Raw genomic sequence first — 45,780 nt, forward strand, 5'->3', positions numbered from 1 at the left:
TGGGCGTGTCGGTGGCGGTGTTGTTCTTGGGAGTCGCCGCGCTGGCGCGGGGGGGGGGGGGGGGGGGGGGGGGGGCCGCCCCCCCCCCCCGCCCCCCCCCCACCCCCGGGCGGATCAGCGCCGGCGGGCGCCGGTCCGCTTCACCTTCAGCTCCTCGAAGCGCGGTACGTCGCCCTCGCGGACCCGCGCCCAGGCCCGGCGGTACAGCTCCGCGGCCGGTTCGGCGGGCACCAGCACGCCCAGCGCCGGGTGGCCGCCCACCGCCAGTGCGTACATGGGCAGCTTCCACGTCTCGACCGGCAGGACCGGCGCGCCGGGCTCGGACCAGCCGCCGGGCAGGAACAGGGAGCGCCCCGCGCGGGAGCGGGCGGCCGCCACCACCAGCTCGGTGGCGGCCAGTTCGGCCCGGGCCGCCTTCGCCCGGGCCGGCTTCCAGCCCGTCCAGCGCGCCGTGTTGCGGTCGGTGGGGTCGGGCATCGCCAGCAGCGCCAGGTACAGCGCGGCCGCGTCGGCGCCCAGCCCGTACGCCGCGGACACCTCCGCCACCAGCTCGGGGACGCTGCGCGAGGGGTCCTGCGGCCACCAGGTCCCCTCCTTGTCGAGCCCGCCCGCGACGGGCGCGCCCGGGTCGGCGAGCAGCGCGGCGAACGCCGGGTCCTGGACCAGGCGCAGCGCCGTCTCGGCCCCCGAGGGCTGCTGTTCGGTGCCGCGCAGCAGCGGCAGGTACGGGTCGGAGCCGGTCGAGTCCAGCAGCGCGGGGCGCACCGCGGGCCGGGGCTGCGAGTCGTGGGTGGCCAGCACCACCGCGCCGTACCGCTCGTAGCCCTCGCCGGTCTCGGTGGGGTTGCCGGCCGCCTTGCGGAAGTCGGGCAGCCGGATGTAGTGGCCGACGCTGAGCAGCAGTTCGGGCGAGGCCAGGCGCTGGCGCAGCGCGGTGAGCGCGGGCGGCAGGCTCGCCCGTACCGGGTGTCCGGCGGGCAGCCGGTGCGCGAGCCAGGCCGTCAGGGCGGCGGCCCCGGTCAGCACCCCCGCGTCGAAGGGCCGCTCCACCGGGACGGCGGGCTCCACGTGGTCGCCCTTGACCGTCCACGCGACATCGGCGGTCAGCACCTCGCAGGACGCGGCGTCGAGGAGCGCGGGCAGTGCCCGGTGCGGGGCCCAGCCGCCGCGCACCTCCTTGGAGGCCTCGGCAAGCAGCCACTCGGGCACGGGCGTACGACGGCCCACGCGCTCGTTCCACACCCGCGCGGCGGCGGCCGCGTCCGGGCCGTCCGTCCACAGCCGCGCCGGGTCGGCGGGCAGCAGCGCCGCGACCAGGGCGCGCCGGACCTCCACGGCGAGCTCCTTCAGGTCGTCGCGGGCGTTGGCGGCGTCGCCGGCCTTCAGCCGGAGCGTGTCGCGCAGGACGGCGGGCAGGAAGGAGCGCTCCCACGAGTCCAGGTACGGCAGCCCCGCGAGGACCAGCCGGGCCACGGCGGAGGAGACCCGGTGAGCCGCGCGAACTCCTCGGCGGCCTCCGGGAACCAGGGTGCCGGGCCGCGCTCGGCCGCCTCCTTCAGGAAGGCGGCGGTCCAGTCCGCGGCGCGTCCGCGGTCGCCGACGGGCTCGGCCGCCCCGGACCCGGTGTAGGGGGCGGGCACGGTGAAGGCGCCCGCCGGGTCGTGCAGCAGCGCGTCGAACTCGCGGGTCTTCGGGAACTCCAGGGTCTGCTCGTTGAGGGCGAGCACGGCGCCGCCGCCGAGCGGGACCACGGCGCGGTGCCGGCCGCCCCGGCCGCGTTCGCGGCCGTCGGCCCCCAGCAGGTGGGCGGTGTCGATCCGCACGCGGACGCGCCGCCACCGCTCGGCCGACGCCGTGGCGGAGGCCAGGCCCAGGGCGTCCACCTCGGCGAGCATCCGCAGCAGCGCGGCCCGCTCCTCCTCGGTGGTCTCACCGGTGACGACCGCGCGGTAGGCGACCGCCGCGGGGGCGTCCAGGAACAGGCCGGCCCAGGGGAAGGAGGAGGGGGAGATCTTCGGCGTGTCCACGTGCAGCCGGCCCGGGACCGCCTCGGCGGCGGTGTCGGCGACGGCCGCGGCCAGGGCGCGCAGGAAGCGGTACGTGCCGTCGGAGTCCCCGCCGAAGTGGCGGTGGTACGGGGTGCCGGTGAGGCCGTGCAGCGCGCGGTCGACCAGCTGGTCGAGCGGACCCCGCTGGACCGGTGCCTTCGGGCGCTCCGGGCCCGGCTTCAGCGCTTCCGCCACCTTCGCCAGGGCCTTGCGCTGGGTCAGTGCGGAGCGGAGGGTGTCGACCACGCCGCCGAGCAGCGCGGGCGCGGTGACGCCGGGCAGGGCCGCGGCGACGAGCGCCGGCAGGTCCGTCCGCTTCTCCGCCCGGGCGGCTGCCGCCAGCAGGGCCCCGGCCGCCCGCCCGTCCATCGCGCGCAGCACCGCCGAGCCCTCGGGGTCGCGGGGCCGCAGGCAGTACCAGTAGGCGAGCTTGGGGAGTTCGGTGTGGCCGGTCCAGTAGAGGCCGCCGTTGTGGTCGGAGGTGACCCGGCAGGTGACGGCACCCTCGGGGTCGGTCAGGGCCAGGGTCCGCCAGTCCTGGGAGACGGCGCGCGGCCGCTCGTCGCCGGGGAAGGCGACCGCGGCGCGCGGCAGGGGGCCGCCATCGCGGACGGTGACGGCGCGTCCGGTGTTGTCGGAGCCGTGCCAGCCCTCTCCGCGCCGGTACACCACCCGCCAGCCGAGCAGCCCGTCGACGGGCGCGCCCAGCACGGAGCCCTCGACGGCGGGCGTCGGCCGCAGCCAGTTCTGGCCGGTGTGGTCGTTCAGGACGCTGCCGGCCGGGTGGCCGTCCAGGGCGTCGGCGAGGAAGCCCGGCAGGGAGCGGCGCCCGGCCGCGCCGGTGGCCGGGTCGTACTCGGCCCAGCCCCAGTCGCCGGGGCGGCCGCCCTGGTCCCACACCCAGTACGAGGTGCCGTCGGTGATGACGGACTGCTCGGCGGGCAGGCGGCTGTCGCCGGCGTGCAGCGGGGCGGCGCCGCCGGTGGTGCGGCCGCCGCCGGGCAGCGCCAGGGTGACGTGCTCGGAGCGCACCGACCAGTAGCTGGCGGCGGAGTCCAGGGTGAGGACGTCGTCGGGGGCGCTCAGCCAGTAGCCCTGGACCGGGCCGTCGTAGGAGGCCCAGAAGACGAGCAGGTCGCCGTCGGTGTAGTGGAAGCCGTGGTTGTGGCGGTCGCCCGGCGGGACCCGCAGGTCGTGGGTGAGCACGGTGGAGTCGGCGTCGATGACCCGGACCTGCGTGGAGTTGGCGACGATGACGTACGGCCAGGCGTCCATCACGGTCAGCCGGGTGCGGCCGCGGCCGGGCGACAGCTCGGTGACGGCGGCCTCCCAGGCCGGCCAGACCAGCTCTTCGAACAGGCCGCCCCGCAGGGTGCGGGCGAGGATCTCGCCCAGGTCGGCGGAGGCGGCCCGGGACACCTCCTCGGGGGCGAGGGCCAGGGCCTCGGACGGCAGCCAGGTGAGCCGCCGCAGTGCTTCCGGGAGCTCGGGCAGGGCCGCCGCCGTGGACTCGCCGGCCACCCGGCGGACCCACTCGGCCACCAGCGGGGCGCTGCCGGGCGCCTCGGCGAGGAGCCGCACGGTCCCGCGGTCGCCCGACATGTGGGTGTTGAAGCGGTCCAGGGTGCGGAAGAAGGCCGGACGCATCCGCTCGTCCGCGCAGAGCGCCCGCAGGTCGCGCCGCCCGGCGCAGCGGGCCCAGCCGTCCAGGCCCAGCACCTCGTTCGTCCCCGGCTCGGCCACGGTCAGCCCGTACGAGAGCAGCAGGTCGAGCAGGTCCACGTCCTGGAGGCCCAGGCGCAGGCCCTCCTCCCGCCCCGGCAGGGCGAGTTCGGCGCGCAGCACGCCGGCGCAGCGGTCGACCAGCGGGAGCAGCGCGGGCAGCGGCGGCGGGGTGCCCCAGCCGGTGTGCCGGGCGGTGTGGAAGCGCTCCAGCCAGCCCGCTGTGCCGTCGGCGGGGCGCTCCCCGGCCGGCCGGCCGGGGTCCGCCAGCCCGGCGGTGGCGCCGGACTCCTCCAGCACCTCCAGCCACAGGGCGGCCAGTTCCCCGGCGTCGCCGCCGCCGGAGGGGGTGATGCCGAGCAGGGTGCCGCGTACGGCGGGCACGCGCTTGGCGAGGGCGACGAGCGCCGTGCGGTGGGCCTTCCACCAGCCGGCCGCGGCGCGCAGGGTGGCGGGCAGCGGCAGCAGCTCGGCGAGGTAGTCCTGCTCGGGCACGTTGCCGGTGAGCCCGGCCGCGCGGGCGAGCCGGCGCAGCTCGGCGGCGGCCTGCGCGGACGGGGCGAGCCCGCCCGCGGTGCGGCGTACGCACAGGCGCCGGAAGCGCTCGAAGGCCTCGGCGGGGGAGACGCGCTGGGCCAGCTCCTTGCCGTAGCCGGTGAGCACCTTCACCGGCAGGGCGCCGGCCAGGGCGAACTCCAGGAAGACGGCGTCGAGCCGGTCCTCGTCGACGGCCAGGCCGTAGCGGGCCTCGCTGGTGCGGGCGCGGCCGAACAGCTGGGCCGCGTAGGTGGTGTTCTCGACGGCGAGGAAGACGCGGGCGGCCTGCTCGTAGAAGACGGGCAGGAAGTGCGGGACGGCGGCGGCGAGCCGGTCGGCCAGCTCGGTGCAGGCGTCGAGGGCGGCCTTGGGCTTGGTCTTGGCCTGCCGGGCCAGCCGGTCCAGTTCGGGGACCACGGCCAGCGCGTGGTGTCCGTCCTCGGGGTGGTGCACCAGCACCCATTCCGGGAAGCCGAGCGCCTGGCGCCGGCCGAGGCCGACCACCTGCGGCTCGCCGTCCGGTACGAGGCCCAGGAAGCCGGCGGCGAGGTCCTCGGCGGCCCCGAGCTCGGCCGCGGCGAGGCGGACCACGACGCGCTCGTCCCCGAGGGCCGGGTGGCGGTACGCCCGGGCGGTGAGGGGGACGGCGGAGGCGCCCGCCCCGGTGGTGCCGGCGGGCAGGACGGCGCCTGCGGCCAGCAGTTCGGCGGCGTCGCCGGTGGTGTGCCCGGCCGTGTCCGCGGTGCCGGCCGCGCCCGTGGTGCCCGTGGTGTCGGTGGTGTCGGTGGTGCTCACGCTTCGTCCCCGCCCTCTTCGATCCTGCGCCCGGCGTACAGCGCCGCGGCCATCCGCATCCCCTCGGACCAGGCCACCGGTCCGACCTCGCCGAGGCGTACCGCCCGGCCGTCCTCGTCGTGCCAGTTCAGCGCCCCGGTGGTGGTCTCGTCGTCCCAGTAGGGCTCGCCGATCCACACGGCCGCCTCCACGGCCCGGCCGGAGTCGCGCACCTTGCAGGTGGCGTAGCCGCCGGAGACCCGGTAGCCGAGGCCGGTGGCGCGGGCCGCGAGGCCGAACCGGGTGGGGAACACCCCGCCCGCGTAGTCGCGCACCTCGGTCGCGGCCGGCTCCAGGTCCGCGGGCTTCTCCCAGGTGGGCCGGTGGATCTGCTCGACCCGCTGGGTGATGTCCAGCTCGGCCGCGAACTCCCGTACGTCGTCCAGGTCGGGCAGCAGCACCGGGTGCGGCAGGGTCACCGTGCGCGGGGAGAGGCGTACGGTCTCGCCGTCGAGGTTGACCACCTTCAGTTCGCCGTCGGCGGTGGCGTCGCGCAGGAAGCCCACCTCGTCGGGGTCGTCGTCGGGGACGACCGCGAGGTCGCGCAGTGCGGCCTGCCAGGCCCCGTCGGGCCATACCCGGGCGAGGAGTCCGGTCGGCACCGGCAGGGAGGACACCATCCAGGTGTCCACCTGGGCCGCGCAGGCCGCCTCGTGCCGCTCCAGCCACTCGGCGAGCCGGCGCAGCCGGTCCACCTCGGGGTGGTCGCGCAGTGCCTTCGGCAGTGCCTTCAACTGCCGTCCCCCGGGCCGCCGTACCGCGACCTTCCCCTCCACGAGGGAGATCTCGTACCCCTCGTCCAACGCCAGCCAGCCCATCAGCGCGCCCCTCCGCCTGTCCGAAAACGGTCTTGCGCAGCCCGGAAGAAGGCGCGAGCGCCCTTCGAGCTGCGGTATGCGGGGAGACTAGCGAGCCCCACTGACAACGCGGAGGGGAGGGCTCCGGGTGAGGGTCCCGGATATGCCGCCGCCCCCGGTCCGTGGGGACCGGGGGCGGCGGGAGAAGGGCTTGACGGCGGGTCAGACCGCGTCGGCGGGCTCCGCGGCCTTCTTCGGCGCGGGCTCGGCGGCGGCCGCGCGGACCACGCGCGGGCCGTGGCCGGAACGCAGTCCGAGCCAGCTGATCAGGGCGACGAGGGCGAAGGCGGCGGCGCCGATCCAGAAGGTGAGGGTGAATCCGGACTCGGCGGGCAGCGGCGGGACGCCCTGGGGCAGGTGCTCGACGGTCTTCGACGCCAGGATCGTGGTGACGATGGCGCTGCCGATCGCGCTGCCCGTGGAGCGGGAGATGGAGTTGATGCCGTTGGCGATGCCGCTCTGGTGGTGCGGGACGCTGGACATGATGACCGCGGGCATGGCGGCGTAGCCGAAGCTGACGGCCGCGCCGACGACGAGGCCCGCGCCGATCACCGAGAAGGTGTGGCTGTGGTCGAGCGCCAGCCAGCCGAAGCCGACGGCGCCGAGCGCGGCGGCCACGGAGAGCGCGAGGCGGGGTCCGCGGTGGCGCACCAGCTGGCCGCCGACGGGGGAGGCGAGCAGCGAGACGATCGCTCCGGGCAGCAGGAACTGGACGGAGGCGCGCAGGATGGACGCGTCGAACCCGTAGCCGGTGAGCTTCTCGGGCATCTGGACGAGGTAGGAGACGCCCAGGAAGTTCGCGAACATGCCGAAGCCGACGAGGATGCCGGCCAGGTTGGCCATCAGCACGGGGCGGTGGACGAACATCTTCATGTCGACCAGCGGCTCGGCGACCTTGCGCTCGACCAGGACCCAGACGGCCGTCATCACGGCGGCGCCGGCGAAGCTGCCCAGGGTGCGGGCGGAGGACCAGCCCCACTCGTGGCCCTGGGAGATGGGCAGCAGGAGCAGCAGAAGGGCGATGCCGAGGGTCAGGGCGCCGAGGAAGTCGGTGCGCCCGCCGGTCTTGTGCCGGGTGGCGGGGACCAGGAACACCACGGCGAGCAGGGCCACGACGGCGAAGCCGGTCGCCATCCAGAAGGCGTTGCGGTAGTCGGCGCCCTCGCCGGAGGTCAGCAGGCCGGTGGCGACGAGCGCCAGGCCGCTGCCGAACGCGAGCGTGCCGCTGACCAGCGCCATGGCGCCCGGCAGCTTCTGCGGCCGGACCTCCTCGCGCAGCACGGACAGCGCCAGCGGGAAGATCGCGGTCGCGGAGCCCTGGAGCACGCGGCCCAGGATCAGCAGGGGCAGGGAGGTCGCCAGCGCGGCCACCACGGAACCGGCCACCATCACGCCGAGGACGGCCACCAGGGTGGGCTTCTTGCCGTGCTGGTCGCCGAAGCGGCCGAGCAGCGGGGTGAAGACGGCGGCGGAGAGCAGGGTGGCGGTGGTCACCCAGCTGACGTTGGCGGTGGAGGTGCCGAGGTCGGTGCGGATCAGGCCCAGGATCGGTACGGGCAGGGTCTGCATCATCGACACGACCATGGCGGCGAGGCTCAGGGCGAAGACGATGACCGTCTCGTTGCCCTTCCTCGCTTCGGCGGGGGCGGATGCGGCGGAGCTCATGGCGGGGGGACCTTCTCAGTGTTTCAGGACGCAGATGTTTTATGTCATCAAGTACTTCGACGAAGGTAGCCAGAGATAGTTAAGGTGGTCAAGTAAAAGGTTGATAATGTCAACGATCCTCGGCTAGGCTCGCGGCCCATGAGCACCACCGCACCACACCGCCCCACCAAGCTGGAACTGCTGGAACTCCTCGCGGCCATCGGCACCGCCCAGTGGCGCGACTTCGCCGCCGCGGCCGCCCGCCACGGGCTCACCTCCACGCAGGCCAAGGTCCTCGCCCAGCTGGACGGGCCCGTGCCGATGCGCGGCCTCGCGGCCCTGCTGGCCTGCGACGCCTCGAACGTCACCGGGATCGTGGACCGGCTCCAGGCGCGGGGGCTGGTGCGGCGCGAGCCCGAGCCGCGCGACCGCCGGGTCAAGAACGTCGTGGCGACCGGCGAGGGCCGCGACGTGATGCGCCGGGTGCGCGAGGAGATGCAGGCCACCCACGGGGCGCTGGACGTGCTGGACGAGGCGGAGGGTGCGACCCTCTACGCCCTGCTGGAGCGGCTGCGCCCCGCCATGGAGCGCGACGCCGCCTCCTGATCCCGGCCGGTCAGTCCCGGGGGGCGGCCTCGACCGACTCGACGGCGGCGTCCAGGGCGGCCGTGAGGCGGCCCAGGCGCTGCTGGAGCTCGCGGATCTCGGCCAGCTCGAACCCGGTCGCCCGTGCGATCCGGCGCGGCACCTCCACGGCCCGCCCGCGCAGGGCCGAGCCCTCCTCGGTGAGCACCGCGTGCACCGACCGCTCGTCCTCGGTGCTGCGCTCGCGCCGGATCAGGCCGGCCGTCTCCAGCCGCTTGAGCAGGGGCGAGAGCGTGCCCGAGTCGAGCCGCAGGTGCTGTCCGAGCTGCTTGACCGGCATCGTGCCGTGCTCCCAGAGCACCAGCATCACGAGGTACTGGGGGTAGGTCAGCCCCAGGTCCTTCAGGACGACCCGGTAGAGGCCCCCGAAGGCGCGGTTCGCGGCGCCCAGCGCGAAGCAGATCTGTCCGTCGAGGCGGAGGAAGTCCTCGTCGCGAAGGGGTTCGCGGAGGATGTCGGCGGGCTGCTCGGTCATGCGCCCAGTGTACCGGAGCCGACTTGCGAGCCATTGAGTTGTGCACAACTGAATTGTGTGCTCTATTGGTGGTCGAGGGTCGGCCACCGGCCGCCCCGCCCCTCTGAAAGGACCTCCCGATGGACGCGCTGTACACCGCCGTCGCCACCGCCAACGGCCGCGAGGGCCGCGCCGTCAGCTCCGACGGCCAGATCGACCTGCCGCTCGCCATGCCCCCGGCGCTCGGCGGCAACGGCCAGGGCACCAACCCCGAGCAGCTCTTCGCCGCGGGCTACGCCGCCTGCTTCGCCAGCGCCCTCGGCCTGGTCGGCCGGCAGGCGAAGGTCGACACCGGCGACGTGTCCGTCACCGCGGAGGCCTCCATCGGCCAGGACGCCGGCGGCTTCGGCCTCGCCGTCACCCTGCGCGTCGAGCTCCCCGCCCACCTGGAGGGCGAGACCGGCACCCTGCTGGTCAAGCAGGCCCACGAGGTCTGCCCGTACTCCAAGGCCACCCGGGGCAACATCCCCGTCGAGCTCGTCATCGAGTAGCAGCACCCCGGCCGCCCGTCAGGCGGTGCGCCGCGCGGCCACCACCGCGCAGGCCACCGCCAGCGGCAGCTCCGCGGCGAGCGCCATCAGCACCGCCGCGCCCTGCCCGGCCGTGCCCGCCGAGGTGGTGACGTCGAGCCAGGCGTCCGCCACCAGCAGCGCGGCCGTCGCCCCCGCCACCGCCGGGACCCGCGGGTCGCCCTTGCGCAGCAGCAGCCCCGTCCCGGTCAGGCCGGCGGCCAGCAGCGCGTCGAAGCCGACCCAGGCGGTGGACCAGTTGGACACCTCCGCCGTCTGCGGCAGCGTCCGCGCCAGCACCACCATCCACGGCACCAGCGCCAGCCCGGCCCCCGTCAGCACCCCCGCGAGCCGCGGCGCGCGTCCGCACACTCCCCCGGAGCGGGGGCGGGCCTGGAACTGCGGGGCGATGACGGCCATGGCTGCGGGTCTCCTTCCGGTCCGGCGGTCCGTCCGCCGGGCACACCACAACTCTGTTGGCCCGCAAGGAGAAGATCAGTAGCCCCACCGTCCCAAGCGGGGGTGGTGCCAGGTACACCCCCGGCCGGATGCCAGGGTGGTGGAAGCCCCGTGATCCATCCGACTACCGTTGTGGACATGGCAACTCGCGGCGCGCTGAGGCGTACGTACACCTGGATCGCGTCGCACGCCCCCTGGTCGGCGTGGGCCTGGCGCAACACGGCCTTCGCCACGGCCGCGATCCCGCCCGCCCTGCCCCTCCTGCTAGGCGCCGCCGCCCTCGTCGCCCTCCCCGGCCACAGCTTCCTGCCCCTGGTCCTCGTCCTCGCACTCCGCCCGCTGCTGACGCTCCTCCAGCGCAGCCGCTTCCGGACCCTGCTCGGCCTGGACGTGCCGCCCGTCGTCCACGAACACGGCTGGACGACCCCGCGCGGCCTCGCCGAGCGGCTGCGCTCCGAGTCGACCTGGCGCCAGTACGGCTACCACCTCCTCGTCAGCCCGCTCACCGCCGCCGGAGCGGCCGCACTCGTCCTCACCTGGGCCGGCGGCGCCGCCGCGGCCTGCGTCTACGCCTGGTACTGGGTGCTCCCCTCCGACGGCGCACTGCCCTCCCCGGGCTGGACGGCCCAGTACGACGCCATCACCGTCCTCGGCGTACTCGCCCTGCTCGCCGCGCCCTGGCTGGCCGCGGCCCTCACCCGGATCGACGCCACCGCCGCGGCCGCCCTCCTCGGCCCCAACCGGGCCCGCGAACTCGAACGCCGCGTCGAGGACCTCGCCGAGAGCCGGGCCGGCGTACTCGACGCCGCGGACCTCGAACGCCGCCGCATCGAACGCGACCTGCACGACGGCGCCCAACAGCGCCTGGTCTCCCTCGCCATGAACCTCGGCATCGCCCGCGCCACCCTCACCGACCTGCCCCCCGAGGCCAGGGCCGTCATCGACGAGGCCCACCGCGAGGCGAAGGAGGCCATCGAGGAACTCGGCAACCTGGTACGGGGACTCCACCCGGCCGTACTGGAGGACCGCGGCCTGGACGCCGCGCTCTCCGGCATCGCCGCCCGCGCCCCGCTCCCCGTCGAACTCACCGTGGACCTCGACCGCCGGCCCGGCTCCACCGTCGAGGCCGTCGCCTACTTCGTCGTCTCCGAGGCCCTCGCCAACGTGGCCAAGCACGCCCGCGCCACACGCTGTTCGGTCCACGTCGGCCGCGTCCCGGGCGGACGCCGGGGCGACCTGCTGCGCGTCGTCGTCACCGACGACGGCGTCGGCGGCGCCGACCCCGCGGGCGGCACCGGACTGACCGGCCTGCGCAAGCGCGTAGGGTCGGTGGACGGAACGATTCTGATCAACAGCCCCCTCGGGGGCCCGACCACCGTCACTGTGGAGCTGCCGTGCGGGCTGTGATCGCGGAGGACTCCGTCCTGCTGCGCATAGGTCTTGTCAAAGTCCTGGAAATGGCCGGGTTCGAGGTGGCCGCCGAGACCGGCGACGCCGAGGGCCTGCTGGCCGCCGTCGAGGAACACCACCCCCAACTCGCCCTGGTGGACGTCCGGATGCCGCCCGGATTCACCGACGAGGGCGTCCGGGCCGCCCTGATGATCCGCAGCCAGTACCCGGGGACCGCCGTCCTGCTGCTCTCCCAGTTCGTGGAGGAGCGCTACGCCGCCGACCTGCTGTCCTCCCGGAGCGGCGCCGGCATCGGCTACCTGCTCAAGCAGCGCGTCGCCGACGTCGAGGAGTTCATCGACGCCCTGCGCCGCGTCGCGGCCGGCGGCACCGCCCTCGACCCGCAGGTCGTCGCCCAGCTCCTGCTGCGCCGCGGCGGCCCCGACCCGCTGGAGCGGCTCACCCCGCGCGAGCGCGACGTCCTGGCCCTGATGGCCGAGGGCCGCTCCAACGCGGCCATCGCCGCCGGACTCGTCGTGAGCGAGAGCGCGGTGGCCAAGCACATCAACAACATCTTCGCCAAGCTCGACCTGCCGCCGGCCGCCGAGGCACACCGCCGGGTCCTCGCCGTGCTGCGCTTCCTGGACGGCACGCCGTGACCGGTTCCGCCGCCGGGGGGAGCGGACAGCGCCTCGCCTGGTACACCGCCGCCGCGCTCAGCGCCGTCCTGGTGGTGTCGGCGGCCGCCTGGCAGGCGGGGACCGGCTTCGGCGTACGCCGGGGCACCGCCGTCGGCGGCAGCGGCGGCCGGACGGTGACCGCCGTGGAGGTGGTGGCGGGCCCGTCCGACGTGTCCGTCACCCCGCGCGGGGACGCGCAGGTCGGCTACCGGGCCGACCTCACCTGGTCGTTCGGGGAGCCGGAGGTCGAGGAGAGCTGGCTCGGCGACACCCTCAGGCTCACCCCGCGCTGCCCGGACGGCTCCCTCGGCTTCGCCGCGGGAGCCGGCTGCTCGGTGCGGCTCGCGGTGACCGTGCCCGCAGGGGTGCCGCTGAAGGTCTCCGGAGGATCGGGCCGCATCAGCGTCAGCGGCATGGCCGCGGCGGTCGACGCCGAGACGGCCGCCGGCACGCTGGTCCTGGCCGACCTGCGCGGACCGCTGCGGGCCCGGGTCGGCGACGGCACCCTGCGCGCCACCGGCCTGACCGTCCCGCAGGCCGACATCCGCGCCGGAGCCGGCCGGGCGGACGCCCGGTTCGCGGCACCGCCCGAGCAGGTCACCGCACGGGCCGGCGCCGGCCGCCTGGAACTCGTCCTGCCCACGGACACCCGCTACCGCGTCAGCTGCCGCGCGGGTCTGGGCCGCTGCGAGGCGGCGGACGCCCTGAACGACCCCGCGGCGACCCGCACCCTGGACATCGCCGTCGACGTCGGCCACGCCACCGCGTCCTACCGTCCGGACGGCCCCTGACCCGGTCAGACGATGTGGCGGCCGCCGTCGACCGTGAGGACGTCCCCCGTCGTGTAGGCGGCGTTCACCAGGTACAGGGCCGCCTCGGCGACGTCCTCCGGGGCGCCCACCCGCCGCAGCGGGGTGTTGTTCGCGATCCACTCGCGGGAGCTCTCCCAGACCTCCTGCGCCCCGTCGTACCAGGGCGTGTCGATCAGCCCGGGCGCCACCGCGTTCACCCGCACGCCGGGGCCGAGCTGCGAGGCCAGCAGGCGTGTCATGTGGTTGACCGCCGCCTTGCTGACGGCGTACGGGACCGAACTCCCCAGGGCGCGCGTGGCCGACACCGACGAGACGTTGACGATGGAACCAGCCCCGGACTCCCGCAGGTGGGGGACGGCGGCGGTGATCATCTGCCAGGCGCCGACCACGTTCACTTCGAAGATCTCCCGCCAGGCGGCGGCGTCCGCGCCCTCCAGGTCGTCGAGCGGCACGAAGCGGGTCACACCGGCGTTGTTGACGAGGATGTCGAGCCGGCCGTAGGCGTCGATCGCGGCGCGGACGATCCGCCGCGCGTCCTCGGCGTCGGAGACGTCGCCCTGGACGTACACGGCGTCGGGGAGGGAGGCGGCCAGTTCCCTGCCCGCCTCCGCGCTGCGGGCGGAGTTGACGACCACGCGGATGCCCTCGTCGGCCAGCCGCCGGGCGACGGCGGCGCCGATCCCCGAGGAAGAGCCGGTGACCAGGGCGACGCGGGACTCGCTCATCATTTCCTCCTGCTGCCGAAGGCCGGGATGCCGGACCGATCCGGACCGGCCTTCAACATATCGTAGAACGGAAATGATTTTCCGCTATGCGGATGCGCGCTGGAGGACGCCCCGGACGTAGGCGGCCTGGCCCGCGTGCTGGAGGTCGTCCGTCAGGACGCTGACCAGGCGGACGCCCAGGCTGACCGGCGGGTCCCAGCGCTCGTCGACGATCCGCTCCAGGTCGGCGGCGGCCAGGCCCCGTACGAAGCGCAGGCTCTGCTCGTGGACCGCGTCGTAGTAGCCCAGCAGCAGCTCGGGGGAGTCGACGCGGACCTTGCCGACCTCGGCGGCGGTGTGCCCGTAGCCGATGCCGTCGACGGGCAGCGGCAGGGCGAAGCGGTCGGCCCAGCCGCCCGCCCGCCAGACCTGCTCCAGCCCCGCGACCTCGGCCACGTGGTCGTCCTGCACCCGGGTCAGGTGCCAGACCAGCCAGGCGATCGGGTTCGCCGCCGGGTCGAGCCGGGCGTTCAACTGCTCGGCAGTGAGCCCCTCGACCGCCTCGTGCACCACCTCCCTGATGCGTCCGAAGCCGTCCGCCAGTACCTCCGTGGCCTTCATGAGCCGTCCCTACGCCGTCGAGCCGTTCCGGGGACCACCTTGCTCGCCCGCCGCCGGGCCGGGCGGGCGACACTCCGTCAGCGGCGGGAGCGGCGCAGGAAGATGCCGGCCGCCGCACCGGCGAGGGCGATCCCCGCCACCCCGGCGGTGGTCCACCAGCCACCGGAGCCGCCGGAACCGCCGGACGGCGCGGGCGCGGGGGCTGCGGCTGCGGCGGGGGCCGAGGGGGCAGCGGGGGAGGCGGGGGCCGAGGCGGGGGGTGCCGAGGGGGACGGCGCCGACGGGGCCGGGTCCACGGCCGGGACCGCGACCTCCTGCTGTGCGTGCCCGAGCGAGGGGAAGCCCGCGTCGACGGTCACCTTCCACGTGCCGGGCGGCAGCGCCTCGGCCGTCACCCACCCCGCGGCCCGGCCGGCGTCGCGCACCAGCCGCCACGGGCCCTCGGTACGGCTCCCGTCGGCGCTGACGGCGTTCACGGTGGCGGCCACGGCCTCCTCGACGGCGTCACCGTCGTTCTCCCAGGTGACGTCGGCGGTGACCCGGCCGTCCCGCTGACCGGTGATGACCACCTTCAGGGTGTCGCCGTGGGCGTGGGCGGGACCGGCCGCGCCCATGGCCAGGACCAGGCACAGCAGGGGGAGGGTGAGCGCGGCGAGGGCCAGGGCGGGGAGGTTCGGGAGGTGTCGGCGCATCGGCACGGTGCTCCAGGTGAGGGGAGGTGCGGGAGGGGAGACGAGGGGGGCGGGCGGCCGTAGGGGAGTACGGCCGCCCGCCGGTTCGAGGGGGCCGGGTCAGCCGGCCTTGCGGGCCGTCCAGACCTGCGCCGGACGGCCGTCCGCGCGCTGGAGGTCGAGCAGCCAGGTCCCGTAGTAGGGCCGGTTGCTGACGGTCAGGGCGAAGCCGCCGCTCGCGTCGGTGATGGTCACCGCGCCGTCGCGGGAGGCCACCCGCCACTGCTGGGCGGCGGAGTTCCCGCAGGGCTGCTGCGCGACCCACATGCCCGCGGCGGGAGCGCCGCCGGGCTGGAGGCACTTGCCGGACGCCGCGGACTTGATCCGGACCGTCCCGTTGCCCGCGTCGTCGAAGTACCACTGCTGCTGCGCGTAGCCGTTGGTCCGGTTCGCGACGAGCACGGTGCCGTCGGCGGTGCGCCCGCCCCACAGCTCGGCGGCCATGCCGCTGCTGCCGTTGCCGAGCACGTAGCGGGTGCCCGGGGTGGTGGCGCCGCCGCCCGTGTCGGTGGTGCGGAACGACGCGGCCTTGCCGGGGCCGCTGTCACGGCCGGAGCCGTCGCGGACCGACACGGCGGCCGTGTACGCGGTGCCGGGCTTGAGGTTGTAGACGCGCAGGGAGGTGGACTGGACCCAGGTCAGGTGCTTGTCGTTCAGCAGCACCTGGTACCAGGCGGCGCCCTCGGTCTTGGGCCAGCTCAGCACCACCGAGTCGGACTGGATCTGGCCGGCCGTCACCGCCGGTGCGCCCGAGGGCTTCTTGGTGGGGGACGGGCTGGGCTTCGCGGTCGGCGACGGGTTCGGGCCCGGGTCCGGGTTGGTGCCGCCGCCGCCCGCGTTCCGCATCAGGAACTGGTTGTCGGCGATGTTCCAGTGGGTGGCCAGGTAGCTGCCCGGCTTCGGACTGGTGTGGAAGTAGTCGTCGTGGTTGCAGTCGAGGATGTTCTCGGACGCCTTGTTGGTGCAGATGTTGCGCATCTGCGGGTAGTACGGGGTGTCCGAGTAGCACATCACGTCCCACTCGTCGGTGCAGTGCGCGCCCCGGCTGGTGTTGGGCGCGCTGTTGTTGACCGCGCCCAGGTTGTGGCCGAGTTCGTGCGCGGCGGTGTGGCCGCCCCAGCAGCCCGAGTCGGTGCGCCCGTAGGACGGGCCGAAGTTGCTCAGGTTGTTCTGGCCGGGCCGCTCGTCGCCGTTGAAGGTGCCGATGCCGCAGTACACCTGGGTGTCCGCGAAGATCATGTACTTGCGGTCGCGGCGGTCCAGGCCCTTGGCGGCCAGCGCGTTGTTGGTGGCGCTGAACTCCGAGAGCGCGGAGTCGGGGAGCTCGATGTTGAGCACCGAGGGCGTGCAGTCGGCGGCGGTCACGTAGCGGATGTGCCGGACGCCGCCGGTCTCCTTGGCGCTCGCCGCGTAGATGAGGTCGGCGTCGGCCGCCCACTTGCGGAACGAGGCCACGTACTCGGCGTACCGGTCGCGGCCGGGGCCGTGCGCGTACACGACCTGGACGCGGTTGCCGGTGCTGCCGTCGCCGTCGCACTGGACGGTCTGTCCGGCCGGCCCCGCGGCGACCGCCTGGCTGCCGGAGGCCGGCGGGGCCGGGGCCTTGGCGCTCGCGGCGGTGCGGGCGTCGGCGGCGGGCGCGTCCTGAGGACGCCCGCCGCCCTCGCCGGCCGCCGGGTCGGCGCTGGCCGGGGAGGCGGGGTCGGCAGCGGGGGCCTTGGTGCGGACGACGGGGTCGACGTCCTTCTTGATGTCGACGCCCCCGGGGGGTGCGTCGGGCCCGTGGGTGCACAGGCCGTCCTTCGTGCGGTAGACGCCGACGCAGCGGTCGCCCTTCTGGGCGGTCTCCAGCCCGTCGTAGACCATGCCGCGCGCGCCTTCGTTGGCGGGCGCCTTCGCCAGGGGGGCCGGCTCCGCGTCCCGGGCCGGTGCGGCGGCCGGTTCGGCGGCCGCGGCGGGCGCCTCGGCCAGCGCGGTCGTGGTCGCCTCCGCGTCGCCGCCTATGCGGGAGTAGGCGATGCCTCCCGCGAGCACCGCCGCCGATGCCATGGCGGCGGTGAGGAGTATGAGCTTCCGGGGTTTGCGCCGGTGGCCGGGCTTGCGGCGCCGGCCGGTGGATCGTGCTGTCATGCGCACCTCAAGTCCGTGTCAGGAGAGTGGGTGCGCCGCAGCTTGCCAGATGAGCGGCTCGGAGAATTCGGACAAACGGGAGACCGGTCCGAGAAATCTATCCGTTACCTTGTTGTCGGATTTGATGAACTGTCAACTTGCTTTGAGAGTAAGAGAGTTACGCGCGTTGCGGATCAAAGGTCCAGGCCTTTTCCGGGATCTCGTTATCAAATCGAGATACTAGGCGGAACCTTGTTGACGGGAATTCAGTCAGGTATTCATGCAAAAACTACCTGCCGAATTCCCCTCGTCACGAGCCGTGAAGCGGACGCGGCCGGCGCGCACGGCCGTGGGTGCCCAGGCCGCCCGGCAGGTGCGGCGCCGGCTTGGGCACCCGTACGGACTACCGGGCGGCGTCCCGCTCCCAGACGTAGAACCGCTGGGCCATCGCGTCCTTCGGGCTCCGCCACGTCTGCGGGTCGTGGGGGCTGACGAACGCCGAGAGCCGCTCGCTCAGGTCGACGAACTCCGGGTGCCGGACCACCTGGGCGATGGCCGGGCCCGGGTCCCGGTCGGCCTCGATCAGGTGCATGTACACGTCCCCGAACTGGAAGAGACTGCGGCGGCTGACCCCCACCAGGTGGGGCAGCTCACCCGCGTCCGAGGCGGCGAACAGGCCGGCGATGTCGGGCGCCGAACCGGGCGCCATACGGGCCACGATGAGGGCTTGGTGCATCGGGAGGTGTGCCTTTCGGGTGGGGGAGCGGACGGACGGTCAGGAGCCATCAGCGGCGGTCGGCCGGGGCCTTGCGGCCGCCCCGCCCCTCGATCTTGTCCCGGATGAGCTCCATCTGGATCCGGGAGTTGAGGTTGATCCGGTCGGTCATCCCCGCGTCGTCGATCGGGGCCTCCGGCTTCATCGCGAAGTCCTGGACCCACCGCATCCGGGTCCCGCCCGGCACCTCGCCGTACTCCCAGTGGATGTCCATGTGCGCGAACGGACCCGTCTCCACGCGGCGGGCCTTCACCGTCAGGCCCGCCCGGTCCACCGTCCGCTCCGAGACCCAGCTCCACACCACGCCGTTCTCGTCCGGGTGCATGGCCAGCCGGAACCGGGTGGTGTTCCCGGTCTTCTCCAGGATCTCGATCGAGGCGTACTCGCTGAACAGCTTCGGCCAGTTGGGCAGGTCGTTCGTCACGTCCCACACGACGTCGACGGGCGCTTTGACCACGATCTCGTTGTCGGTGTGTCCAGGCATGTCAGGCTCCGGTCATGAGGCTGTTGTTGACGAGGTCGACGAACTCGCGCGGGCTCTTGCAGCGGTCCGCGTCCGTGGGCAGCGCGCGGCCCCGCCGGTTCTCCAGCTCACCGACGATGCCGAGCAGGCCCAGCGAGTCCAGGCCGTAGTCGTCGAACCGGGAGTCCGGGCGGCTCGCCAGCTCCGTGGGGTCGACGGTGATGCCGGCGGTCTTCATGAGCGTCGCCAGCTCTTCCAGGGTCAGTCGGTCGGACATGGTGCCTTCTCTCTTTCCTGCTTCCGGGGGCCGGGCCCTTGACCGCGCCCGGCCCTGACGAACGGGGGTCCCGGTCACTGCACCGCGGATCCGGGCCCCTTGCGGAGGACGAGGGCCGCGTTCGAACCCATCCGGCCCCGGCTCAGCACGAGCGCGGTCCGCAGGGGGGCGACGCGGGCGCTGCCGGTGACCACGTCGAGGTCGTGGCAGACGTCGAAGACGTTCGGGGTGGGAGGGACGACGCCGTGCTCCAGCGCCAGCACGGCGGCGGCCGCGTCGAGGGTGCCGGCCGCGCAGTACGCCCGCCCGGTACCGGTCTTGGGAGCCGTCACGGGCACCTTCGCACCGTGCGCGCCCAGCGCCTCACGGATGGCCCTCGCCTCCGCCGCGTCCGCCTCGGGGGTGCCCAGGGCGTCGGCGAAGACCACGTCCACCTCCTCGGGAGCCAGCCCCGCCTCCCGCAGCGCGCCGCGGATCGCGTGGGCCAGCCCCTCTCCCGACTCCTCCGGCCGGCCCGGCCCGGTGAAGGTGGCGGCGTGCCCGGCGAGCAGGGCCCGCACCGGCGCGCCCCGCCGCCCGGCCGCCGCGGCGTCCTCGACGGTGAACATGGCGCCGCCCTCCGCCGGGACGAACCCGCAGGCCTTCGCGGTGAACGGCCGGTAGGCGCGCTCCGGGTCCTCGGCGGTGCTGAGCCCCTCGTATCCGAGCTGGCACACCACCGAGTACGGCGCGAGCGGCGCCTCCGTGGCGCCGACCAGCATCGCCCGGCTGCCCTGGCGGATCCCGCGGGCGGCGTGCGCGAAGGCGTCCAGCCCGCCCGCCTCGTCACTCGCCACCACCCCGCAGGGACCCTTGAACCCGCGCCGGATGGAGACCTGGCCGGTGCTGGCCGCGTAGAACCAGGCGATCGACTGGTACGGGCCGACGTAGCGGGGGCCCTGCCCCCACAGCCGCTGCAGCTCGCGCTGCCCGAACTCGCCGCCGCCCGAACCGGCCGCGGTCACGACGCCCACCGCGTACGGATCGTCCTCGTAGTCCGCCCGGCCCAGCCGGGCGTGCTCCAGCGCCAGGTCCGCCGCCGCCAGCGCGTAGTGGCTGAACCGGTCGGTCTGCACGAGGAACCGGTCCTCGACCAGCTCCCCGGGCTCGAAGCCCCGCACCTCGCCGGCGACGCGCACCGGAAGGTGCTCGCACCCCTGCCGGGTCACCCGGTCCAGGACGCTCTCGCCCGCCTGGGTCGCCTTCCAGAACGCGGCCGCGCCGATCCCGTTGGGCGCGACGACCCCGATGCCCGTGACGGCCACCTGCGCGCCGGCCGTGGGTCTGTTCACGCGCGTACCTCCTTGGGCTGGGTCATGACCACGGCCGACTGGAAGCCGCCGAAGCCACTGCCGACGGACAGCACGCTGCGCAGTCTGTGGCTGCGGGCGGTGCGCGGCACGTAGTCCAGGTCGCATTCGGGGTCGGGGGTCTCGTAGTTCGCGGTCGGCGGCACCACCTGGTGCTTCATGGCCAGCACGCAGGCCGCGAGTTCGATCGCCCCGATGGCGCCGAGCGAGTGCCCCACCATGGACTTGATGGAGGTCATCGGCGTCTCGTAGGCGTGGTCGCCGAGCACCCGCTTGACGGCCGCCGTCTCGTGGCGGTCGTTCTGCTTGGTGCCCGAGCCGTGCGCGTTGACGTAGTCGACGTCCCGCGCGTCGATCCTGGCCTGGGCCAGGGCGGTGGATATCGCGCGGGCCATCTCCAGGCCCTCGGTGGTCAGCCCGGTCATGTGGTGGGCGTTGCCGAAGGTGGCGTAGCCGCCGATCTCGCAGTAGATCCGGGCCCCGCGGGCGCGGGCGTGCTCCAGCTCCTCCAGGACCAGCACCGCGCCGCCCTCGCCGAGGACGAAGCCGTCCCGGTCGGCGTCGAAGGGGCGGGAGGCGTGCGCCGGGTCCTCGTTGTTCGGCGAGGTCGCCTTGATGGCGTCGAAGCAGGCCACGGTGATGGGGGAGACGGGGGAGTCCGAGGCGCCGGCGACGCACACGTCCATCCGGCCCTCCTGGATGGAGTGCACCGCGTACCCGACGGCGTCGAGCCCCGACGTGCAGCCGGTGGAGACGGTCTGCACCGGGCCGCGCGCCCCGGTCTGCTCCGCCACCGCCGAGGCGAGGGTGGCGGGGGTGAACGCGCGGTGCAGGAAGGGGGAGGAGAGGCGGTGGTCCACGTCCCACCACGCGCCCTGCTGGCTGACCGCGACGTAGTCGTGCTCCAGCCGGGTGGTACCGCCGACCGCGGTGCCGAGGGAGACGCCGGTGCGCCAGGCGCGCTCGCCGTCGAGCTCCAGCCCGGCGTCGGCCACCGCCTCGCGGGCGGCGACCAGGGCGAACTGGATGTAGCGGTCGGCCCGGGCCGCCTCGTCCTCGGTGAGGCCGTGCTCACAGGGGTCGAAGTCGACCTCGGCGGCTATCCGGGAGCGGAACCCGGACGGGTCGAAGAGGGTGATGCCACGGGTCGCCGTACGCCCGTTGGACAGCAGGTCCCAGAACGCGGCGGTGCCGATGCCGCCCGGGGCCACGACGCCCACCCCGGTCACGGCCACCCGCCGGCGCGTCACGAGACCACCCCGGAGCGCTCCGGCGGACGCTCCGCCCACGCGGTGGCGTCCGGATTCGGCGCCTCCTCGGTGTCCACGTGCCCGAGCTTCGGGTCCGGGGCGAGCGGGCCGAGGTGGAACACCATCCGGGCCTCGGTACGGCCGACGTTGCGGAACCGGTGGCGCACGTTCAGGGGGACGAGCAGGCCCTGGTCGACGCGCAGCGGGTGGGGCTCGCCGTCGAGGTCCACCTCCAGGGAGCCGGCGACCACGTACACGAACTCCTCGGAGTACGGATGGTAGTGCTCGGCGATCGACTCGCCGGGGGCCATCACCGCCAGACCCATGAAGCCGCTGGTCGAGCCCACCGAGGTCGGGGTGAGCACGGCGCGCAGGTCCCCTCCGCGCCTGCGGTTGGGCTGGGTTTCGCTGAGGTCGACGATGCGCGGCTGATGTCTGGTCATGCTGACTTCCTCCTGGCGGATCGGAGCCTTGGCGTGCGCGTGGGCTGCCGGGTGGTGACGGGGGTGGTGCGGGGGCCGGTCCGGGCGGGGCCCGGGCGGTCCGTCCGGATCAGGACTCCACCGGAGCCCGGCGGTCGGTGATCGGGTCCATGGGGTGGGGGGCGGCGGCCGGCCCGGTGCCGGGCGCTCCGGCCAGCAGGCGGTTCAGCACCGCGGCCTTGCGGGGGCCCTCGATGCCGAAGCCCGCCGCGAAGCGGCCGTCGGCCGGGCCCTTGACGTCGAGGAGGCGCACCACCACGTCGTCGCGCTGGAAGACGGTGCTGCTCAGCACCGGGGAGGTGGGGACCTTCGCGGCGGTCTCGTCCTGGCGGGCCAGGAAGCGGGCGACGAGCGGTCCGCAGCCCGGCTTGGCCGGGTAGAACAGCGCGTGCCGCGTCACCTCGTCGGGCTGCGGGCCGTGCGGGGCAACGTGGTGGACGGCCGGCAGGCCCGCGCGCATGAAGAACATCCGCGCCGACTCCGGGTCGGACAGGTCCCGGTCCTGCTCCAGGTACGGGTTGATGGCGTGCTCGACGGCCCGCACCTCGGGCTGCTCCGACACGTGCCGCAGCGCCGCCGTCAGGTCGCCCTGCACCTCCACGCACCGCACCACCCGGTTGCCGTGCATGAAGAGGGAGGTGCGCAGGAGCCGGGTGTGGTCGTCGACCCGGGCGGCCGGGGAGGTGTACGAGGACAGGATCCCGGCGACCTCCTCCTCGCTGCCCGGCTTCACCGTGAAGGTCAGCGCGTGCCGGACGATGCCCTCGCCCAGCCGGGGCGCGCCCTGCAGCCGGCCCGACGCCCGCTGCGGGGTCTCGTACCGCTTGCCGGTCTCGCGCAGGACGGTGAAGGTCAGCGGCCGCATCGAGCGGGCGCAGGCGCCGAGCGGCTTCACCTGGGCCACGTGCTCCTCGCTGTTCACCCACGCGAGGTACTGCGGGGCGCTCTCCCACTCGCTCGTGATCAGCCACTGGGAGGGGTTCGCGAAGGACTGGCAGAGCTGGTCGCCCAGGTGGCCCGGCACGGACGCGATGTCGTGGCGCAGCTGCTCGTAGGCGTCGAAGAACCGCTGCTGGGCACCCTCGTGGAGGTCCATCAGCAGGACGACCCGCAGCATGGAGCCGTCGAACGCGGACTGAGACACCCGTTCGGACAGGGTGGTTGTCATCTGCTCACTCCTTCGTGGGGGCCCGGGACCGGCGCGCGGGCGGTTCGGTGCCGGTCGGCGGCGACGGCCGGTGGCGCGGGCCCGGCGGGCCCCGCGGGCCTGCGCGGTAGGGAACGGCGGACGGTGTGGCCCAAGTGGGTCCGCCGCTGTCGCTCATCGTCATCCGGCCGGGTACGGATCGCGACATCTCCGGATCAAGCGGGTGACAAGACGCGACTCGCCAGGGCAAGAACCCTGATCGGGGGCATAAGGCGTCCACTGCCCCCCACACGAAACAGGAGTCCGCAGCCGATGGAAGAGCATGCCGATGTCCGCGTACCGGTCCTCGTCGTGGGCGGTTCCCTCGTAGGCCTCTCCACCTCGCTGTTCCTGAGCCGCCACGGCATCAGGCACATGCTGGTCGAGAAGCACGCCGGGACCTCCGTCCACCCGCGCGGACGGGGTATCAACGCCCGGACGATGGAACTGTTCCGGACGGCGGGCGTCGAACCCGCCATCCGAGAGGAAGCCTCCGCACTGGAGGCCAACCAGGGCATCCTGCAGACGCACGCCCTCGTCGGCGGCGAGCACAAGTGGCTCATCAAGGCCGTCGACCCGTCCGGTGCGCTGGCCCGCTTCAGCCCCACCGGCTGGTGCCTGTGCAGCCAGAACAACATCGAACCGGTCCTGGCCGCGCACAGCCGCGCCCAGGGCGCCGACGTGCGGTTCGCCACCGAACTGATGAGCTTCGACCAGGACGCCACCGGGGTGACCGCCCTGGTCAAGGACCGGGAGACCGGCGAGCACATCACCGTCCGCGCCGACTTCCTGATCGCCGCGGACGGCCCTCGCAGCCCCGTCCGCGAGGCGCTCGGCATCCGCCAGACGGGCAACGGCGAACTCTTCCACAACGTGAGCATCGTCTTCCGCTCGGAGCACCTCGCCGAAGCCCTCGGCGACCTGCGCTTCATCGTCTGCTACCTGATGCGGCCGGGCGCCGACGGAGCACTGCTGCCCGTCGACAACGAGACCCAGTGGGTCTTCCACGCCCCCTGGCACCCCGAGACGGGCGAGACCCTGGAGGACTTCACCGAGGAGCGCTGCGTCAAGCAGATCCGCGAGGCCATCGGCCTGCCCGACCTCGACGTGGAGATCGGCGGCAAGGCCCCCTGGCACGCCGCCGAACGGGTCGCCGAGCAGTACTCCGTCGGCCGGGTCTTCGTGGTCGGCGACGCCGCCCACGAGATGTGCCCGACCGGGGCCTTCGGCTCCAACACCGGCATCCAGGACGCGCACAACCTCGCCTGGAAGATCGCCGCGGTACTGAACGGCTCCGCCGGCCCCCGCCTGCTCGACAGCTACGAGGAGGAACGCCTGCCCGTGGCCCGCGCCACCAGCGAGCGCGCCTCCGCCCGCTCGGCCGAGCACAGCCACCCGGGGTACGTGCCCCCGCCCACCATGGGCGGCGGCCCCGGCAGCGGGGTCCTGACCACGGCCATGGGCTACTGCTACCCGCAGGGCGCCGTCCTCGGCGGCGACCCCGCCCGGCCGGTCATCCCGCAGGAGTTGCGCCTCAAGGGCGACGTCGGCACCAGGGCACCGCACATGTGGCTCAGCCAGGCCGGCCGGCGGATCTCGTCGCTGGACCTGTACGAGACCTCGTTCGTGCTGCTCAGCAGCGCGGGCACGCCGTGGCAGGAGGCCGCCCGGCAGGTCGCGCGGGAACTCGGCGCGCACCTGGACGCCTACACCGTCGGCCCCGCTCCGGAAGCCGACCTGGTCCAGCCGGAGGGCGCGCCGCACTGGGCGCAGCTGCACGAGCTGCCCGCCGACGGCGCGGTCCTCGTACGCCCCGACGGGTTCGTCGCCTGGCGCTCCGAGGGCCCGGCCGCCGACCCGCGCGGGGAGCTCGCGGACGCCATGGCGCGGCTGCTGCGCCGCTCCTGAGGGCGCCGCTCCCGCAGCCGTTCAGCGGCAGGCCCAGCACCCCGCCCAGCAGCCGTGGCCCGCGGGCCGCGGGGGCGGGCGGTGGTGCGCGCCCCGGCCCGGCCGGGGCGGGGCCTGCGCGGCCCGGCCCGCGAGGCAGGCGACCACGACCGTGATCGCGGCCAGTTCCTCGGGCTCGGCGCTGCCCCGGTGGATCCGGAACAGGCCGGCTATGGAGACGTCGCTTCCCATCGGTACGGCCTCTCGTCGGGAGACCCCCCGGACCCGGTCCGCCGGGTCCGTCCGGGTCTGCGGCCCGGGTGCTGACGACGCTACGAGCCCCCCGGCGGCGTGTCGTGCCGGGGGGCCCGTCGCGCACCCATCCGGGCGACGCGTCCGGCGGGTGCGCCGGTCAGGGCGTCAGCGCAGCCCGAGCTTCACCCACTTGGCCGTACTGGGAACCCCGCGCGCGTCGAGCAGGAACAGCATGTAGTAGCCGGGCGGGGCGTCCGCCGCCGTCGGCGGGGTCCGCAGCCCGATGGTGTCGCCGCGCACCCCGGTGAGGGGCAGCTCCAGGTGCCGCTGGCTGGTGTTGACCGCGTGGGTGACCGTGGTCGGCGCCAGCAGCACGGCCCGCCGGACGGCGGCCGCGGTGGAGCTGTGCACCTCGAAGGCGGCGCCGTGGGCGAGTTCGCCCCGGGGCGCGCGGTCCAGGGCCGGCCGGGTGCCGCCCTTGTGCAGGTACGCGGGCTCGTAGATCTCGATGCTGCCGTCCATGGAGTCCCGGATGTCGGGGTCGTTGGCGATCTGCTGGAGCTCGTCCCCGGTCACCATCACCCGCCCGTCGGGCATCACCAGGGCGTTGGAGTGGTAGCCGCGGGGGAGCCGCTGGGCCGGGCCGAGCCGCCAGTGTCCGGCGGCGTCGCGCAGTTCGGTCTGCCGGTACTTGAGGTCGGCCTTCGGGTTGAAGGGGCCGTACCCGTAGTCGCGGGTGCTGAGCGCCCCGTTGACGGTCAGCAGGGTCGCGTCCGGCAGGATCAGGGTGTCGTCCTGGGTGCGGCCGAAGGCCCGGGGCCGTTCGGTGGTCCACCGGCCGCCCGCGAGGCGGTAGGTGTTGGGGTCGTGCGGGTCCCCGCCGAGCACCAGCACGGAGTCCGGCCCGCGCAGCCCCGCCGGGAGCGGGACGGCGGATCCGTAGCCGCGGAAGTCCGCCGGGCGCCGGGGCAGGTCGCGGCGGGTCTCCGCGACCGGGTCGAAGAGCCACTGCTGGTCGGCGTCCCGGCCCAGTCCGTAGACCATGCCGTCGCGCAGCGAGAACAGGTGCGGGTAGTCGTTGCGGAAGGGCGCGTCGGCCTTGAACCGGTCGACCGCGATGTCCAGCGGGATGTCGAACGGCCGCCAGGGCACCGGCAGCCCCTTCGCCGGGAAGCGCTCCACCACGGGCGTGGGGGTGCCCGTGCCGCGCTCGGACTGGCCGGACATGATGATCTGGCGGCCGTCGGCGCCGGTGACGGCCGAGGGGTACCAGCGGCCCACCGACATGTCCCGGTTGCGGTACCAGTGTTCGGTCCACGGGTCGAAGACGAAGGACAGCTTGGCGCCGCTGCCGCCCTTGCCGCCGGTGTTGCCGCCGAAGACCGCGAGCATCCCGTTGGGCAGGAAGGCGTGTCCGGCGCAGAAGAACGGGGCGGGGCGCGGCACGTACGTGCCGTCGGGCATCAGCACGGTCGGCGGCCGGACCTCCTTGAAGGCCCGCGCGCCGGTGCCCTTGGCGGGGTCCCAGAGGAAGGCGCGGCCCGCGTTGGTCGGGCCGATGCGGTCGGTGGGGCCGGTCTCCTTGGTGGGGTCGGTCTCGACCCGCTCGAAGGAGAAGAGCAGCACCTTGCCGGTCGGCAGCTGAGCGAGGTGGACCCCGAAGTCGGGGGAGGGGAAGAACTCCGCGAACCTCCCCGACTCCGCCGGGCGGAAGGCCTTGTTGGCCCGCTCCTGCGATGCGGTGAGGGCGGCCAGGCTCGCGTTCCGGGTGGCCTGCGGGTACTCGCCGGCGCCCCGGGCCGCGCGGCGCCGCTCGGCGTGGGCCCGGGCGTGCTCCTCGCCGATCAGGGCCGCCTCCCCGGCCGTGACGCCGGCCGTGACGCCGGCCGCGACGCCGCCCGTGACGCCGGCGTCGGCGTCCGCGCCGTCGTGGACCGGCGCGGCCGCGGGGGCGGGCGCCGCCAGGAACACGGCCGCCGCCAGCGCGGCGGCCAGCGCGGCGGACCGGTGTGCTGCTCGGGACATGGGACTCCTCGGTGTGCGACGACCGCCGGGTCGGGAGGGGCGGGCGGGAGGGACGCCATGCTAGAAGATCAGGTGGATATCACCTCATATGACGCGATCCGGCTGCCTCGTACGGGTGCTCGCCACGGCTCCGTACGCCCGTATCGGGACAATCGGCGACAGGACCCCCGGCTCCGCGCGGGCGCGGGGCTTCGGCCACGCGGCGTGGCCGGGGCGTCCGCGCGCAGGCCGGCGACCGGCCCCGCGGCCGCTCCGCACGCCGTGATCACGCCAGCCGCGTACGGTCCCGCCCGGCGCGGGGGCCCGTACGAAACATGCCACCGGCACCTGCGTGTCGTGGACGGGTGGATATGCCGCGTTGTTGGGTGATGTCGCGCTTCAGTTCCCGAAGAGCCCCAAAGGTCCCTTCGGTGAACCGGGCGCCCCGTCCGCATACTTGAGGAGCATTCATGCGCATGGTCCGTTCCGCTCTCGCGCTCGCCGCCACCTCGCTGGTGCTGGCCGCCGCCGTCAGCCCGGCCTCCGCCGCGACCCCGCAGCCGGCCCCGAAGCCCGCGAAGTTCTGCGCCCTGGTCGTCGACACGGGAGAGGGCGGCTGTTTCGCGACCGAGGCGGAGGCCGCATCGCTCGGCGCCGCGGCCGAGTACAAGGACCTCGGCAAGATATGGAGCGACGCGAACTCCGGCGGCAGCGAGTTCACCTTCCGCGGCAGCGTCGGCTGCGACTGGCGCTACCCGGAGTTCAACAGCCTCTCCAAGTGGGGGTGGAACGACACGGTGAGCTCCGTGCAGGGCATCACCTGCCCGATCACCCTGTGGGAGCACGGCGACTTCCGGGGCGCCCACCAGACCTACTACGGGTACAACGCCTACGTCGGCGACGGCATGAACGACAAGGCCTCCTCGGTCAGCTTCGACATGCGCTGACCGGAACGCCACACAAAAACGCCCCGGACGAATTGACGTCCGGGGCGTGCTTCCGCGTATATTCGATGGTTCACACTCTCTATTGAATGAGGGCGTGACGAAGCTTTACGGGGACATCGTATCGCGCTGGGAGCGAAATTGTCAAACACCGAATTTCAGATCGAGCAGGAATTCATCACCGAGCTCTACGCGCGCCTCGAAGACCTGCGGGACCAGGCCGAACGGGCAGTTCAGGACGGACTGGGGAAGGCCGGTACCGGCTTCCAGGCCCGGCTGGAAAGGGACGTCCAGGTCGCCGAGCAGTCCGGCCTGCTTTCCGCCCTGAACTCCGCCGAACACGGTCTGTGTTTCGGCCGGCTGGAGTTCTCCGACGGCCGCGACCACCACATCGGCCGAATCGGGATCAGGCAGGACGACGCCGAACGCACCCCGCTCGTCCTCGACTGGCGCGCCGAAGCGGCCCGTCCCTTCTACCTGGCCACCGGCCACGTCCCGATGGGCCTGCGCCGCCGGCGCCACATCACCACCCAGGGCCGCCGGGTCACCGCCCTCCACGACGAGATCCTCGACCTCGCCGACACCGAGCGCACCGGCTACGAGGGCGCGGACGCCGACGCCGTGCTGCTCGCCGCCCTCGACGCCGCCCGCACCGGCCGCATGCACGACATCGTGCGGACCATCCAGGCCGACCAGGACCGCATCATTCGCTCCCCGCACCAGGGCGTCCTCGTCGTGGAGGGCGGCCCCGGCACCGGCAAGACCGCCGTCGCCCTGCACCGCGCCGCCTACCTCCTCTACGCCCAGCGCGAGCTGCTCGCCAGGCGCGGCGTGCTGATCGTCGGCCCCAACCCCGCCTTCCTCGGCTACATCGGAGAGGTGCTGCCCGCCCTCGGCGAGACCGGGGTGCTCCTGGCCTCGCCCGGGGACCTGTACCCGGGACTGAGGGCCACCGGCACCGACCGCCCGGGCGCCGCGGCCGTCAAGGGCCGGGCGGCCATGGCCGACGTCCTCGCCCGGGTCGTCGCCGACCGGCAGACGCTCCCCGAGGCCGTGCCCGCCGGCAGCGGCGAGGACAGCGCCGTCGTCCCCGAGCCGGCGCTGGAGATCGACCACGACGACCACGGCATCCTGCTGCTCGACCGGACCATGGCCCACGCCGCCCGCGACCGGGCCCGCAGCACCGCCCTGCCCCACAACCTGGCCCGCCCCTACTTCGCGTTCGCGGTCATCGACGCCCTCACCGAACAGCTCGCCGACCGGCTCGGCGCCGACCCCTACGGCGGCCCCAACCTGCTCGGCCCCGACGACGTCGCCCAGCTCGGCAAGGAGATCGCCACCAGCCCCGAGGTGCACGCCGCCATCGACACGCTCTGGCCGGACCTGACCCCCGAGCAGCTCCTCACCGACTTCCTCGCGGACCCCACCCACCTCCCCGCCGAGGACGCCGGGCTGATCCGCCGCACCTCGGGGGAGTGGACCCCGGCCGACGTCCCCCTCCTCGACGAGGCCGCCGAGCTCCTCGGCGTCGACGACACCGCCCGCAAGGCCGCCGCCGCACGCGACCGGCTGGAGCGCATCGCCTACGCGCAGGGCGTCCTCGACCTCTCCCAGGGCTCGGAGTCCTACGAGTTCGAGGACATGGAGAACGAGTACCTGGCCGCCCACGACATCATCGACGCCGAGCGCATGGCCGAACGGCACGAGGAGGCCGACCACCGCACCACCGCCGAACGCGCCGCCGCCGACCGCACCTGGGCCTTCGGCCACGTCATCGTCGACGAGGCGCAGGAGCTGTCCGAGATGGCCTGGCGGCTGCTGATGCGCCGCTGCCCGACCCGCTCCATGACCCTGGTCGGCGACCCCGCGCAGACCGGCGACGAGGCGGGCTGCGGCTCCTGGAAGCAGATCCTCGACCCCTACGTCGGCGACCGCTGGGAACACGTACGGCTCGGCGTCAACTACCGCACCCCCGCCGAGATCATGGAGCTGGCGGCCGCGGTGCTCCGCGCCCACCGGCCCGGCTTCGAACCGCCCCGCTCGGTGCGCTCCACCGGCGTACGCCCCTGGGTGCGGGAGGCGGCCGCCCTCCCCGGCGCCGTTGCCGAGGCCGTCCGCGACGGCGCGCCCGCCGAGGGCCGGCTCGCGGTGATCGCCCCGCGCCCCCTGCACCCGGCCCTCGCCGCGGCGCTGCCCGGCGTACGGGCGGGGGAGCAGCCGGACCTCACCCGGCCGGTGGTCCTGCTGGACGCCCGCCAGGCCAAGGGGCTGGAGTTCGACACGGTGATCGTGGCCGAGCCCGCGGACCTCGACCCGAGCGACCTCTACGTCGCCCTCACCCGCGCCACCCAGCACCTCGGGGTGGTGCACACCGGCCGCCTCCCCGAAGGGCTGACCGGCTGACCGGACGGGATCCCCGCCGACGGGACCGGCCACGGCCGCACGACGGCACGTGGCCGGATTCGCCCCCCTCCAGGGGGCTTTGACCGTCGTAGGGTGACCGGATGGCCCTCGTCGACATCACCTCCAGCGCCCCCGACTTCGACTCCGACCCGCACTCCTTCTACGCGGCCCTGCGCGCCGCCGGGCCGGTCCACCAGGTCAAGGGCCCCGGGCCCGAGCCGGAGGCGTACTGGCTCGTCGTCGGGTACGAGGAGGCCCGCCAGGCCCTCACCCACCCCGACCTGCTCAAGGACTGGCGCAACTCCGGGCTGTATCCGGACATCGAGCCCAGCGCCTCCAGCTCCAACATGCTGGAGGCCGACCCGCCCCACCACACCCGGCTGCGCCGCCTGGTGGCCCGGGAGTTCACCGCCCGCCGGGTGGAGGCGCTGCGCCCCCGCGTCCAGCGGATCACGGACGAGCTGCTGGACGCGATGGCCGCCCGGCCCGAGCGCGCCGCCGACCTGGTCGAGGCACTCGCCTTCCCGCTCCCCATGACCGTGATCTGCGAGCTCCTCGGCGTCCCCGACCTCGACCGCGAACGCTTCCGCCGCTGGTCCAACGAGATCGTCGCGCCCCGCCCGGGGAACACGAACGAAGAGGCGTTCGTCCAGCTCACCCTCTACCTCACGGACCTCGTCGCCGAGAAGGCCGAGTCCCCGGGGGACGACCTGCTCAGCGCCCTGATCCGCACCCGCGACGAGGACGGCGACTCCCTCTCCCCCGACGAACTGATCGGGATGGCCTTCCTGCTGCTCGTCGCCGGCCACGAGACCACCGTCAACCTCATCTCCAACGGCGTACGGGCCCTGTTCGCGCACCCGGACCAACTGGCCGCGCTCCGCGCCGACTGCGACGGCCTGCTCGGCGGGGCCGTGGAGGAGATGCTCCGCTACGACGGCCCCGTGCAGAACGCCACCTACCGCTACGCCGCCAGGGACGTGGAACTCGGCGGCGTCCTCATCCCCTCCGGGTCGGTCGTGCTGGCCTCCCTCGCGGGCGCCGGCCGGGACCCGGACCGCTTCGCCGAGCCCGACGCGTTCGACATCCGCCGCGCCCCCGGCGGCCACCTCGCCTTCGGGCACGGGCTGCACTTCTGCCTCGGCGCGCCGCTGGCCCGGATGGAGGGCCGGATCGCCGTCCGGAGCCTGCTGGAACGGTTCCCCGCCCTGGAGGCCGACCCGGCCGGCGGCCCCCTGGAGTGGATCCCGGGCACCCTGATGCACGGCGTGACCCGGCTGCCGGTGCGCTGGTAGCGGTCCCGCCGCTCCCGCGGAACGGCGGATACCGCCTGCCGGTACGCGTTTTGGAATGGCGCCGGATCCTCAATACGATCCGGCGATGATCACAAGAAAACGACTGGCGGCAGGGGCCTGCGGCCTGTTCGTCGCCTTGACCGCGGGACTCCTCCCGTCGACCGCGGCCGCCGCCGACGGACCGGCGAAGGAGCCGCCGAAGGTCGAGCTCGTGCTCGACGTCAGCGGCTCCATGCGCGCGAACGACATCGACGGCCAGTCCCGCATGGCCGCCGCGAAGCAGGCCTTCAACGAGGTCCTCGACGCGGTACCCGACGAAGTCCGCCTGGGCATAAGGACCCTGGGCGCCACCTACCCCGGCGACGACCGGGCCCTCGGCTGCAAGGACACCAAGCAGCTCTACCCCGTCGGCACGGTGAACCGCACCGAGGCGAAGACCGCCGTCGCCACCCTCGCGCCCACCGGCTGGACACCCATCGGACCGGCCCTCCAGGCCGCCGCCCAGGACCTGGAGGGCGGCAACGCCACCCGCAGGATCGTCCTCATCACCGACGGCGAGGACACCTGCGCCCCGCTCGACCCCTGCGAGGTGGCCCGCGAGATCGCCGCGAAGGGCATCCACCTCGTCGTCGACACCCTCGGCCTCGTCCCCGACGCCAAGACCCGCGCCCAGCTCACCTGTATCGCGGAGGCCACCGGGGGCACCTACACCTCGGTGACCCACACCGCCGAACTCTCCGGCAGGGTCAGACAGCTCGTCGACCGCGCCGCCGACCCCGTCGCCACCCCCGTGGCCACCGAGGGCGCCAAGCAGTGCGCGAGCGCCCCGCTGCTGAAGGCCGGCCTCTACAGCGACCGCGAGAGCTTCGGCGAGCACCGCTGGTACAAGGTCGACGTCCGCCCCGGCCAGGAGCTGCGCGCCTCGGTCAGCATCGGCGCCGACCGGGCCGTCAACAACGACTACGGCGTGCTGCTGCGCGCGTCCACCGTCCACGGACGGGAGATCGTGCGCGGCTCCGAGGCCGGCGACGGCCGCACCGACGTGATCTCCACCGGCCTGCGCTACCCGAAGCCCGAACGTGACGGGGACGACGCGGAGAAGACCGAGACCGTCTGCCTCCAGGTCAGCAACTCCTTCGCCGCCGGCCCGGCCGTCAAGACCACCCCCGGCATGCCCGTCGAGCTCACCATCGACCTCGTCGACGGTCCCGCCGGCGGTTCCGACGCCGCCTCCTTCGGCCTCGGCAGGGGCTGGTGGCTGATCGGCCTGCTGGTGCTGACCGGGCTGCTCGCCGGACTGGTCTGGGGCTGGATCTCGCGCTGGCGCATCTCCGTCTGGAGGACCAACTGATGCGTACCGTACGCACCCTGACCGCCGCCCTGCTGGCGGGAGCCGCGCTCCTGGCCCCGGCGGCCGCCGCAACCGCGGCCCCGAGCCCCACCCCCACGCCGAGCGCGGGCGCGGGCACCGGCAAGGACGGCAAGGCCCCGACCGAGGCGGGCACCGGCTTCCGCACCGCGGCGCTCTTCAAGCCCGGGCAGAAGGCCACGGCCTCCGGATCCACCGGCGACTACCTCTACTGGGCGTTCCCCGCCGACACCGGCCAACGGACCACCGTGAAGGCCTCGGTGACGCTCCCGCCGTCCGCCGCCCGGCACGGCGCGCAGACCTGGCAGCTCGACGTGTACGACGGCCTGCGCCGCCGGCAGCCCTGCACGTACGGCCACCAGAGCACGGCGGTGGCCAAGGAGGCCGCCACCGTGGAGCTGTCCTGCGCCCTGCGCACCGTCCGCTCCGGCGCCGAGGCCTGGTCGAACGACCCGCTCCCGGGCACCTACTACGTCCGCCTGACGGTCGTCGGGGCCCACGAGGAGGACCTCGGGCTGCCCGTGAAGGCGCAGGTCGAGGCCGAGGCGAAGGAGACCGGCGGGGCGCGGGCGGTGGACGCGGCCCTGGCCGAGCCCCTCGTCCCGGGCATCGCGGGCGCCTCCGAGCAGCAGCGGGAGGCGCGCGCCCCGGAGGGCGGCTGGTCCGCCGGCTGGTGGTCCGACCGCTGGCTGTGGACGGCCGCCGGCGGGATCCTCGGAGCCCTCGCGGGCATCTACGGCTACTCCCTCACCCGCGGCTCGGGCCGTCCCACCCGCACCCGGGCCTGATCCGGTGCCGCCGCGCCCGCCCGGTGCGGCGGCACCGGCACCCCGGATGATCATCCGGCCACGGAGCGTGGGCTATGTTGGAGGGAGAGTGACGTGAGAAGGAGGCCGCCGGTGTCATCGGGGCAGCAGGCACGCGCGCAGGCGGCCGCGATCACGCCCGGCGGGACCCCGCCGGGGCAGGAGAAGCCGCCGGCCGACCGGCTCCTCGCGCTCTTCGACGGCCACCGCCTCTCACCCGGACAGCGGCGGATCGCCCAGTACCTGATCGACCACCTCACCGAGGCGGCCTTCCTCTCCATCACCGAGCTGGCGGAGCGCGTGGGCGTCAGCCAGCCCTCGGTGACCCGCTTCGCCTCCTCCCTCGGCTTCAGCGGCTACCCGGCCCTGCGCGACGTGCTCCAGCCGATCGCCCTGTCGGCGGTGGCGGGCACCCCGGACAGCAAGGAGCAGATCCGGCAGAACGAGCTCCAGGCCGCCGTCGACGCCGAGATCGAGAACCTGGAGAACGTGCGCCGGCTGCTGGCCGACACCAACCAGGTGCTGGAGATCGGCCGCGAGCTGGCCCGGTCGGTGCCCCTGACCGTGCTGGGCCTGCGGATCTCGGTCTCCCTGGCGGAGTACTTCGCCTACGCGGCCCGCCGCATCCACCCCGACGTCCGCCTGGTCACCCGGGGCGGCAGCGTGGCCTACGACGCCCTGCTCCAGTGCCGGGCGGCGGGCGGGAGCTGGGTGCTGGCCTTCGCCATGCCCCGGCACGCCAACGAGACCCTGGCCGCCCTGCGAGCGGCCCGCAGCACCGGGCTGAAGGTCGTCCTGATCACGGACCCCACCGTCGGGCCGCTGGTGGAGGCGGCCGACGTGGTGCTGACCGCCGGTACCGGCTCCCGGCTGGTGTTCGACTCGTACGCGGCTCCCGGCATGCTCTCCGCGGCCCTGCTGCAGGCGATGGCCGACGCGGACCCCGAGCGGACCCAGGCGCGGTTGGAACAGTACGAGCAGGTCGCCGACCAGCACGGATTCTTCCTGTAAACGCCGATTTCACCCGTCGTGCACCCGCACGTGACCGCGAGATATTCAGAACCTGGGCATGCATGAAATTTTTCATACCCTTGATTACTCGACGGTATATATGTTTACTGACGGCGGCGCTCCGGATCCCTCAGACGCCAAAGGCGGACGTTTCCCCGCGTCCGCCTCGAACGGTCACCCAGTACGCCGAACCTCCTCACGGCGGGACCGGGTACCGCGTCAAGGCTTGTGGATCCCCCGGAGGAGCGCCCCTGGCGGCCTCGGTCAACCCCTGGGCCGAGGCCGCCCCCCTCGCAGTCTCTCGATCAGAGTTCCACACCCCTCGGAAGTGACGAGAATGCCCCAGACGGCCACCCTCACGCGCAGCCCGGACTGGCCCCTGCAGGTCAAGGCCCCCGGCACGCACGACTGGGAACGCAGCGCCACCCGCTGGCTGCGGGACCTCCTCCCGGCCCGCTACGGGAGCTACCTGACGCTGACCCGTCACCACGCCCTGCTCGCGCGGCACGTGCAGCTCCAGCTCCAGCACGAGATGCGCGCGGTCCGCGTCGCCCTGCACACCAGCCGGGCCGAGCTGCCGACGATGGGCGTCGCCGAGTCGGTCATCGAGAACACGATCAGGATGTACGCCATCGAGCTGGAGCAGCTCGGCCGCCTCTCCCGGGGCGCCCGCCTCGTCTCCGAGGCGCTGCTGCTGGCTGCGACCCCGGGCCAGCGCAGGCGCTGACCCGGAGCCGGAGCCGGAGCCGCGGCCGTCAGGCCTGGCAGAGGCCGCGCGCGTAGTCGTACGTCGCGGTGGCCTGCGAGTACTTCCACTGCGGAGCCAGCAGGCTGTCCTTCAGCTGGTTCGCGGCGGCCGGGCTCTCGACCACGTAGCCGAAGTCCTGGAGCCAGGACGGGTACAGGTTCTTCGAGCCGATGTAGAAGGCCGAGTCGTCCACCGAGACCAGCTTGTGGTGCTGGGCGTACGGCTTCCCGTCCGCCCACGTCGCCTTGTCGGAGGCGCGGAAGGTCGCCAGCTGGAGGTTCTGGCACATCGCGGCCTTCGAGGTGCGCTCGTCGCCGGTGAGGGCGGTGAGGCGGCCGCGCAGCGCGTCGCTCACCTCGTTCAGGGACTTGATCTGCGAGTAGCCGTCGCTGCCGACCGCGCCGCGGTTCGCCGGGTCGCTGACGACGATGCGGACCTTCACGCCGGCCGCGAGCTTCGCGGCGAGCGTGTCGTAGAGCCGGACGTCGTAGCGGGGCAGCGGCGGGCAGGTCGCGTGCAGGTCCTGCTGGGAGATCTCGATGTGGCTGTTCGCGCTGGCGACCAGCGCGCGCAGGGCGCTCTCCTCCGGGTTGACCGTGTCGTAGTCCCGGTCCGCGTTCGTCCGGTCGGGCACGCCGATGCCGCACTTGGTGTCCGGGGCCGTCGGCAGGACCGGCTTGAACGCCGACGCCGGGTCGCTCTGGCGGATGCCGATGCCGAGGCCGCCGACCGCGATGGCGGGGACGTCACCGCCGCCGGCCGGGGCGGCCGGCCGGGGCAGGGTGGGCATGCAGCCGGCGTTGTTCGAGGAGGCGAACCAGACGCTGCTCCAGCTGGACTTGTTGCGGCAGGTCCAGTCCCACAGGGTGTCGAGGTAGCGGCCGGCCGAGCCGGCCGCCGGACCGGACAGCGCGAGGTCGACGTCGTTCACCGGGTGGGAGGTGTCGAGGTAGTCGTCCTTCCAGCTGTTGATGCCGCCGGTGATCACCGTACCGCCGTCCACCACCACGAGCTTGGAGTGGTTCCAGGAGAAGCCGGTCTTGGAGGTGGTCATCGAGGCCACGTTGAGGGTGACGTCCGCGGCCGCCGGACCGAGCTTGGCCACCAGCTCGTCGCGGTACGAGGACGGGATCACGTTGGCGTGGTAGATCGGCGCGGCGCCCACCAGGATGCGGACCTGGAGCTTGTTGCCCTTCGCCACGGCCTCCTTGAGGCCGGCCACGATCGCGTCCTGGAAGCCGCCGTTGGGGAACGGCGCCAGGGTGGATATGTCCACGGTCTGCCGGGCCCGGGCGATGTCCTGCCGGGTCTTGTCCAGCAGCCGGCGCGAGCCCGGACGGTCGGCGCAGGACGGGTCGCCCCAGCAGCCGGGGGTCTGCAGCAGCCAGTCGGAGCCGCCGGGGGCGGAGGCGCCGAGGCTGTTGCCGGCGGTGCGCTCCCAGACCGAGCCCTCAAGGCCGGGGGACACCTGGCGCAGGGTCTGCTCGATCGAGTCCAGGTGCGGGGTCGGCGAGTCGGCGAAGGCCGGCGCGGCGGGGAGCAGTGCGAAGGAGAGGGTGAGCGAGAGGGCCGTCGTGCGGACGGTGCGTGCCAATGTGGTTCCTTGGTACTGGGGGGTGGCTCCGGCCGGGCGGCATGGTCGTTCCGGGCCCCGGCCTTGATCAACTCGCGCAAGTTACCAGCCCGTAAGCCCCTGTTCATCCGGGCATGGTCGGCTTCCGGCCACCCTTCGGCGCCCCGGCCGGGCTCGACCGGGCGTCGTCCGGCCATGCCACCCGGTCGCGTGGCCGAAACCAGCCGCCGGAATCCAGCCGTCCGCATGGTGGGGCCGTCGGCCGCGGGCCGCGGGACGCCGTGGGCGGATGCGATCATGTCCGGATGCCCGAGACGCCGACCTCCGTGACCGCCCTGTGGCCGCCCGCCCCCGAAGGGTCCACCGCCTGGCTCGCCGAGCTCTGCGAGGACGACGGCCTCACCGGCTTCACGCCCCCCGGACTGCCCGACGCGGCCTGGGTCTTCCACTCCATGTACGAGCACGAGCAGGGCCCGGCCGAGGTTCCGGAGGGCGCCGGAGACGGCCTCGGCCGCGCCGAACACCCCGGCCCCGGCTGGCGCCGGCTGCGCTGGGCCGAACTGGCCCGGCGGCTCGGGGACCCCGTCGCCACCCCGGCACTGCCGCCCTGTTTCCGCAGCTTCCCCTCCTTCAAGGGGGAGCCCGGCCGCCCGTCCGGCATCTGCTGGCCCACCGAGGGCAGCCTCGACCGGGAGAGCTGGAACCGGCTGGTCGGGATCCTGCTCCGGCACAGCCCCCAGGGGGCCGACACCCCCGTCCTCGCCTACTACAACCCGCTGACGCTCGGGGCCTGGGACTTCGACAACCCGCACGTCCGCGCGGGCCGGCTGGGCGACGCCGAGGCCCTCTACGACTACCCCGAAGCCGATTTCAGCCCGTCCACCCTCTGGGCCGCGGACCATTCGTGGGTCGTCTGCAGCGACTACGACCTGTGGGCCTCCAAGGTGGCCGGTCCCGGCCCGCTCGTCGAAGCCCTGCTGGGCGACGCGGAGCTGGAAGTGCTGCGGATGCCCCCGGCGCCCTGGAACTGATCCGGGGCGCCGGGGCGGAGCCCGCCGTCAGAGCCAGGGGATCTCGTCCGCGCCGTAGCGGTAGGCGCGGAACACCGAGTTCTGGGCGCCGCGCGAGGACTCCAGCCCCGTGCCCCGGTCGAACGAGCCGAACTCCGGCACCACGAACTCCCAGACCACGTCCCCCTCCGGGGTCACCTCGAAGAGGCGGCCGAAGGAGCCCTCCGCCACGAAGGTGTTCCCGTTCGGCAGGCGCTGCGCGCTGGACATGTACGGGCTGAAGAAGTTCTGCGGCGGGTTGTCCTCGTACGACCACACCTCCGCGCCGCTGACCGGATCCAGCTCCAGCACCCGCGAGTACGGCACCGAGGTGGTGTCCCGGTAGGTCCCGTTGTCGAACACCAGGATGTTGCCGCCCGGCAGCTCGTGCGGGTGGTGCTGCTGCGCCAGCACGTCCGGGCCGATCCGCCAGCGGACGGAGCCGTCCGCGCGGTCCACGGCCACCGTCGTCGAAGCGCTGCGGAAGCCCACCACGATCCCGCCGTCGGCGAGCTCGTTGACCGTGTTGGCCATCGGCCAGTGCTCACGGGCGAAGTGCGGGTTCAGCGGCACCTCCTCGGGGTCCAGGTGCTCGATGGCCGCCCAGCGCCACAGCACCTCGCCGTCCCAGGTCAGCTCGTACACCACGTCCCCGTAGACCACCCCGCCCGGAGCCTCCGAACCGGGGATCCCGCCGCGGATCCGGGCGGCGTCGGCCGCCGACAGCGGCTCCACGCCGGAGACGAGCAGGTTGCCGTTGCGCAGGATCGAGGCGTCGTGGTGGTGGAAGGGGTGCCGGGCCTCGCGCAGCACCGTGGAGTCCGGGGCCAGCTCCTGGAAGATCCCGCCGTGGTAGACGTCCCAGATCGGGAAGAGGGTCGGGCCGGAGGTGTCCTTCGCCGCGTAGAAGAGGTTCCCGTTCGGGAGGAGCTGCGCCTGGCGGCCCGGCGGGTGCGGGGAGTTCCAGGTGTGGACCGGCTTGCCCTCGATGTCCACGAGGTGGATGGTGCCGTCGCTGGTGATCGGCGTGTAGAGGGTGTAGCCGCCGTAGCTGCGCGCGGGGTCGTGGGCGCGCAGTCCGGTGCCGCGGCGGCGGAGGGTGTTCTGGTCGACGGTCATGGTGTCGTCTGCTTCCTGGTGGAGGGATCAGCGGAGGGTGACGGCGGCCGGGTCGGCGGCGGTCAGGGGTGCGGGGCGCAGCCGTTCGCGCAGGGCCTGCCGGTCGGCGGCGCCGGGCAGGTTCTGCGCGGCCTTGGCCCAGGCGGCCTCGTCGGCCAGCTGGGCGAGCAGCTCGGGGGTCAGGCTCGCGCCGTACGTGTAGCGGGGGTGGAAGACGTCGACGTAGCCGGCCTGGAGCGCCCCCTTGGACTGGGCGACGACGGCGGCCCGCGCGGCGGCCGGATCCGCCTCGGCGGCCCGCTGCGCGCGCAGCACCGTGCGCAGCACGGCGGTGGCCGCGGCGTCGTCGGCGGCGGGGCCCGAGACGAGCAGGGTGCGGGCGGTGTAGCCGGAGAAGGGGACCTCGGCGTAGCGGTCGGCCAGGGCGGTGCGGGCGGCGTCGTAGAAGCTGGGGAAGGTGACCCCGGCGTCGACGTCGCCGCGGGCGAGCGCCGCCGCGACCTGGTTCGGGGCCAGGTTGACCACGGTCACGTCGGCCGGGGCCAGCCGCTCCGAGGCGAGCATCCGGCTCAGGGCGTACTCGACGTTGGTGCCCTGCGGGACTCCGACCTTGCGCCCCTTGAGCGCGGCGAAGCCGGTGATCCCGCGGTCGGTACGGGTGAGCAGGCGCCAGTCGGAGAACCGCGAGAGGTCGGCCACGATCCGCACGTCCCGCCCGCCCAGCGCGGCCGTCACGGCGGGCAGGTCGCCCACGACACCGAACTGCGCCTGCCCGCCGAGGACGGCGTTGAGCGCGTCCCGCCCGGTGGACAGGGTGGTCACGGTGGCGTCGAGCCCCTCCTCGGCCCAGAGACCCCGCTCCTGCGCGAGGTACACGGGCGCCCCGCCGAGCTGATCGCTCCCGGCCACGGTCACGGCCCGCCGGCCGTTCCCCTCCGGGGATTGCGTGCAGGCGGTGGCGAGCACCGACAGCAGCGCCGCGAGCAGCACGGCGGCCGCCGCGCGGGGTCTGGTTCTGGCACGGGGCATGGCAGGTGTCCTTTCCGGGACGGAGAAGGGGGAGGGGGGAACGGGGGAACGCGGGGGGTACGGGGGCAGGGTCCGGCTCAGCCGGTGGTCAGGTGGCGGGCTATCAGGGCGCGGAGGTCCGGGTCCGGGGGGCCCGGGGGGACGGGGTGGTCCGCCAGGACCCGGCCCGGGGAGGCGCCCAGCACCACCACCCGCCCGGCCAGGGCGAGCGCCTCGTCGATGTCGTGCGTCACGAACAGCACCGTGGTCCCGCTGCGCCGCCACAGCTCCCGCAGCAGGTCCTGCATCCGGCCCCGGGTCAGCGCGTCCAGCGCCCCGAACGGCTCGTCCATCAGCAGCACTTCCGGCTCCGCCGCAAGCGCCCGGGCCAGCGCGACGCGCTGCTGCATCCCGCCCGACAGCTGCGCCGGGTACTTGTGCGCGCCGTCCGCCAGCCCGACCTCCGCGAGCGCGGCCAGCGCCCGTTCGCGCCGTTCCCGGCGCGGCAGCCCGAGCCGTTTCAGGGCGAACTCGACGTTGCCCCGGGCCGTGCGCCACGGGAACAGCGCGTAGTGCTGGAAGACCACCCCCCGCTCCGGGCCCGGCCCCTCCACCGGCACGGACCCCGCCGTCACCCGGCCCGACGCGGGACGGACGAAGCCGGCCACCGTGTTCAGCACCGTGGACTTGCCGCAGCCGCTGGGTCCCAGCAGTGCGGTGAACGACCCCGCCGGGAACACCAGGTCCGTCCGCTCCAGCACGGGCGCCGCGCCGTAGCCCACCGTCAGCCCCTCCAGGCGTACTTCGAGGCTCATGACGCGCTCCAGTGCACGAAGCGGCGCCCGACGGCGGCCAGGACGAGGTCCGCCGCCACGCCCAGCAGGCCGAGCACGAGCAGCCCCGCGAACATCCGGTCCACCCGCAGGAACTGGCCGTCCACCTGGAGCCGGTACGCCAGACCGCTGTCCGCGCCGCCCAGTTCGGCGGCGACCAGGGCCAGCAGCGCCACCGAGGCCCCGTAGCGCAGCGCGGCCAGCAGCGCCGGCGCGGCGGCCGGGAGCAGCACCTCGGTGAACCGCCGGTGCAGCGGCGCCCCCAGCGAACGGGCGGCCCGCAGGTGCGAGACCGGTACCCGCGAGACCCCGTCGTGCACGTACAGCCAGACCGCGAGGAGCACGGCGTACGCGATGAGCAGCCGCTTGGCGCTCTCGCCGATCCCGAACCAGGCCGTCGCCAGTGGTACGAGCGCGATGGCCGGGATCGGCCGGAGGAAGGAGACCACCGGCGTGACGGCCGCAGACAGCCTCGGCAGGTACCCGGTGGCGAACCCGAGCGCGCCGCCCACGACCGCACCCAGCGCGAAGCCCTGCCCCGCACGGGCCAGGCTCGCCGCCAGGTCGCCGGCCAGCACCCCGCTGCGGGCGCTGTCCGCCAGCGCCGCGAGGGTGTCGGCCGGCGTGGGCAGCAGCCCCGGGGCCACCGCGCCCGACCAGGCGAGCAGGGACCAGAGCCCGAGCACGGCGGCGGCCGCGCCGGCCGGCGGGCCGAACCGGCCGAGGGCCCGGCCCGTGGGGGAGGGGGTGGGGTGCACGCGAGCACTCCTCATCTGCTGTCCGGCCGTCGCCGGCCTGTCGTTCATAAGTGAGGTCAATAATTGACGACGCTTATGAACAGGGTGTTGCAGCAGTACGAAACCTCCCGGGCCCACCCGGCCGCCGGAAGCCGATGGGGTACGTTCACCAGCGTGTCCCGCCCCGAACCCACCCCCGAAGCCATAGAGGTAGGCCGCGCGATCCGCGAGTGCCGCACGGCACGCCGGGTCTCCATGGCCGTACTGGCCGCCCGCTCGGGCCTCTCGCAGCCCTTCCTCAGCCAGCTCGAACGCGGACTGGCCACGCCCAGCCTCAGCTCGATCTACCGGATCGCCGAGGCCCTCGACGTGGCCCCCGGGACGTTCCTGCGGCCGCCGGGCCGGCCGGGCGTGGTCAGCCACGAGAGCGACCCGCAGGTCATCCGCGTCAGCGAGGCCGCCCGGCAGGTGGCACAGGTGCTCATCCCGGGCGGGCGCAGCGCGCTGATGGAGGCCTACGAGCACCACTTCGAGCCGGGGCAGGGCGAGCGCGGCTGGTTCGAGCACCCCGGCGAGGACTTCCTCTACGTCCTGGAAGGGGCGGTCGTCCTCGAAGTGCGCGGCGAGGAACCCCTGTTGCTGACCGCCGGCCGCAGCGCCCACCACCGCGGCGACCTGCCGCACCGCTGCGTGCTGGCCGGCGGGGGCACGGCGGCCGCCCGCACCCTGCTCGTCATCGCCACCCCGTGACCCCGTGACCCCGCGGACGGAACGGCGGTCTCCCCGATCGCTCAAGGCTTGTGCTGGAATGTCCCCGCACGGTCCGTACGCGGCAGAGGGTGGACACCATGCCTCTTGAAGGCGAATACGATCCGAGTCCGGCGCGCTGGGTGCGCGAACAGGTCGAGCTGTACGAGAGTTCGGGCGGCACGCAGGGCACGACGCTCTGGGACACCGGCCTGCCGGTCGTCATCGTCACGATGCGCGGCGCGAAGAGCGGCAGGATCCGCAAGATCCCGCTGATGCGCGTGGAGCACGAGGGGCGGTACGCGGCCGTGGCCTCCAAGGCCGGCTTCCCGCGCCACCCGGTCTGGTACTTCAACCTCAAGGCCCACCCGCGGGTCGACCTCCAGGACGGCCCCGAGCGCCGGGTCATGACGGCCCGTGAGATCGCCGGGGACGAGAAGGCCCGCTGGTGGCGGCGCGCGGTCGCCGCGTACCCGCCGTACGCCGAGTACCAGGAGAAGACCGACCGCGTGATCCCCGTCTTCGTACTCGAACCCGACCCCCGGCCGTGAACCGCGCCGCGCCGTGACGGGAGGTCAGGCGCCGCCCGCGGGGGCGTCCTCCGGCGCCGCGTAACAGCGTACGGAGACCAGCCGGTCCGGCGCCCAGCGCTGCTCGACGGTCGCCAGCAGGCTCCAGCCGAGGCGCTCGTACAGGGCGGCGGCCGCGGTGTCGGAGGCCACCACGTCGAGCACCGGGTGCAGCCCGGACTCCCGCGCCCCGCGCACGGCCCGCGCCATCAGCAGGGCGCCGATCCCGTGCCCGCGGGCGCCCGGCGCGACGAACAGCCGGCTGACGACGGCCGTGCCCGCCACGGGCAGCCCCGTCCGCCGGCTCCACAGCTCCGGCGCCGAGTCGCCCGGTCCGCTCCGGCACAGCCCGACGTGGCCGGCCACGCGGCCGTCCCGCTCCGCCACCCAGCTGCCGAGCAGCGCGGGCGGCGACAGCCAGTCGTGCGGCCGCTCGGGCCAGTCCACCGGGTAGCCGTCGCCGTGGTGGACCTCGGCGAGTGCGCGCACGCAGGCGCCGAGGTCCTCGGGTTCACGCGGCCGGACGTCCATCCGGTCATGCAACCACAGCGGGATCCGCCTCAGGACAGGCGGGTGACCCGGGCGCCGAACGAGGGCTCGACCAGGTCGCTCCCCACCGCGACGGGCACGGTCTTCGCACCGTCGCCGTCGCCCACGGTCAGCACCCCCACCTCCGTGCCCGCCTTGGCCTCGTGCGGCAGCGGCTTGGAGCCCTCGCCGAGGGAGAGCCGCAGCTGCTGGCCCGGTACGCCGATCACGGTGAGGTCCTTCACGGCGACGAGCGGGGTCGAGCCGCCGAGACCGTCGGACACGTGGCCCACCAGCTGCCCCTTGCGGATGACGGTGGCCGGGGCGAGGGCCTTGCGGACCGCCTCGATGACCTTGCGGCTGTTCTCCTTCACCAGCTCCAGGCTGTTCGCGCCGTCGGGGTCGGGGCCGTCCACGTGCTGGTCCATCATCGTGCCGAGGATCAGCGGGGTCTCGCCGCCGACCGTCTTGTACGCGGCCCACGACAGGGTGCCGCCCGCGGGGGTGCTCGATCCGGTCTTGATGCCGTTGATGTTCAGACCGGCGAGGAGCAGGCTGCCGTTGTTGTTGATGAGCGGCTTGGACAGCCCCTCGATCGGGGCGCTGGGCATCACCACGACCGTGCGGAAGGCGTCGTCCTTCATCACGGCCTCGGCGAGCTTCAGCTGGTCGACGGCCGTGCTGACGGTGCCGGAGTCCAGGCCGCTGGGGTCCGTGTACGTGGTGCTCGTCATGCCGAGCTCCTTCGCGGCGGCGTTCATCTTCGCGACGAACGCGGCCTCGTCGCCGCCGGTGTCCCAGCGGGCCAGCAGGCGGGCGATGTTGTTGCCGGACGGGATCATCAGCATCTTGATCATGTCCAGCTCGCTGAACTTCTGCCCGGCGGTGAGCCCCTCGATCCGGGACTCGCTGCCGGCGTTGCCCTCGGCCACCGCCTTGGCGTCGACCTCGATCTTCGGGCCCGGCTCGTTCTTGCGCAGCGGGTGGCCCTTGAGGATCACGTACGCCGTCATGATCTTCGCCACGCTGGCCGTCGGCACCGGCTTCTGCTCGCCGAAGGTGCCGATCGTGCCGGAGCCGGGGACGCGCACGGCCGCCTGGCCCTTGGCCGGCCAGGGGATGGAGACCGAGCCCTCGATGGTGTGCGTGCTCTGCGTGGTGGCGAACTGCGGGGCGGGGAGCGGGCGCAGCATCTGGGCCCCCGCGACGGCGGCGCCGAGCAGCAGCACGATCGGCGTCCACACCTTGACGCGGCGCGTGAGGGTGCGGCGCGGGGTCTCCGGCGGGGGAGCGGTGTTGGTCAGCTCGGCCAGCAGTTCGAGCGGCGGCAGCGGGGCCTCACGGGTGGGCTCCAGCACGGCCGGCGCCGGTCGCTGCGCGGGCTGCGGCTGCGGCTGGGGCTGCGGCTCCGTCTGCGGCTTCGGCTTCGACGGCCGGACGGCGTCGGGGTCCTTGAGCGCGACGAACTCGCTGGTCCGCTCGGGGTCGTGCGGTTGCGCTGCCGCGCCCTTGCCGGGGTTCGCGGCACGCGTACGCGGGTCCGGAGCCCCCTTGTCCGGGGCCTTCGCCCAGGAGGGGCGCGGGCGGTCGTCGTCAGCCGGGGTCTCCCGCACACGGGACCCGCCGCCGCCGGCGGCGGGGTCGGCCTGCTGCCCCGGGCGGCGGCCGGACTCCGGCTCGGCGGTGGTGCCGGCTTCCGCATCCGGGCCGGACCCGGCCGACGGACGTACGGCTTCCCGCTCGGCAGGGGCGCCGGTCCCGGACTCGGCGTCGGCGTCCTGGGCGCCGGGGCGCCGAGCAGGCGTGTCCGCTGCCGAGCCCCGCCCGGCGGGGGCGTCGCCCTCGGATTCCGCGTCGGAACCGGCCGCCTCGTCGGCAGGTTCACGCCCAACGGGGGCGTCGTCCTCCGCCCCGCGCCCGGCCGGGGCAGCGGCTTCCGGCTTGGGGGTGGCGCTCTTCGGCTGACGCTCGGCCGGGTCTTCGACCTCGGGCTGAGGGGTGGTCACGTCGCGCCTGGTCAGGGTGCGCGTGGGGGTGTCGGTTGCCGGTTCCGGGGCGGTGTCCTTCGGTTCACGCCCGGCCGGGGCGTCGGCCTCCGGCTTGGGGGCGGTCACCTCGCGCTTGGTCAGGGTGCGCGTGGGGGTGTCGGCTGCCGGCTCAGGGGCTGCGCTCTTCGGCTCGTCCCCGGCTGGGGCGTCGGATTCCGGTTCCGGGGCGGTGTCCTTCGGTTCACGCCCGGCCGGGGCGTCGGCCTCCGGCTTGGGGGCGGTCACCTCGCGCTTGGTCAGGGTGCGCGTG

General features: G+C 74.2%; 42 protein-coding genes. 16 read left to right on the forward strand and 26 right to left on the reverse strand.

Annotated elements, in window-relative coordinates; all coding sequences use genetic code 11:
* Nucleotides 1-114: 114 nt before the first annotated feature.
* From ACQKM2_RS26120 to ACQKM2_RS26135, 4 genes are all read right to left on the reverse strand, one after another.
* Nucleotides 115-1,473 carry a hypothetical protein gene (locus tag ACQKM2_RS26120; RefSeq protein WP_427713876.1) on the reverse strand — a complete coding sequence of 453 codons (1,359 nt, stop codon included), beginning with the start codon at nucleotides 1,471-1,473 and terminating at the stop codon, nucleotides 115-117.
* Complete coding sequence (locus ACQKM2_RS26125) at nucleotides 1,383-5,102, reverse strand: DNA-binding protein (RefSeq protein WP_427713878.1); 3,720 nt, start codon at nucleotides 5,100-5,102, stop codon at nucleotides 1,383-1,385. The genes ACQKM2_RS26120 and ACQKM2_RS26125 overlap by 91 nt, the downstream gene beginning before the upstream one ends.
* On the reverse strand, nucleotides 5,099-5,959 hold the full coding sequence (locus tag ACQKM2_RS26130) for a DUF4132 domain-containing protein (protein WP_427713880.1): 861 nt from the start codon (nucleotides 5,957-5,959) through the stop codon (nucleotides 5,099-5,101). The genes ACQKM2_RS26125 and ACQKM2_RS26130 overlap by 4 nt, the downstream gene beginning before the upstream one ends.
* Before the next feature lie 201 nt (nucleotides 5,960-6,160).
* The gene (locus ACQKM2_RS26135) at nucleotides 6,161-7,663 is read right to left on the reverse strand and encodes an MFS transporter (protein WP_427713883.1); all 1,503 of its coding nucleotides are present in this window, start codon (nucleotides 7,661-7,663) and stop codon (nucleotides 6,161-6,163) included.
* 138 nt (nucleotides 7,664-7,801) lie between these two features.
* On the opposite strand from ACQKM2_RS26135, the gene ACQKM2_RS26140 reads away from it, so the two are divergent.
* Entirely contained in the window at nucleotides 7,802-8,248 is a 447-nt protein-coding gene (locus ACQKM2_RS26140; protein WP_427713885.1) for a MarR family winged helix-turn-helix transcriptional regulator, read from the forward strand.
* 10 nt (nucleotides 8,249-8,258) lie between these two features.
* Here the strand turns inward: ACQKM2_RS26140 and ACQKM2_RS26145 are convergent, their stop codons facing one another.
* Nucleotides 8,259-8,762, reverse strand: coding sequence for a MarR family winged helix-turn-helix transcriptional regulator (locus ACQKM2_RS26145; RefSeq protein WP_427713888.1), 504 nt, complete (start codon nucleotides 8,760-8,762; stop codon nucleotides 8,259-8,261).
* A 119-nt stretch (nucleotides 8,763-8,881) separates the two neighbouring features.
* On the opposite strand from ACQKM2_RS26145, the gene ACQKM2_RS26150 reads away from it, so the two are divergent.
* The gene (locus tag ACQKM2_RS26150) at nucleotides 8,882-9,292 is read left to right on the forward strand and encodes an organic hydroperoxide resistance protein (RefSeq protein ID WP_007262362.1); all 411 of its coding nucleotides are present in this window, start codon (nucleotides 8,882-8,884) and stop codon (nucleotides 9,290-9,292) included.
* A gap of 18 nt (nucleotides 9,293-9,310) precedes the next feature.
* On the opposite strand, the gene ACQKM2_RS26155 is transcribed toward ACQKM2_RS26150, so the two are convergent.
* On the reverse strand, nucleotides 9,311-9,730 hold the full coding sequence (locus ACQKM2_RS26155; protein WP_427713891.1) for an LPXTG cell wall anchor domain-containing protein: 420 nt from the start codon (nucleotides 9,728-9,730) through the stop codon (nucleotides 9,311-9,313).
* Here ACQKM2_RS26155 and ACQKM2_RS26160 point away from each other — a divergent pair.
* From ACQKM2_RS26160 to ACQKM2_RS26170, 3 genes are read left to right on the forward strand one after another with little or no spacing between them, the layout of a single operon-like run.
* Nucleotides 9,710-11,176 (forward strand): histidine kinase, encoded by a 1,467-nt coding sequence (locus ACQKM2_RS26160; protein WP_427714077.1) that lies wholly within the window; start codon nucleotides 9,710-9,712, stop codon nucleotides 11,174-11,176. The genes ACQKM2_RS26155 and ACQKM2_RS26160 overlap by 21 nt on opposite strands.
* The gene (locus tag ACQKM2_RS26165; RefSeq protein ID WP_427713894.1) at nucleotides 11,164-11,817 is read left to right on the forward strand and encodes a LuxR C-terminal-related transcriptional regulator; all 654 of its coding nucleotides are present in this window, start codon (nucleotides 11,164-11,166) and stop codon (nucleotides 11,815-11,817) included. The genes ACQKM2_RS26160 and ACQKM2_RS26165 overlap by 13 nt, the downstream gene beginning before the upstream one ends.
* A complete protein-coding gene (locus ACQKM2_RS26170; protein ID WP_427713896.1) occupies nucleotides 11,814-12,629 on the forward strand; it encodes a hypothetical protein in 816 nt (271 codons plus the stop codon). Before ACQKM2_RS26165 ends, ACQKM2_RS26170 begins: the two co-directional genes overlap by 4 nt.
* A 5-nt stretch (nucleotides 12,630-12,634) precedes the next feature.
* Here ACQKM2_RS26170 and ACQKM2_RS26175 read toward each other — a convergent pair whose 3' ends face one another.
* From ACQKM2_RS26175 to ACQKM2_RS26225, 11 genes are all read right to left on the reverse strand, one after another.
* Nucleotides 12,635-13,375 (reverse strand): SDR family NAD(P)-dependent oxidoreductase, encoded by a 741-nt coding sequence (locus tag ACQKM2_RS26175; RefSeq protein WP_427713897.1) that lies wholly within the window; start codon nucleotides 13,373-13,375, stop codon nucleotides 12,635-12,637.
* An 84-nt stretch (nucleotides 13,376-13,459) separates the two neighbouring features.
* A complete protein-coding gene (locus ACQKM2_RS26180) occupies nucleotides 13,460-13,975 on the reverse strand; it encodes a mycothiol transferase (protein ID WP_427713900.1) in 516 nt (171 codons plus the stop codon).
* 77 nt (nucleotides 13,976-14,052) lie between these two features.
* Nucleotides 14,053-14,667, reverse strand: coding sequence for a hypothetical protein (locus tag ACQKM2_RS26185; protein ID WP_427713903.1), 615 nt, complete (start codon nucleotides 14,665-14,667; stop codon nucleotides 14,053-14,055).
* A gap of 99 nt (nucleotides 14,668-14,766) precedes the next feature.
* On the reverse strand, nucleotides 14,767-16,836 hold the full coding sequence (locus ACQKM2_RS26190; protein ID WP_427713906.1) for an RICIN domain-containing protein: 2,070 nt from the start codon (nucleotides 16,834-16,836) through the stop codon (nucleotides 14,767-14,769).
* A 382-nt stretch (nucleotides 16,837-17,218) separates the two neighbouring features.
* Nucleotides 17,219-17,551 (reverse strand): TcmI family type II polyketide cyclase, encoded by a 333-nt coding sequence (locus ACQKM2_RS26195; RefSeq protein WP_427713909.1) that lies wholly within the window; start codon nucleotides 17,549-17,551, stop codon nucleotides 17,219-17,221.
* A gap of 49 nt (nucleotides 17,552-17,600) precedes the next feature.
* Nucleotides 17,601-18,074, reverse strand: a complete 474-nt coding sequence (locus ACQKM2_RS26200) for an SRPBCC family protein (RefSeq protein ID WP_427713911.1) — start codon at nucleotides 18,072-18,074, stop codon at nucleotides 17,601-17,603.
* Between the two features lies 1 nt (nucleotide 18,075).
* Nucleotides 18,076-18,330 carry an acyl carrier protein gene (locus ACQKM2_RS26205; RefSeq protein ID WP_007262353.1) on the reverse strand — a complete coding sequence of 85 codons (255 nt, stop codon included), beginning with the start codon at nucleotides 18,328-18,330 and terminating at the stop codon, nucleotides 18,076-18,078.
* Nucleotides 18,331-18,404: 74 nt separating this feature from the next.
* Nucleotides 18,405-19,661 carry a beta-ketoacyl synthase N-terminal-like domain-containing protein gene (locus ACQKM2_RS26210; RefSeq protein ID WP_427713914.1) on the reverse strand — a complete coding sequence of 419 codons (1,257 nt, stop codon included), beginning with the start codon at nucleotides 19,659-19,661 and terminating at the stop codon, nucleotides 18,405-18,407.
* Nucleotides 19,658-20,929, reverse strand: coding sequence for a beta-ketoacyl-[acyl-carrier-protein] synthase family protein (locus ACQKM2_RS26215; protein ID WP_427713917.1), 1,272 nt, complete (start codon nucleotides 20,927-20,929; stop codon nucleotides 19,658-19,660). Before ACQKM2_RS26215 ends, ACQKM2_RS26210 begins: the two co-directional genes overlap by 4 nt.
* Entirely contained in the window at nucleotides 20,926-21,372 is a 447-nt protein-coding gene (locus ACQKM2_RS26220; RefSeq protein WP_427713919.1) for a cupin domain-containing protein, read from the reverse strand. The genes ACQKM2_RS26215 and ACQKM2_RS26220 overlap by 4 nt, the downstream gene beginning before the upstream one ends.
* A gap of 109 nt (nucleotides 21,373-21,481) precedes the next feature.
* The gene (locus ACQKM2_RS26225; protein ID WP_427713921.1) at nucleotides 21,482-22,579 is read right to left on the reverse strand and encodes a SchA/CurD-like domain-containing protein; all 1,098 of its coding nucleotides are present in this window, start codon (nucleotides 22,577-22,579) and stop codon (nucleotides 21,482-21,484) included.
* A 291-nt stretch (nucleotides 22,580-22,870) separates the two neighbouring features.
* Between ACQKM2_RS26225 and ACQKM2_RS26230 the strand changes: the two genes are divergently transcribed.
* Nucleotides 22,871-24,505 carry an FAD-dependent oxidoreductase gene (locus ACQKM2_RS26230; protein ID WP_427713923.1) on the forward strand — a complete coding sequence of 545 codons (1,635 nt, stop codon included), beginning with the start codon at nucleotides 22,871-22,873 and terminating at the stop codon, nucleotides 24,503-24,505.
* A 21-nt stretch (nucleotides 24,506-24,526) separates the two neighbouring features.
* Here ACQKM2_RS26230 and ACQKM2_RS26235 read toward each other — a convergent pair whose 3' ends face one another.
* Complete coding sequence (locus ACQKM2_RS26235) at nucleotides 24,527-24,736, reverse strand: acyl-CoA carboxylase subunit epsilon (protein ID WP_427713926.1); 210 nt, start codon at nucleotides 24,734-24,736, stop codon at nucleotides 24,527-24,529.
* Between the two features lie 168 nt (nucleotides 24,737-24,904).
* Nucleotides 24,905-26,764, reverse strand: coding sequence for a galactose oxidase-like domain-containing protein (locus tag ACQKM2_RS26240; protein WP_427713929.1), 1,860 nt, complete (start codon nucleotides 26,762-26,764; stop codon nucleotides 24,905-24,907).
* Nucleotides 26,765-27,213: 449 nt separating this feature from the next.
* Here ACQKM2_RS26240 and ACQKM2_RS26245 point away from each other — a divergent pair, with 449 nt between their 5' ends.
* The 7 genes from ACQKM2_RS26245 to ACQKM2_RS26275 all read left to right on the forward strand — a co-directional run bounded on the left by ACQKM2_RS26245 (nucleotide 27,214) and on the right by ACQKM2_RS26275 (nucleotide 35,298).
* Nucleotides 27,214-27,690, forward strand: coding sequence for a hypothetical protein (locus ACQKM2_RS26245; RefSeq protein WP_427713931.1), 477 nt, complete (start codon nucleotides 27,214-27,216; stop codon nucleotides 27,688-27,690).
* A gap of 138 nt (nucleotides 27,691-27,828) precedes the next feature.
* Nucleotides 27,829-30,090 carry a HelD family protein gene (locus ACQKM2_RS26250; RefSeq protein ID WP_427713934.1) on the forward strand — a complete coding sequence of 754 codons (2,262 nt, stop codon included), beginning with the start codon at nucleotides 27,829-27,831 and terminating at the stop codon, nucleotides 30,088-30,090.
* A 101-nt stretch (nucleotides 30,091-30,191) separates the two neighbouring features.
* Nucleotides 30,192-31,385, forward strand: coding sequence for a cytochrome P450 family protein (locus tag ACQKM2_RS26255; protein ID WP_427713937.1), 1,194 nt, complete (start codon nucleotides 30,192-30,194; stop codon nucleotides 31,383-31,385).
* 85 nt (nucleotides 31,386-31,470) lie between these two features.
* Complete coding sequence (locus tag ACQKM2_RS26260; RefSeq protein ID WP_427713940.1) at nucleotides 31,471-32,736, forward strand: VWA domain-containing protein; 1,266 nt, start codon at nucleotides 31,471-31,473, stop codon at nucleotides 32,734-32,736.
* The gene (locus ACQKM2_RS26265) at nucleotides 32,736-33,542 is read left to right on the forward strand and encodes a hypothetical protein (RefSeq protein ID WP_427713942.1); all 807 of its coding nucleotides are present in this window, start codon (nucleotides 32,736-32,738) and stop codon (nucleotides 33,540-33,542) included. Before ACQKM2_RS26260 ends, ACQKM2_RS26265 begins: the two co-directional genes overlap by 1 nt.
* Nucleotides 33,543-33,653: 111 nt before the next feature.
* The gene (locus ACQKM2_RS26270) at nucleotides 33,654-34,571 is read left to right on the forward strand and encodes a MurR/RpiR family transcriptional regulator (RefSeq protein WP_362462243.1); all 918 of its coding nucleotides are present in this window, start codon (nucleotides 33,654-33,656) and stop codon (nucleotides 34,569-34,571) included.
* Nucleotides 34,572-34,908: 337 nt separating this feature from the next.
* A complete protein-coding gene (locus tag ACQKM2_RS26275; protein ID WP_362462246.1) occupies nucleotides 34,909-35,298 on the forward strand; it encodes a hypothetical protein in 390 nt (129 codons plus the stop codon).
* A 28-nt stretch (nucleotides 35,299-35,326) separates the two neighbouring features.
* Here ACQKM2_RS26275 and ACQKM2_RS26280 read toward each other — a convergent pair whose 3' ends face one another.
* Nucleotides 35,327-36,913 carry a phospholipase D-like domain-containing protein gene (locus ACQKM2_RS26280; protein ID WP_427713945.1) on the reverse strand — a complete coding sequence of 529 codons (1,587 nt, stop codon included), beginning with the start codon at nucleotides 36,911-36,913 and terminating at the stop codon, nucleotides 35,327-35,329.
* A gap of 284 nt (nucleotides 36,914-37,197) precedes the next feature.
* On the opposite strand from ACQKM2_RS26280, the gene ACQKM2_RS26285 reads away from it, so the two are divergent.
* Nucleotides 37,198-37,923, forward strand: a complete 726-nt coding sequence (locus ACQKM2_RS26285) for a hypothetical protein (RefSeq protein ID WP_427713947.1) — start codon at nucleotides 37,198-37,200, stop codon at nucleotides 37,921-37,923.
* A gap of 27 nt (nucleotides 37,924-37,950) precedes the next feature.
* Here ACQKM2_RS26285 and ACQKM2_RS26290 read toward each other — a convergent pair whose 3' ends face one another.
* The 4 genes from ACQKM2_RS26290 to ACQKM2_RS26305 form a co-directional block, all read right to left on the reverse strand.
* Nucleotides 37,951-39,060: an aryl-sulfate sulfotransferase gene (locus ACQKM2_RS26290; RefSeq protein ID WP_427713950.1), complete on the reverse strand. Its 1,110-nt coding sequence runs from the start codon at nucleotides 39,058-39,060 to the stop codon at nucleotides 37,951-37,953.
* Nucleotides 39,061-39,087: 27 nt separating this feature from the next.
* Nucleotides 39,088-40,089 carry an ABC transporter substrate-binding protein gene (locus tag ACQKM2_RS26295; RefSeq protein WP_427713952.1) on the reverse strand — a complete coding sequence of 334 codons (1,002 nt, stop codon included), beginning with the start codon at nucleotides 40,087-40,089 and terminating at the stop codon, nucleotides 39,088-39,090.
* A gap of 77 nt (nucleotides 40,090-40,166) precedes the next feature.
* The gene (locus ACQKM2_RS26300; RefSeq protein WP_385770537.1) at nucleotides 40,167-40,883 is read right to left on the reverse strand and encodes an ABC transporter ATP-binding protein; all 717 of its coding nucleotides are present in this window, start codon (nucleotides 40,881-40,883) and stop codon (nucleotides 40,167-40,169) included.
* A complete protein-coding gene (locus ACQKM2_RS26305) occupies nucleotides 40,880-41,659 on the reverse strand; it encodes an ABC transporter permease (protein WP_427713954.1) in 780 nt (259 codons plus the stop codon). Before ACQKM2_RS26305 ends, ACQKM2_RS26300 begins: the two co-directional genes overlap by 4 nt.
* A gap of 153 nt (nucleotides 41,660-41,812) precedes the next feature.
* Between ACQKM2_RS26305 and ACQKM2_RS26310 the strand changes: the two genes are divergently transcribed.
* Both ACQKM2_RS26310 and ACQKM2_RS26315 read left to right on the forward strand, forming a co-directional pair.
* Nucleotides 41,813-42,388 carry a helix-turn-helix domain-containing protein gene (locus tag ACQKM2_RS26310; RefSeq protein ID WP_427713957.1) on the forward strand — a complete coding sequence of 192 codons (576 nt, stop codon included), beginning with the start codon at nucleotides 41,813-41,815 and terminating at the stop codon, nucleotides 42,386-42,388.
* Nucleotides 42,389-42,486: 98 nt separating this feature from the next.
* On the forward strand, nucleotides 42,487-42,936 hold the full coding sequence (locus tag ACQKM2_RS26315; protein ID WP_427713960.1) for a nitroreductase family deazaflavin-dependent oxidoreductase: 450 nt from the start codon (nucleotides 42,487-42,489) through the stop codon (nucleotides 42,934-42,936).
* A 24-nt stretch (nucleotides 42,937-42,960) separates the two neighbouring features.
* Here ACQKM2_RS26315 and ACQKM2_RS26320 read toward each other — a convergent pair whose 3' ends face one another.
* Both ACQKM2_RS26320 and ACQKM2_RS26325 read right to left on the reverse strand, forming a co-directional pair.
* The gene (locus ACQKM2_RS26320; protein WP_427713962.1) at nucleotides 42,961-43,485 is read right to left on the reverse strand and encodes a GNAT family N-acetyltransferase; all 525 of its coding nucleotides are present in this window, start codon (nucleotides 43,483-43,485) and stop codon (nucleotides 42,961-42,963) included.
* Nucleotides 43,486-43,514: 29 nt separating this feature from the next.
* Nucleotides 43,515-45,780: D-alanyl-D-alanine carboxypeptidase (locus tag ACQKM2_RS26325; RefSeq protein WP_427713964.1), on the reverse strand; the 2,266-nt coding region annotated here is incomplete at its 5' end.

Source organism: Streptomyces sp. NPDC004126, assembly GCF_050275515.1.
Classification (GTDB): domain Bacteria; phylum Actinomycetota; class Actinomycetes; order Streptomycetales; family Streptomycetaceae; genus Streptomyces.

Bases quoted from the DNA above. Each gene is read 5' to 3' on its own strand.
- ACQKM2_RS26205 (WP_007262353.1), bottom strand. From the start codon at position 18,330: ATGTCCGACCGACTGACCCTGGAAGAGCTGGCGACGCTCATGAAGACC.
- ACQKM2_RS26225 (WP_427713921.1), bottom strand. From the start codon at position 22,579: ATGACAACCACCCTGTCCGAACGGGTGTCTCAGTCCGCGTTCGACGGC.
- ACQKM2_RS26200 (WP_427713911.1), bottom strand. From the start codon at position 18,074: ATGCCTGGACACACCGACAACGAGATCGTGGTCAAAGCGCCCGTCGAC.
- ACQKM2_RS26265 (WP_427713942.1), top strand. From the start codon at position 32,736: ATGCGTACCGTACGCACCCTGACCGCCGCCCTGCTGGCGGGAGCCGCG.
- ACQKM2_RS26195 (WP_427713909.1), bottom strand. From the start codon at position 17,551: ATGCACCAAGCCCTCATCGTGGCCCGTATGGCGCCCGGTTCGGCGCCC.
- ACQKM2_RS26140 (WP_427713885.1), top strand. From the start codon at position 7,802: ATGAGCACCACCGCACCACACCGCCCCACCAAGCTGGAACTGCTGGAA.
- ACQKM2_RS26285 (WP_427713947.1), top strand. From the start codon at position 37,198: ATGCCCGAGACGCCGACCTCCGTGACCGCCCTGTGGCCGCCCGCCCCC.
- ACQKM2_RS26155 (WP_427713891.1), bottom strand. From the start codon at position 9,730: ATGGCCGTCATCGCCCCGCAGTTCCAGGCCCGCCCCCGCTCCGGGGGA.
- ACQKM2_RS26130 (WP_427713880.1), bottom strand. From the start codon at position 5,959: ATGGGCTGGCTGGCGTTGGACGAGGGGTACGAGATCTCCCTCGTGGAG.
- ACQKM2_RS26275 (WP_362462246.1), top strand. From the start codon at position 34,909: ATGCCCCAGACGGCCACCCTCACGCGCAGCCCGGACTGGCCCCTGCAG.
- ACQKM2_RS26150 (WP_007262362.1), top strand. From the start codon at position 8,882: ATGGACGCGCTGTACACCGCCGTCGCCACCGCCAACGGCCGCGAGGGC.
- ACQKM2_RS26230 (WP_427713923.1), top strand. From the start codon at position 22,871: ATGGAAGAGCATGCCGATGTCCGCGTACCGGTCCTCGTCGTGGGCGGT.
- ACQKM2_RS26190 (WP_427713906.1), bottom strand. From the start codon at position 16,836: ATGACAGCACGATCCACCGGCCGGCGCCGCAAGCCCGGCCACCGGCGC.
- ACQKM2_RS26320 (WP_427713962.1), bottom strand. From the start codon at position 43,485: ATGGACGTCCGGCCGCGTGAACCCGAGGACCTCGGCGCCTGCGTGCGC.
- ACQKM2_RS26290 (WP_427713950.1), bottom strand. From the start codon at position 39,060: ATGACCGTCGACCAGAACACCCTCCGCCGCCGCGGCACCGGACTGCGC.
- ACQKM2_RS26235 (WP_427713926.1), bottom strand. From the start codon at position 24,736: ATGGGAAGCGACGTCTCCATAGCCGGCCTGTTCCGGATCCACCGGGGC.
- ACQKM2_RS26185 (WP_427713903.1), bottom strand. From the start codon at position 14,667: ATGCGCCGACACCTCCCGAACCTCCCCGCCCTGGCCCTCGCCGCGCTC.
- ACQKM2_RS26135 (WP_427713883.1), bottom strand. From the start codon at position 7,663: ATGAGCTCCGCCGCATCCGCCCCCGCCGAAGCGAGGAAGGGCAACGAG.
- ACQKM2_RS26180 (WP_427713900.1), bottom strand. From the start codon at position 13,975: ATGAAGGCCACGGAGGTACTGGCGGACGGCTTCGGACGCATCAGGGAG.
- ACQKM2_RS26245 (WP_427713931.1), top strand. From the start codon at position 27,214: ATGCGCATGGTCCGTTCCGCTCTCGCGCTCGCCGCCACCTCGCTGGTG.
- ACQKM2_RS26315 (WP_427713960.1), top strand. From the start codon at position 42,487: ATGCCTCTTGAAGGCGAATACGATCCGAGTCCGGCGCGCTGGGTGCGC.
- ACQKM2_RS26255 (WP_427713937.1), top strand. From the start codon at position 30,192: ATGGCCCTCGTCGACATCACCTCCAGCGCCCCCGACTTCGACTCCGAC.
- ACQKM2_RS26300 (WP_385770537.1), bottom strand. From the start codon at position 40,883: ATGAGCCTCGAAGTACGCCTGGAGGGGCTGACGGTGGGCTACGGCGCG.
- ACQKM2_RS26175 (WP_427713897.1), bottom strand. From the start codon at position 13,375: ATGAGCGAGTCCCGCGTCGCCCTGGTCACCGGCTCTTCCTCGGGGATC.
- ACQKM2_RS26260 (WP_427713940.1), top strand. From the start codon at position 31,471: ATGATCACAAGAAAACGACTGGCGGCAGGGGCCTGCGGCCTGTTCGTC.
- ACQKM2_RS26295 (WP_427713952.1), bottom strand. From the start codon at position 40,089: ATGCCCCGTGCCAGAACCAGACCCCGCGCGGCGGCCGCCGTGCTGCTC.
- ACQKM2_RS26145 (WP_427713888.1), bottom strand. From the start codon at position 8,762: ATGACCGAGCAGCCCGCCGACATCCTCCGCGAACCCCTTCGCGACGAG.
- ACQKM2_RS26220 (WP_427713919.1), bottom strand. From the start codon at position 21,372: ATGACCAGACATCAGCCGCGCATCGTCGACCTCAGCGAAACCCAGCCC.
- ACQKM2_RS26240 (WP_427713929.1), bottom strand. From the start codon at position 26,764: ATGTCCCGAGCAGCACACCGGTCCGCCGCGCTGGCCGCCGCGCTGGCG.